The 57,671-nt window shown below is 70.2% G+C and carries 48 protein-coding genes and 2 pseudogenes (2 of these 50 cut by a window edge); 25 read left to right on the top strand and 25 right to left on the bottom strand.

Annotated elements, in window-relative coordinates:
* The 3 genes from ACZ7L9_RS21975 to ACZ7L9_RS21965 all read right to left on the bottom strand — a co-directional run.
* On the bottom strand, nt 1-347 hold the 5' portion of the coding sequence (locus ACZ7L9_RS21975) for a CBS domain-containing protein (RefSeq protein ID WP_471417221.1). Its footprint begins 277 nt before the window's first position; the window shows 347 of its 624 coding nt (coding positions 1-347); it begins with the start codon at nt 345-347; its stop codon lies beyond the left edge, outside the window.
* A gap of 48 nt (nt 348-395) precedes the next feature.
* On the bottom strand, nt 396-857 hold the full coding sequence (locus tag ACZ7L9_RS21970; RefSeq protein WP_471417219.1) for a cyclic nucleotide-binding domain-containing protein: 462 nt from the start codon (nt 855-857) through the stop codon (nt 396-398).
* 179 nt (nt 858-1,036) lie between these two features.
* Complete coding sequence (locus tag ACZ7L9_RS21965; RefSeq protein ID WP_471417217.1) at nt 1,037-2,383, bottom strand: nicotinate phosphoribosyltransferase; 1,347 nt, start codon at nt 2,381-2,383, stop codon at nt 1,037-1,039.
* A 273-nt stretch (nt 2,384-2,656) separates the two neighbouring features.
* On the opposite strand from ACZ7L9_RS21965, the gene ACZ7L9_RS21960 reads away from it, so the two are divergent.
* Entirely contained in the window at nt 2,657-3,580 is a 924-nt protein-coding gene (locus ACZ7L9_RS21960) for a universal stress protein (RefSeq protein WP_471417215.1), read from the top strand.
* Between the two features lie 20 nt (nt 3,581-3,600).
* Here the strand turns inward: ACZ7L9_RS21960 and ppk2 are convergent, their stop codons facing one another.
* Complete coding sequence (gene ppk2, locus ACZ7L9_RS21955; protein ID WP_471417213.1) at nt 3,601-4,422, bottom strand: polyphosphate kinase 2; 822 nt, start codon at nt 4,420-4,422, stop codon at nt 3,601-3,603.
* A 247-nt stretch (nt 4,423-4,669) separates the two neighbouring features.
* Between ppk2 and ACZ7L9_RS21950 the strand changes: the two are divergent.
* The 4 genes and pseudogenes from ACZ7L9_RS21950 to ACZ7L9_RS21935 all read left to right on the top strand — a co-directional run.
* Nucleotides 4,670-4,885 (top strand): annotated as a pseudogene (locus ACZ7L9_RS21950) (universal stress protein); the annotation flags it as partial.
* Between the two features lie 493 nt (nt 4,886-5,378).
* The gene (locus ACZ7L9_RS21945; RefSeq protein WP_471417211.1) at nt 5,379-6,266 is read left to right on the top strand and encodes an oxygenase MpaB family protein; all 888 of its coding nucleotides are present in this window, start codon (nt 5,379-5,381) and stop codon (nt 6,264-6,266) included.
* A gap of 27 nt (nt 6,267-6,293) precedes the next feature.
* Nucleotides 6,294-8,540: a tetratricopeptide repeat protein gene (locus tag ACZ7L9_RS21940; protein ID WP_471417209.1), complete on the top strand. Its 2,247-nt coding sequence runs from the start codon at nt 6,294-6,296 to the stop codon at nt 8,538-8,540.
* A 52-nt stretch (nt 8,541-8,592) separates the two neighbouring features.
* Complete coding sequence (locus tag ACZ7L9_RS21935; protein WP_471417207.1) at nt 8,593-10,137, top strand: phytoene desaturase family protein; 1,545 nt, start codon at nt 8,593-8,595, stop codon at nt 10,135-10,137.
* A 9-nt stretch (nt 10,138-10,146) separates the two neighbouring features.
* Here the strand turns inward: ACZ7L9_RS21935 and ACZ7L9_RS21930 are convergent, their stop codons facing one another.
* From ACZ7L9_RS21930 to ACZ7L9_RS21880, 11 genes are all read right to left on the bottom strand, one after another.
* Nucleotides 10,147-11,121 (bottom strand): acetylxylan esterase, encoded by a 975-nt coding sequence (locus ACZ7L9_RS21930; RefSeq protein WP_471417205.1) that lies wholly within the window; start codon nt 11,119-11,121, stop codon nt 10,147-10,149.
* A 4-nt stretch (nt 11,122-11,125) separates the two neighbouring features.
* Complete coding sequence (locus ACZ7L9_RS21925) at nt 11,126-13,555, bottom strand: polysaccharide lyase 8 family protein (protein WP_471417203.1); 2,430 nt, start codon at nt 13,553-13,555, stop codon at nt 11,126-11,128.
* A 7-nt stretch (nt 13,556-13,562) separates the two neighbouring features.
* Nucleotides 13,563-14,603 carry an SGNH/GDSL hydrolase family protein gene (locus tag ACZ7L9_RS21920; protein WP_471417201.1) on the bottom strand — a complete coding sequence of 347 codons (1,041 nt, stop codon included), beginning with the start codon at nt 14,601-14,603 and terminating at the stop codon, nt 13,563-13,565.
* A gap of 107 nt (nt 14,604-14,710) precedes the next feature.
* Nucleotides 14,711-14,857, bottom strand: coding sequence for a hypothetical protein (locus ACZ7L9_RS21915; RefSeq protein ID WP_471417199.1), 147 nt, complete (start codon nt 14,855-14,857; stop codon nt 14,711-14,713).
* Nucleotides 14,854-15,456: a DUF624 domain-containing protein gene (locus ACZ7L9_RS21910; protein WP_471417197.1), complete on the bottom strand. Its 603-nt coding sequence runs from the start codon at nt 15,454-15,456 to the stop codon at nt 14,854-14,856. The genes ACZ7L9_RS21915 and ACZ7L9_RS21910 overlap by 4 nt, the downstream gene beginning before the upstream one ends.
* A gap of 2 nt (nt 15,457-15,458) precedes the next feature.
* A complete protein-coding gene (locus tag ACZ7L9_RS21905; RefSeq protein ID WP_471417195.1) occupies nt 15,459-17,456 on the bottom strand; it encodes a hypothetical protein in 1,998 nt (665 codons plus the stop codon).
* Nucleotides 17,457-17,459: 3 nt separating this feature from the next.
* Complete coding sequence (locus ACZ7L9_RS21900) at nt 17,460-19,250, bottom strand: heparinase II/III domain-containing protein (RefSeq protein ID WP_471417193.1); 1,791 nt, start codon at nt 19,248-19,250, stop codon at nt 17,460-17,462.
* Nucleotides 19,238-20,002 (bottom strand): SDR family NAD(P)-dependent oxidoreductase, encoded by a 765-nt coding sequence (locus ACZ7L9_RS21895; RefSeq protein ID WP_471417191.1) that lies wholly within the window; start codon nt 20,000-20,002, stop codon nt 19,238-19,240. Before ACZ7L9_RS21895 ends, ACZ7L9_RS21900 begins: the two co-directional genes overlap by 13 nt.
* 44 nt (nt 20,003-20,046) lie before the next feature.
* Nucleotides 20,047-20,970, bottom strand: a complete 924-nt coding sequence (locus ACZ7L9_RS21890) for a carbohydrate ABC transporter permease (protein ID WP_471417189.1) — start codon at nt 20,968-20,970, stop codon at nt 20,047-20,049.
* Entirely contained in the window at nt 20,957-21,925 is a 969-nt protein-coding gene (locus ACZ7L9_RS21885) for a carbohydrate ABC transporter permease (protein WP_471417187.1), read from the bottom strand. Before ACZ7L9_RS21885 ends, ACZ7L9_RS21890 begins: the two co-directional genes overlap by 14 nt.
* A 12-nt stretch (nt 21,926-21,937) precedes the next feature.
* Nucleotides 21,938-23,206, bottom strand: coding sequence for an ABC transporter substrate-binding protein (locus ACZ7L9_RS21880; RefSeq protein ID WP_471417185.1), 1,269 nt, complete (start codon nt 23,204-23,206; stop codon nt 21,938-21,940).
* Between the two features lie 226 nt (nt 23,207-23,432).
* On the opposite strand from ACZ7L9_RS21880, the gene ACZ7L9_RS21875 reads away from it, so the two are divergent.
* Entirely contained in the window at nt 23,433-24,542 is a 1,110-nt protein-coding gene (locus ACZ7L9_RS21875; RefSeq protein ID WP_471417183.1) for a LacI family DNA-binding transcriptional regulator, read from the top strand.
* Between the two features lie 165 nt (nt 24,543-24,707).
* Here the strand turns inward: ACZ7L9_RS21875 and ACZ7L9_RS21870 are convergent.
* Nucleotides 24,708-24,887 (bottom strand): annotated as a pseudogene (locus ACZ7L9_RS21870) (isochorismatase family protein); the annotation flags it as partial.
* Nucleotides 24,888-24,941: 54 nt separating this feature from the next.
* Nucleotides 24,942-25,592 carry a TetR/AcrR family transcriptional regulator gene (locus ACZ7L9_RS21865; protein WP_471417181.1) on the bottom strand — a complete coding sequence of 217 codons (651 nt, stop codon included), beginning with the start codon at nt 25,590-25,592 and terminating at the stop codon, nt 24,942-24,944.
* Nucleotides 25,593-25,718: 126 nt separating this feature from the next.
* Between ACZ7L9_RS21865 and ACZ7L9_RS21860 the strand changes: the two genes are divergently transcribed.
* Entirely contained in the window at nt 25,719-27,149 is a 1,431-nt protein-coding gene (locus tag ACZ7L9_RS21860; RefSeq protein WP_471417179.1) for an amidase, read from the top strand.
* Nucleotides 27,150-27,315: 166 nt separating this feature from the next.
* Here the strand turns inward: ACZ7L9_RS21860 and ACZ7L9_RS21855 are convergent, their stop codons facing one another.
* From ACZ7L9_RS21855 to ACZ7L9_RS21845, 3 genes are all read right to left on the bottom strand, one after another.
* A complete protein-coding gene (locus ACZ7L9_RS21855; protein WP_471417177.1) occupies nt 27,316-28,536 on the bottom strand; it encodes an MFS transporter in 1,221 nt (406 codons plus the stop codon).
* 96 nt (nt 28,537-28,632) lie between these two features.
* Nucleotides 28,633-29,511: a phosphotransferase gene (locus ACZ7L9_RS21850; protein WP_471417175.1), complete on the bottom strand. Its 879-nt coding sequence runs from the start codon at nt 29,509-29,511 to the stop codon at nt 28,633-28,635.
* A gap of 297 nt (nt 29,512-29,808) precedes the next feature.
* On the bottom strand, nt 29,809-31,665 hold the full coding sequence (locus ACZ7L9_RS21845; protein ID WP_471417173.1) for a serine hydrolase domain-containing protein: 1,857 nt from the start codon (nt 31,663-31,665) through the stop codon (nt 29,809-29,811).
* Nucleotides 31,666-31,857: 192 nt separating this feature from the next.
* On the opposite strand from ACZ7L9_RS21845, the gene ACZ7L9_RS21840 reads away from it, so the two are divergent.
* The 3 genes from ACZ7L9_RS21840 (at nt 31,858) to ACZ7L9_RS21830 (ending at nt 36,210) form a co-directional block, all read left to right on the top strand.
* Nucleotides 31,858-32,967, top strand: coding sequence for an NAD(P)H-dependent flavin oxidoreductase (locus tag ACZ7L9_RS21840; RefSeq protein WP_471417171.1), 1,110 nt, complete (start codon nt 31,858-31,860; stop codon nt 32,965-32,967).
* Nucleotides 32,964-34,514, top strand: coding sequence for an acyl-CoA synthetase (locus ACZ7L9_RS21835; RefSeq protein WP_471417169.1), 1,551 nt, complete (start codon nt 32,964-32,966; stop codon nt 34,512-34,514). Before ACZ7L9_RS21840 ends, ACZ7L9_RS21835 begins: the two co-directional genes overlap by 4 nt.
* Nucleotides 34,515-34,710: 196 nt before the next feature.
* The gene (locus tag ACZ7L9_RS21830) at nt 34,711-36,210 is read left to right on the top strand and encodes an acyl-CoA synthetase (protein WP_471417167.1); all 1,500 of its coding nucleotides are present in this window, start codon (nt 34,711-34,713) and stop codon (nt 36,208-36,210) included.
* 140 nt (nt 36,211-36,350) lie between these two features.
* Here the strand turns inward: ACZ7L9_RS21830 and paaK are convergent, their stop codons facing one another.
* Together paaK and ACZ7L9_RS21820 are read right to left on the bottom strand one after the other, a co-directional pair.
* Nucleotides 36,351-37,640 (bottom strand): phenylacetate--CoA ligase PaaK, encoded by a 1,290-nt coding sequence (paaK, locus tag ACZ7L9_RS21825; RefSeq protein WP_471417165.1) that lies wholly within the window; start codon nt 37,638-37,640, stop codon nt 36,351-36,353.
* Between the two features lie 439 nt (nt 37,641-38,079).
* Entirely contained in the window at nt 38,080-39,783 is a 1,704-nt protein-coding gene (locus ACZ7L9_RS21820) for an FAD-dependent oxidoreductase (RefSeq protein ID WP_471417163.1), read from the bottom strand.
* A 191-nt stretch (nt 39,784-39,974) separates the two neighbouring features.
* Here ACZ7L9_RS21820 and ACZ7L9_RS21815 point away from each other — a divergent pair, with 191 nt between their 5' ends.
* From ACZ7L9_RS21815 to ACZ7L9_RS21785, 7 genes are all read left to right on the top strand, one after another.
* Nucleotides 39,975-41,096 (top strand): SchA/CurD-like domain-containing protein, encoded by a 1,122-nt coding sequence (locus ACZ7L9_RS21815; protein WP_471417161.1) that lies wholly within the window; start codon nt 39,975-39,977, stop codon nt 41,094-41,096.
* A 76-nt stretch (nt 41,097-41,172) separates the two neighbouring features.
* The gene (locus ACZ7L9_RS21810) at nt 41,173-41,634 is read left to right on the top strand and encodes a cupin domain-containing protein (RefSeq protein WP_471417159.1); all 462 of its coding nucleotides are present in this window, start codon (nt 41,173-41,175) and stop codon (nt 41,632-41,634) included.
* Nucleotides 41,631-42,899: a beta-ketoacyl-[acyl-carrier-protein] synthase family protein gene (locus tag ACZ7L9_RS21805; protein WP_471417157.1), complete on the top strand. Its 1,269-nt coding sequence runs from the start codon at nt 41,631-41,633 to the stop codon at nt 42,897-42,899. The genes ACZ7L9_RS21810 and ACZ7L9_RS21805 overlap by 4 nt, the downstream gene beginning before the upstream one ends.
* Complete coding sequence (locus ACZ7L9_RS21800; protein ID WP_471417155.1) at nt 42,896-44,146, top strand: ketosynthase chain-length factor; 1,251 nt, start codon at nt 42,896-42,898, stop codon at nt 44,144-44,146. The genes ACZ7L9_RS21805 and ACZ7L9_RS21800 overlap by 4 nt, the downstream gene beginning before the upstream one ends.
* 16 nt (nt 44,147-44,162) lie before the next feature.
* Nucleotides 44,163-44,420, top strand: a complete 258-nt coding sequence (locus ACZ7L9_RS21795) for a phosphopantetheine-binding protein (protein ID WP_471417153.1) — start codon at nt 44,163-44,165, stop codon at nt 44,418-44,420.
* A 1-nt stretch (nt 44,421) separates the two neighbouring features.
* Nucleotides 44,422-44,901, top strand: coding sequence for an SRPBCC family protein (locus ACZ7L9_RS21790; RefSeq protein WP_471417151.1), 480 nt, complete (start codon nt 44,422-44,424; stop codon nt 44,899-44,901).
* A gap of 82 nt (nt 44,902-44,983) precedes the next feature.
* A complete protein-coding gene (locus tag ACZ7L9_RS21785) occupies nt 44,984-45,316 on the top strand; it encodes a TcmI family type II polyketide cyclase (RefSeq protein WP_471417149.1) in 333 nt (110 codons plus the stop codon).
* 107 nt (nt 45,317-45,423) lie between these two features.
* Here ACZ7L9_RS21785 and ACZ7L9_RS21780 read toward each other — a convergent pair whose 3' ends face one another.
* From ACZ7L9_RS21780 to ACZ7L9_RS21770, 3 genes are all read right to left on the bottom strand, one after another.
* Nucleotides 45,424-46,512, bottom strand: a complete 1,089-nt coding sequence (locus ACZ7L9_RS21780; protein ID WP_471417147.1) for a methyltransferase — start codon at nt 46,510-46,512, stop codon at nt 45,424-45,426.
* Between the two features lie 34 nt (nt 46,513-46,546).
* A complete protein-coding gene (locus tag ACZ7L9_RS21775; protein WP_471417145.1) occupies nt 46,547-47,614 on the bottom strand; it encodes a right-handed parallel beta-helix repeat-containing protein in 1,068 nt (355 codons plus the stop codon).
* A gap of 269 nt (nt 47,615-47,883) precedes the next feature.
* Nucleotides 47,884-49,512: an acyl-CoA synthetase gene (locus ACZ7L9_RS21770; RefSeq protein WP_471417319.1), complete on the bottom strand. Its 1,629-nt coding sequence runs from the start codon at nt 49,510-49,512 to the stop codon at nt 47,884-47,886.
* A 167-nt stretch (nt 49,513-49,679) separates the two neighbouring features.
* Here ACZ7L9_RS21770 and ACZ7L9_RS21765 point away from each other — a divergent pair, with 167 nt between their 5' ends.
* The 8 genes from ACZ7L9_RS21765 to ACZ7L9_RS21730 all read left to right on the top strand — a co-directional run.
* On the top strand, nt 49,680-50,480 hold the full coding sequence (locus tag ACZ7L9_RS21765) for a crotonase/enoyl-CoA hydratase family protein (protein WP_471417143.1): 801 nt from the start codon (nt 49,680-49,682) through the stop codon (nt 50,478-50,480).
* Between the two features lie 15 nt (nt 50,481-50,495).
* Entirely contained in the window at nt 50,496-51,440 is a 945-nt protein-coding gene (locus ACZ7L9_RS21760; protein ID WP_471417141.1) for a Zn-ribbon domain-containing OB-fold protein, read from the top strand.
* The gene (locus tag ACZ7L9_RS21755) at nt 51,441-52,496 is read left to right on the top strand and encodes a thiolase domain-containing protein (protein WP_471417139.1); all 1,056 of its coding nucleotides are present in this window, start codon (nt 51,441-51,443) and stop codon (nt 52,494-52,496) included.
* Nucleotides 52,489-53,655, top strand: coding sequence for a thiolase domain-containing protein (locus ACZ7L9_RS21750; RefSeq protein WP_471417137.1), 1,167 nt, complete (start codon nt 52,489-52,491; stop codon nt 53,653-53,655). Before ACZ7L9_RS21755 ends, ACZ7L9_RS21750 begins: the two co-directional genes overlap by 8 nt.
* Nucleotides 53,656-53,757: 102 nt before the next feature.
* Nucleotides 53,758-54,000 (top strand): DUF397 domain-containing protein, encoded by a 243-nt coding sequence (locus ACZ7L9_RS21745; protein ID WP_471417135.1) that lies wholly within the window; start codon nt 53,758-53,760, stop codon nt 53,998-54,000.
* A gap of 237 nt (nt 54,001-54,237) precedes the next feature.
* Nucleotides 54,238-54,639, top strand: coding sequence for an ACT domain-containing protein (locus ACZ7L9_RS21740; protein WP_471417133.1), 402 nt, complete (start codon nt 54,238-54,240; stop codon nt 54,637-54,639).
* Nucleotides 54,640-54,743: 104 nt separating this feature from the next.
* On the top strand, nt 54,744-55,244 hold the full coding sequence (locus ACZ7L9_RS21735) for a hypothetical protein (RefSeq protein ID WP_018550733.1): 501 nt from the start codon (nt 54,744-54,746) through the stop codon (nt 55,242-55,244).
* Between the two features lie 306 nt (nt 55,245-55,550).
* Nucleotides 55,551-57,671, top strand: the 5' portion of a protein-coding gene (locus ACZ7L9_RS21730) for a glycoside hydrolase family 95 protein (protein ID WP_471417131.1). It continues 114 nt past the right edge of the window; the window shows 2,121 of its 2,235 coding nt (coding positions 1-2,121); its start codon is at nt 55,551-55,553; its stop codon lies beyond the right edge, outside the window.

Here is a 57,671-nt window from a genome sequence, read left to right as displayed (position 1 = left end):
TTCACTCGCTTGCGCGCCATGATGCGGGCGGCCTCGTCGAGCGTGGCATCGGGATGGACGGTGACGGCCGGACTCGACATCAGCTCCTCGGCCAGCACCGCGTCGGCTTTCGACGCCTCCTCGAGCTGGCCGGGCAGCGTCGGAGTGTCCTGCCGGAATTCCTCCTTCGGCAGCAGGTCCGCCTCGGATACGACTCCGACGACACGGCCCTCGCCTTCGAGTACCGGCACCGCGCTGACCTTCCACTGGTGCATCAGCTCGACGATCTCCTTGTACGAAGCCTCACGGCCGATGGCCACGGCCGTGTGGGTCATGACGTCGCTGACGGTGTACCGGGATGCAGCCATGGCGTGCTCCTCGGGCGTGGCTCTTCGGTGGCGGAACGGCGGCATGCATCACACGAAGCCGCCGCTGCCGTGAGGGGCGTAGAGATCGAGTAGACGGATCCGAGCGGCCTGCAACCGGCGGGCGAGAACCTGCCCGACCCAATGGCCGATGGCCGAACCGAAGGCGGGATCCGCGTCCATCATCATCCGTACCGTCACCGCGTCGAACTCATGGGTACGGACAGGCGTCATCGCCTCGGCTCCGAGGTGCCAGATGTAGGGCTCGAACAGCCAGGACCAGCCCACCAGTTCGCCGGCCCCGAGGTTCTCGATCGTGGCCGGGGAGCTTCCTGGTACGCGGAAGTCCAGCGTGACGGTGCCCGAACGCAGGATCCAGAAGCGGTCTGCGCGGTCTCCTTCGTGGAAGAGACGGGTTCCCTCGTCGAAATTGACCTCATGCCCGATCTGCATCAGGCGGGCACGGTACGGGGCGGGTAGGGCTGTAGTGATGCGAGTGGGAGAAGCGCTCATCGGGTGGCCTCCTCTGTGGCTTCCGATTCCAGCATCGCCGGACAGCCGCCGAACGGCCATGGGCCGACCGGCCCCTGCCGCGGTCGCATCCGGCCCTGGGCCGGAGAGCTCCGCGATCTCACGGCACTGGGCAGTTCCGGCGGCCGAGGTCACTCCTTGCGTCCGATTGCGAGAGCGGATCAGAGAGTTCCGTGAGTGTCGCCCAGCAGGTCCTGCTCGATGTGCCGGCGGACATCTGCGGAGAGTGAGCTGAGGCATTCCGAAAGTTCGGCCCTTGGCGCGGTGGGTGCCCGTATGGTGCGGGCCCCGGCCGGCAGCGCCGCGAGGTCGGTGACGAACCGCTGCCGGGCCCTGTCCAGCTTCGTGCGTTCCGAAACTCGGTGCCCGTCCCGCATCACCGACTCCAACAGCGGAGTGCCATCCGGCGGTGGCGGCTCGTCGATGAGAGCTATCAGATCCGCGTGCTCCGGCCTTCGGAACACCTGCTTGCGCCCCGGCGCCGTCACCTTGGCCGATGACAGTTTCATCACTGGCCGACCGCCGTACTCGACCAGCTTGTACGCGGAATCCAGGTAGGGAGCATCCGCACAGACGCCGATTCGGGTGCCGACCGCATACGTGTCGATGGGCGCTTTGGAGCGGACCAGACCGTCCACCGCGAACTCGTCGAGACCACCGCTCGCCACAATCTGTGTCTCTTGGAGGCCGACGGCATCGAGGACGGCCCGCGCCTGCACGGCCAGAGCTCCGAGGTCACCGCTGTCCAGCCGGATGGCGCACCCCGGGCCGAGTCCCAGATCGCGCAGTACGCGCGCTGCCGTGGCCACACCCGTCACGGTGTCGTAGGTGTCCACGAGCAGCGTCACCGGGCCCGGATGGGACCGGGCGAAGGCCCGGAACGCGCCCTCCTCGGCGCCGAACGCCTCGATGTACGAGTGGGCCATCGTGCCGACTGCGGTCAGGCCTTCGGAGTGAGCCGCCCTCACATTGCTGGTTCCGGCGAAGCCGACCATGGCACCCAGCCGGGCGGCCTGGTTTCCGGCTTCGATGCCATGAGTGCGGCGCAGGGAGAAGTCCACGACGGCGTGCCCGTCGGCAGCCAGCACACACCGGGCACATTTGGATGCGACGGCGGTCTGGTGGCTGAGCTGGTTGAGTACGTAGGTTTCGACGAGCTGGGCCTGGGGGAGGGGCGCGGTGATTTCCAGCAGGGGTTCTCCGGCCAGCGCGATGCGTCCTTCGGGCATGGCCCGCACCTCGCCCCTGAATTCCAGGCCGAGCAGTGGGGCCAGATCCTCGGGCCGTCGTCCCAGGACCGTGGCGAAGACGTCGACGTCGTCTGCGTCCACCCGATAGGAGGAGAGGAAGTCGAGGACCGGGTCCAGCCCGGCACAGACGAGAAAGCCCCGGTCCGGTGGCAGATCACGGATGAACAGACTGAACGTGGCCGAACCGGTCATGCCCTCGCGCAGATACGACTGAGCCATCGTGACCTCGTAGAGGTCGGTACTCGTGGCATTGGACATCGACGGCACCTTCCTCTCCGTCGCGTCACCCCCACCGGCAGCGCCTCCCGGCCCCGCGAGGTCGAGCCGCACCGCCCTGCCCCTTCACTATCGGCCGCCCGCGCGTCATGGGCCAGCCGGACGCCGGGGCGGGGCCCCCAGTACCGCCGAGACTCTTCCCGCCACGTCCGAAGAGCACATCGTGCGTGCGGCTCCGGCCGGACCACGAAAGGGGCCGAACGTTCCACATCCGGGCCGAACCGGCCCTCACGCACGGCCCGCTCCAGTGCAACCGTGAGGACAGGTGCTTCCTATCCGGTCCGGTGGAAGGCGGTGGCGACGATGAGGCTGCCCCTGGTCTCGGGTGTGGACGGATCGCAGGCGAGCCTGCGGGCGGTCGACTGGGCCGTCGACGAGGCGGCCCTTCATCGGCTGGCGCTACGAGTGGTGTACGCGTCCGAGGGGGAGCACCGTGAGGACGTCGGGCCGGCGTTCAGCCTCGGTCGCCCTTCGGAGCAGGCGCTCGCGGACAGCATCGTCGAAGCTGCCGCTGAGCGCGCCCGCCGCCGTCGTCCGGACGTCGACGTCACGGCCGAGGTGCTGCCCGGGGACGCGGTGACCGCCCTCCTGCGCGAGGGGCACAATGCCGGGGCACTGATCATCGGCGAAAGAGGCCACGGCGGAGTCACCGGACTCCTGCTCGGCTCCGTCAGCCTCGCCGTGGCCGCGTCGCATCCTTGCCCCGTCATCGTCGTGCGCGGCGACAAGGCCGGTATCGAGAGCACGCACGGGCGGATCCTCATCGGTGTCAAGGAACCGGGGGGAGGATCGACGCCGGTCCGGTTCGCCTTCCGTGAGGCCGGAGCAAGGGACTGCGTCCTGGACGCAGTACATGCGTGGCGCTGCCCGCCGCGCAATCGCGCCGATCATCCTCGTACTGCCGGCGAGCCGCACCTCTACTGCAAGGAACGCGCGGCGACGCTGATCGACCTCGCGGTGGCCGACTCCGTGCACGATCACCCGACGGTCCGGCTGCACTCGGCGGCGATCGAGGGAACGGCCGCGAAAACACTGGTCCAGCGCTCGGCCGCTGCGGATCTGGTGATGGTCGGAGCGCATCGTCGCCGCAGTCATCTCGGCCCCCACCTCGGCCGGGTCGCTCGCACTCTGCTGCACCGATCTGAATGTCCGGTGGCTGTCATACCTCTGGCGACCTGACCGTACGGGACTTGCCCGCCTCACTCGCGCAGTTCTGCCGCGTGATCGGGGACGTACGTCTGAAGGTCCCTCGGCGGACGTTGGTATCCGGTGGCCGGCGGGCGTAGAGGCAGTTCGATCGCCGGCCAAGTGACCTCTTCGTACGGCACGGTCGACAGCAGATGGGCGATCATGTTCAGCCGTGCCCGGCGCTTGTTGTCGCTCTCGACCACGTACCAGGGAGCTTCCGAGATGTCCGTATGGACGAACATCTCGTCCTTCGCCCGCGAATAGGCCTCCCAGCGGCTGATCGATTGCAGGTCCAGCTGCGAGAGCTTCCATCGGCGGGTGGGATCTTCCAGCCGACGCCGGAATCGCTGCTCCTGCACCGCATCACTCACCGAGAACCAGTACTTGCGCAACAGGATGCCGTCCTCCACCAGCATCCGCTCGAAGATCGGGCATTGGCGAAGGAACCGCTGGTGTTCCTCCATGGTGCAAAAACCCATGACGCGCTCGACGCCCGCGCGGTTGTACCAGCTCCGGTCGAGCAGGACCACTTCACCTGCGGCTGGCAGATGCTCGACGTAGCGCTGGAAATACCACTGGCCGCGCTCGCGCTCGGTGGGCCGCGGCAGCGCGACGATACGTGCTACCCGGGGATTGAGGAGCTCGGTGACGCGCTTGATCGTGCTTCCCTTGCCCGCTGCGTCACGGCCCTCGAACACCACGACGAGCCGTGCGCCTTCGGCCCGAACCCACTCCTGGAGCTTCACGAGCTCGGTCTGAAGCCGGTACAGCTCGCGCTCGTACAGCGAGCGCGGCAGCTTCCCGGGCCCGCCCGAGTTCTTCTCGTCCGACATGGGATGACGTTATGGAGGAGACCGCGGTCGAAGTCAAGCGTCAGCGCCGAACGGGCTTCGCTGCGTAGGCCGACCGGAACGGGCCGACGTTTCCCAGTGTCGTCCTGCCGTGGCGGGCTGTGTCTGCTTGGTGAGCCCTTTCGCCCGCGTTCAGCGGCGATACTTCGGCCGATGCCGCCCGGGGCCGGGTGCCCCGTCGGACCCGATCCCGGTGGACTGGGCACCAGGATCGTTCGCGCCCGGCCCGGGCCCGGGGAGGCCGGTCGACCTCCGCCCCATCTCGGCCCACGGACACCCGGCCGCGGTCCTGCTCGATGCCGCTGTCGGAGCGCGGCTGCTGGTCGTCGGCAACCGAGGGCACGGCGGTTTCAGCGAGGCGCTGCTGGGGTCGGTCGGCCAGCACTGCGTGCAGCACGCTCCGTGCCCCGTCGTCGTGGTCCGCGGCTCCGGCCACGGAGCCTGAACAGCGCGGCGGCGTTCGTCCCCCATGGGCCGCCGCCGACCACAAGCATTGCGGCTCACGGAATTTGCCCTCTGCCTCAAGACCCCGTGCGACATCCTCATCGAGGTGCTCACCAGCCCCCCGCGTTCCTGGGCCAGACGATGCCGGACGACCTCAACGAGGCCACCGCCGTGGAACAGCGCCGGGCCGCCCCGAGCAGTCGGCCGCCGGGATCTCCGCAGCCCGAGGGGGGCTTTCGCCCTGCGAACTTTCCCTTCTGTCCACTAAGAGGAGCTCACAAAATGGGCGTCCGGCTCGCGACGCCTGGCACGCACGCTCGCTGCGTTGCCGAAATGCCCTAGTAGCTCCGCTACGAGGACCTTCCGGCGCCTTGCGATCGCACGCACCAGACGCCGCGAGCTGATCGGACTCTCATTTTGTGAGCTCCTCTAAAGAGCCCGGCCACAGCGCATCCTTTGCGTACGTACGCCACCGAGCGGGAGGTACCAGCGACATGGTGGACGCCGACCCGGGACTCTTCGGACCCGAATCCGTCACCTGGCAGATGCACGGCGACCCGATGATGTGGGTCGCCGGAGTGCGCGCGCTCTACCTCCAGGCGCTGCATCCGCGCGCCGTACGCGGCGTCATGCAGAACTCCGACTTCCGCGAGGACGCCTGGGGGCGGCTGATGCGCACGGCCGGCTTCGTCGGAACGATCACCTACGGCACCACCGAAGCGGCCGAGAAGGCGGGCGCCCGGGTCCGCCGGATCCACCGGTTCCTCAAGGCCACCGACCCGGCGACCGGGGAGACGTACGGCGTCGACGAACCCGAACTGCTGCTGTGGGTGCACTGCGCCGAGGTCGACTCCTACCTCCAGGTCGAACGCCGCTCCGGCTTCCCGCTCACCGACGCCCAGGCCGACCGCTACGTCGACGAGCATCGCCAGAGCGCCCGGCTCGTCGGCCTCGACCCCGCCGACGTACCGGCCACCACCGCGCAGCTCGCCGCCTACTTCGAACGGGTGCGGCCACAACTCGCCGCGTCCCCCGAGGCATTGGACGTCGACGAGTTCCTGCGCCGGCCACCCGTCCACGCACTGCTCGTACCGGCGCGCGCACTGCTGTGGCGGTGCGTCGCGGCACTCGCCTACCAGTCACTGCCCCCGTACGCCCATGAGCTCTACGGCAGACGCGTGGGGCCCGTGCGCACCGTCGACCGACGGCTGCGCACCGCCGGAACCGCTCTGCGCCGCATTCCGTCCCGGCTCCGCTGGCAACTCCCGCCCGGTCACATTCTGAACGCGATGGCCCGACTCGGTCCCGGCAGCCGCCCCACCCCGTACAAACTGCGCAGCCGGGCCGCCATACTGGACGGGCCGGGGAGGGCACCGAAGTAGGCGAAGCTACGGGGGCGACAGCAGGCGATGGCGGACACCAGGCTGATCCAGAGCCGGTACCGACTGCTCGATCTGATCGGGCGCGGAGGCATGGGCGAGGTGTGGCGCGCCCGCGACGAGTCGCTCGGCCGCCACGTGGCCGTCAAATGCCTCAAGCCGATGGGGCCCCAGTACGACCGGTCCTTCACGCGCATCCTGCGCGAACGCTTCCGCCGCGAGGCCCGCGTCGCCGCCGCGCTCCAGCACCGCGGGGTCACCGTCGTCCATGACTTCGGTGAGCACGAGGGCGTCCTCTACCTGGTGATGGAGCTCCTCGACGGCCGCAACCTCAGCCAGCTCCTGGAGGACAACAAACAGCATCCGCTGCCGGTGCCCGACATCGTCGACATCGCCGAACAGGTCGCCGACGCCCTCGGCTACACCCACCAGCAGGGCATCGTGCACCGCGACCTCAAGCCTGCCAACATCATGCGCCTCACCGACGGCACGGTGAAGATCTGCGACTTCGGCATCGCCAGGCTCGGCCACGACATCGGCTTCACCTCCCGCCTCACCGGCACGGGCATCGCCATGGGCACCCCGCACTACATGTCGCCGGAGCAGATCAGCGGCGGCCACCTCGACCACCGCAGCGACCTGTACTCACTGGGCTGCGTCCTGTACGAGATCGCCACCGGAGCACCGCCGTTCGACCTCGACGACGCCTGGGCCGTCCTCGTCGGACACCGCGACACCCAGCCCGAACCACTGCGCACCCACCGGGCCGAACTCCCCGGATTCTTCGACCGCGTCGTCCTGGAACTGCTGGCCAAGACACCCGAGGAGCGGCCGGTCGACGCGGGCGACCTGCGGCAGCGGATCGCCGCCGGCCGCACCGGCGAACAGCCGCAGCTCCAGCCCACGGGGCAGGTACGGCTCGCGCCGCCCGTTCCCGTCGTACGGCCGGGGCAGCAGCTGCCGGCCTGGACCCGAGGCATGACCACCGGACACAAGGCGACCGGCGGCCGCCTCGGGCTGGCCCCGCCCGACCACTCCGCGGGCCTCACCGGCGAGTGGACCACCGGCACCGACATGCGGCACCTCACCGGAGAGCTCCCGCTGCCCACGACCGAGCGGCCGACACCGTCCCCGGAACTGCTCTCCGTCCTCGCCAGCAGACACAGCGCGGGCCTCGACCTGGGCCGGCTCGGGCACTGGGAGGAGGCCGGCGAGGTGCACCGCGCGGTCGCCGCCGAACGCGAGCATGTGCTGGGCCCCGACCACCCCGACACACTCTCCAGCCGGTACGAGGTCGCCTTCACCCTCAGCCGCACCGGGCGCGCCTCCGACGCGCTGCGGGAGTTCGGCCGCGTCGCCCGGGGCCGGGAACGTGCGCTGGGCCCCGACCACCCGGAGACCCTCGCGGCCCGCCAAGAGATGGCGTACGTCCTGGGCCGGCTCGGCCGGCACCTCGAGGCCCACCAGGTGTACGCGGCGGTCCTCGCCTCCCGGGAACGGACGATGGGCCCCGACCACCCCGACACCCTGCGCTGCCGTCACAACCTCGCCTTCAACCTCAGCAGGCTCGGCCGCCTGGAGGACTCCTGCCGGATGGCCAGGGACGTGGCATCCGCCCGCACCCGCCTGCTCGGTGCCGATCACCCCGACACCCTGGTCACGCTCTACGAAGTGGCGTACACGCTCGGCCGGCTGGGACGCTGGGCGGAGGCCCTGCAGACCTACCACGATGTCGCCCAGGCCCGGTCGAGGTCGCTCGGCGCCGACCATCCCGACACGCTTTCGGCCCGCTACGAGATCGGCATCAGCCTTGGCCGCCTGGGCCGCAGCGCGGAAGCCCTGGAGCTGTACCGCGGCCTCGTCGCCGACCGGACCAGGGTGGGCGGCCCCGCCGACCTCGAGACGCTCCGCGCCCGCCACGGCCTCGGCGTCAATCTGGGGCGCCTGGCCCGCTGGGAGGAGGCGCTCGCCGAGGCGCGCGACGTGACCGCGATCCGCGGACGCGTCCTGGGCGCCGACCACCCGGACACCCTCGTCAGCCGCCGGGAGATCGCCGTCGGTCTCGGCTGGCTCGGCCGCTGGGCCGACGCCCTCACCGTCTACCGCGAGGTCGCCGAGGCCCGCGAACGGGTCCTCGGCGCCGACCACCCCGACACCCTCGCCGCCCTCAACGACGAGGCGCACTGCCTGGAGCAGCTCGGCCGGGGGCCGGAGGCCGTCGAGCTGTACCGCCGGGTCGCGGCACTGCGCCGAGGACGGGACGCACCGGCGAGCTGACCCGCCACCACCGCCTCTGGCCAGGGGATCACATCCCGTGTTACGAAGAGCCATGCACGCACCCGACAACTATGACGCGGTGATCGTGGGCGGTGGCCACAACGGTCTCGTCGCCGCCGCCTATCTCGCCAGCGCCGGACAGTCCGTCCTGGTCCTGGAGCGCCTGGCCACCACCGGGGGAGCGGCCGTCTCCACCCGCCCCTTCGACGGGGTCGACGCCCGCCTGTCGCGCTACTCGTACCTCGTTTCCCTGTTGCCGCGGAAGATCGTCCGCGATCTCGGTCTGGACTTCGCCGTACGCAAGCGGACCGTCTCGTCGTACACCCCGACCGTGCGCGGCGGCCGTGCCACCGGGCTGCTCGTCGGCGGGGACCGCACCCGGGACTCCTTCGCCGCGCTCACCGGATCGGACCGGGAGTTCGAGGCGTGGCAGCGCTTCTACGGTATGACGCGACGCGTCGCGGAGCGGGTCTTCCCGACGCTCACCGAACCCCTGCCCACCCGGGAGGCGCTGCGCGCACGGATCGGTGACCAGGAGGCCTGGCGGGCGCTCTTCGAGGAGCCCATCGGTGTCGCCGTCGAGGAGAACTTCCGCGACGACCTCGTACGCGGAGTCGTTCTCACCGACGCCCTGATCGGCACCTTCGCCGACGCGCACGAACCGTCCCTGCTCCAGAACCGCTGCTTCCTCTACCACGTCATCGGCGGCGGTACCGGAGACTGGGACGTCCCGGTCGGCGGCATGGGCGCGCTCACCGACTCCCTCGCCCGGGCCGCCCGCGAGGCCGGGGCTCAGATCCGCGTGCGGCACGAGGCGACCCGTATCGAGACCGACGGAACACGGGCCGAGATCACCGTCCGCTCACTCGACGCGGAACACGTCGTCACGGCCCGCCGGGTCCTCGTCAACGCCTCACCGCAGACGCTCGCCGCGCTTCTCGGGGACGAACCGTCCGCCCCCGCCGAGGGCGCGCAGTTGAAGGTGAACATGCTGCTCACCCGGCTGCCCCGGCTGCGTGACCGCTCCGTCGACCCCCGTGAGGCCTTCGCCGGCACGTTCCACATCGCCGAGGGGTACGGGCAGCTCGCCGACGCCTACCGGGACGCGGCGGCGGGACGGCTGCCCGCCGCCCCGCCGTCCGAGATCTACTGCCACTCACTGACCGACCCGTCGATCCTCGGCCCCGGCCTCGCCGCCCGCGGCTACCAGACCCTCACCCTCTTCGGCCTGCACACCCCCGCCCGGCTCTTCGCCGCCGACAACGCGGCGACGCGCGCCGAACTGCTCACGGCCACGCTCGCCGAATTCGACGCGCACCTGGACGAGCCGGTCACCGACTGCCTGGCACGCGACGAGAACGGCGAACCGTGCATCGAGGCGAAGACCCCGCTCGACCTCGAACAGGACCTTCGGCTGCCCCGCGGCCACATCTTCCACCGGGACCTCGCGTTCCCGTACGCCACCGAATCCACCGGCCGGTGGGGCGTGGAGACGGCGCACGCCAATGTGCTGCTGTGCGGCGCGGGCGCCGTACGCGGCGGCGGGGTCAGCGGGGTCCCGGGCCACAACGCCGCGATGGCGGCGCTGGGCCGGTGACCGCCGCCGCTACCGGCCGAACACGCCGCGCAGCGCGTCGCGCTTGCGCGGCAGGTCGTACTCCGCGCCGCCCTCGTGCCCGTTGTACGTGAACACCTCGATCTCGGCCGGACCCGCATACCGGTGATACGCGGCGAACACCGTGGACGACGGGCAGATCCGATCCATCAGACCGACCGAGAACCACGCCGGGGCGGTCGCCCGCGCCGCGAAGTTGACCCCGTCGAAGTAGGACAGCGTCTCCATCGCCTCGTCGATCCGGAAGCGGTGCCCGGACAACCAGCGGGCGATCTCCGCGTACGGTCCGGAGTCCGTGATCTGCGAGGCACGCCGGTAGTGGCAGAGGAACGGCACATCGGCGACGGCCGCCACGACGTCGTCCCGCAGCCCGGTGACGGCGAGCGCCAGCCCACCGCCCTGGCTGCCCCCGAGCACCGCCACCCGTGAGGCGTCCACCGCCTCATGGGCCCGCGCCGCGTCCACCGCCCGCACCGCGTCCGTGATCAGCCGCCGGTAGTAGTGGCGGTACGGGTCCTCGATGCCCCGGGTCAGGAAACCGGGCGAGGACGAGCCGTGCCCGTCCGGACCGATGTCCGGGGTGTCCGCGGTGTTCTTCCCGCCGCCGCCCTGGCCCCGGTTGTCCATCACCAGATGCGCGTACCCCAGTGCGCTCCAGGTCAGCCAGGAGTACGGAATGCCCCGGCCGCCGTTGTAGCCGATGTACTGCACCACAGCGGGCAGCGGACAAGAGCGCGCCTTCGGCAGCATCAGCCATGCCTTCACCGGCTGCCCGCCCCAGCCCCGGAACGTCACATCGAACACATCGACCGTCGCGAACCCGGCGTCGTACGGTACGAACTCGGCGTCCAGCGTGTGGCAGGCCGTCTCGGTGAGGGTCTTCTCCCAGAAGGCGTCGAAGTCGGTCGGCTCCTCCGGCTGCGGCCGGTACTCGCGCAGCCGGTCCGGATCCATGTCGAACAGCAAGGGTCTAGCTCCTCTTCAGGGTGAGGTTGAGGGTTGCGCCGTGGCGGCCGGTGGTGTCGGCGGTGATCCGGATGCCGTCGCCGGTGGGCGCGGCGCTGACGCCCGGATCGGCGCAGACGACGGTCAGTCCGCGTTGCGCCAGGTCCAGGACCACCGAGGACCGCAGCTGTGTCGGGTCGGACAGCGATACCTTGACCGTCTTTCCGTCCGGCCGCACCAGCACCGAGGCCGGGCCGTCCGCAGTCAGGTCCTGCGCGGTGCCGGCGGTCCAGAAGTTTGCGGCGACCAGTCCGTCCGCGCAGCGGCGTACCGCGTGCACGGCCGTAGAGCGGGCGATCAGCTTCACCGGCGGCGCGGACGACCACCGCTTCGTCCGCTCGGCCGAGGCCGCCGGGGCCTGGAGCCAGTAGTAGCCCGCCCCGCTCGGTGCGGCGCCATGGTCCTGCCAGAGCGTCAGATACGGGCGGGTGACCGGGGTGTCCGTGCCGTACTTGAGGTTGATCTCGCGCCAGGCCGCCGTGCGGTTCTCGCGCAGGCACTGGAGCGTGACGGGCTCGGGGAAGACATAGCCGCCGGTTCCGGCGACGTGCAGCCACCGCACTTTGTCGAGCCGGGCCGACCAGCCGGCGTCCGTGGGCGCGGCCGTGCCGTTGACGAGCAGGGCCGCCCTCGGGTCGCGGAGCTTCCGGTTCTCCACGATCGTCTCGGCCGTGCCCGCGTCGGAGGTGATGCCCGAGCCGACACACGCGATCACATCGTCCAGGCAGAACCAGCTCTTCAGACCGTGCAGCGAACTTCCGTACACGCGGAGCTCCATGCCGTACGCACCGAGTGTCGTCCCGGGCAGCGCGGTGCCGCCCGCCCAGTCGGCCGTGCTGGTGGTGCGCTGCCCCGCCGCGTCCGCGGGCCGTCCGGCGATGACGGTGGTGCCGGGCAGCCTGGCCGGGTCGACGGTCGGCCAGTAGTCCTCGCTGTAGTGCCCCAGGTCGTCCGTGTAGAGCAGCACCATGCCGTCGGAGAGGTGCCAGGCGTGCAGATTCTCGTTCTGGATCGACTCGTAGTTGTAGATCCGGGACGAGTATGCGGAGATGCCGAGCGCGAAGGACGGCCGGTGATGCGCCGCCTTGTCCATCCGCGGGTGCTGCTTGTGCGCGACCAGCGGGCCGCGTGCCGGGACCGGGGAGGCGACGACCCGCTGGGCGGCGACGAGCGAGGCGAGGTCGGTGACGGCCAGGAAGTCCCGGTAGGTGTCCTCGGCGATCCACTGCTTGACCAGGGCGGTGAACCGCTCGGCCGTCTCGCCGGGGAAGCTCGGGATCAGCCGCAGCACGGCCTCGATGACCGTCTGCGCCGACACATGGCCCTGCTTGCTGGGGCGGGCGATCTCGCGCCCGCACACCGACGCCATCACATCGCCGCGGGCCAGCAGCGGGTCGAAGCCGTCGTCGACCCAGCTGCGGACGTTGTCGAGGTCGGGGTCGGTGACCGTCCACGCGGTGCCGGCGAGGAGGTTCAGCAGCCGGGAGAGGTTGTTCAGCAACTCCTTGCCGTACCCGCCGTTGTACGGGTGCTTGTAGTGCTGGAGGAATGAACCGTCGGAGTAGAAGCCCTCGCCGGTACCCTCCGCCGCGGCGCTCGCGTCGTTGAAGGCGAGGACGCTGTTGGCGCCCGAACCCTCGACGTCCGAAAGAGCGTCACGGACCCGGGCCAGATCGTCGCCCGTGCCGCTGAGCACCGCGTTGACGGCGACCACGGTGGAGATCCACACCCGGTTGGCACCGGTGGCGATCTGCCGGTCGGCCCGCCAGAGGTTCGGGTCGGGCGTGTAGTGCCGTATCGCCCCGGTGATCCGGCCCAGCCGCTCCGTCCCGAGCGCGTCGTACAGCAGCACGGCCGCGTCGTTGAGGGCGAGCGCGGAGCCGATCTCCCAGTCCCAGTCGTTGTCGAACCGGGTGTGGCCGGGGCCGTAGCGGTTCGTCAGCATCCAGTCGAGGCCGGCCAGCAACAGATCGCGCAGCGCGGTGTCGCCGTACTGCGGGGTGCCGGGGACGGCCCACGCGGTCGCGACCGTGGCGAGCCGCTTGAACGACGTCGTCACGTGGTTGGAGAGCGTGGTGCTGGTCAGATCGGGGAACAGGCCGTCGGTCCGGGCCGGGTCGAGGCCCTTGACCGAGGTGGTCGCGGCCTTGCCGATCCTGGCCACGGCAGCGGCGATCTGCGGGTCCGTCAGGTCGAGGCCGGGACCGCCGGTGAGCAGGGTGTGCCAGCGGGTGCGCAGGGCGGCGGCGTCGACGACGGTGGGCCCGTCCGCCGCGTGCGCGGTGCCCGCGGTGGCGGCGAGTGTCAGCGGCAGCGCGGCAGCCGCGCCGAGGGCCGCCGCCCCGGCGAGGACGGTGCGCCGGGTGGTGCCCGAAGTGGTGCCTGGGTTCGTCATACGGCCCTCACAGGAGGTGTCGGCGGTCGACGGCCGCTGCCAGCGCGGCATGACCGGAAGGGTTGGGGTGGAGTCCGTCGCCGCTGTCGTACGCGGGCAGCAGCAGTGAGGGACGGTCCGGGGCGCGCAGTGCCGCGTCGAAGTCGGCGACGGCGTCGAAGACCCGGCCGGTGCGCACCGCCGCGTTGATCCGTTGCCGTACCGCTTCGAGCTCGGGCGTCCAGCGGGTCCAGCCGCCGAACGGGGCGATGGTCGCGCCGACCGCCCGCAGCCCGGCGTTGCGGGCGCGCAGCACCAGCTGCCGGTACCCGGCCAGGACGCGCGCGGGATCGGTCTGGCTCGGCGGCTGTTGGAGGTCGTTGACGCCGAGATGAACGAGTACGGTGCGCAGTCCGGGCAGCGACAGCGCATCGCGGTCGAAGCGTGCCTGTCCGCCCGGCCCGAACCGGGCGTCGTCCAGCAGCAGCCGGTTGCCGCTGATGCCGAGATTGGCGACGGCCGATCCGGGAAGCCGTCGGGCCAGCTGGTCGGGCCAGCGCAGATCGGCGTCGTCGGGGGTGCCGACCCCCTCCGTGATGGAGTCGCCCAGCACCGCGACCACCGGCCCGTGCGCGCCCGTCACCTCGACGCCGGTCAGCAGGAACACCGAGGTGGTGCGCTCGCCGTCGACGGAGTGCGAGGCATGGGTGTTGCGGTGGAAGGACAGCGGCCCGGTGGGGCCGGGGAGCCGGGTCTCCACCGTCAGCCGCGCCGCCTCGGCGGCACGCAGCCCGGCGACCGGGTCACTGGTCAGCGAGGCGCCCGCGGCGATCCACGCCTGCCGCTGCCCGCCGAATGTCACCGGCAGGCCGCCCGTCGTCACCGGGCCGATGAGGACCGGGATCGTGCCGAAGGCATGCCCGAAGCGCAGCCGGACGGCTCCGCCCGCGGAGAGGCGCACGTTCGCGGTGCAGGTGCCGTCGGTCAGGCCGGCGCTCGCCACCGTGTCCGTGGCCGTCGGCGCGGTCTGCACGGTCGCCCACGACGTCGTCCAGCGCGAAGGTCCCACGCCGCCGCCCGACGGCCCGGTCGCGTGTGCCTGCGGCGCCGTGGCCGCGACCGCTGCCAGGCCGGCCGCTGCCGTCAGTACTCCGCGTCTCGCGGGTCCCCGCCCGGTCACTCGGGGCACGCACCCGTCGGGTCGTACTCGCTGCCGGTCGGCGACACGTAGTACGCGATTGCGGCCTCGGACGGTGGTGGGAAGGCGAGCGGGGCGCCCGTGGCGAGAGCGGCGACGAGAGTGGTGCGCAGTACACGGCTCATGGGGTGTGCCTCCTGGGGTCTGCGAAGGACAGAGCGAGCAGTACGGGGATGCTGGGGCCGAGGAGCAGGGGACCCAGCGGTACGACGAGCGAGAGCAGCGCTGCGGAGATCACCGCGCCGAGCAGTGCGGTGCCGCGGGCCGCCGACCCGAAGCCGAGGGCCAGCGCACCGCTCGACCAGGTGCGGACCGTCCCGTGCGGGGAACGGCCCGCCTCGGCCGCGAGCGCCACATGATGGATGACGAGCGCGGCCGCGATGCCCACCTGCGCGGCGAGCAGTACGAACGTCCACGGTTCCGGACGGCCCAGCAGATGGACGACGTTGGCGGCCAGGACGATCCCCGCAGTGGTGGACACCAGGGAGTGGCGCCACAGCGCCCGCCAGTACCGCGGGAAGGCGGAGAACGTGTTGGAGAAGCAGCCGCTGTCACCCTCCGCCCGCCACCGCTGCAGGGCGTGCCCCATCGCGGCGAGCGCGGGAAGCCAGGTCACGACACCGAGCGACAGCACGGTGAAGGCGGCCCCGGCGGCCGCCGGGTAGGCCACGAACTCCAGCCGCCGCAGCAGCGTCGGCCAGCCGGACGAGAGGGTTGCCTGCATGATCAGCCGACCTTTCCTGTGTACGGCTCCGGGACATCGAGCAGCACGCGGCCGTCCAGCTCCAGCCGGGTCGCCGCCACCACATACGGGGCCGAGTCGTCGCCGCCGAGCAGCACCGCCGCCGCGTCGGCCGAGACGGCGGTGGTGCGGATGCGACGGGCGACGGGGGAGAGGAGCACGGTCTCCTCGCCGAAGGTGACCCCCTCGCCCTGCGCGCACGCGACCCGCTCCACTGCGGTCGGTTCGGTGCCCGGTTCCGCGTCCGGGACGATCGCCGTGACGAAGAGGCCGTGCGCCGACCGCGCGGTCGTCGCACGCAGCGTGTGCAGCGTGCGGGTGAGCCGCAACTCCGGCGTGCTGGACGTCGGATTGGCCTCGACCTCGGTGGCCTCGGAGACGACCGTGGCGTCGGACGGCGCGAACTGCCGCACCAGTGCCGAGGCCGCCCCCGATCGGATCAGCCGGCCGCCGTCCGGCCGAGGCTCGGTCGGACGGTCGGTCTGGAGCAGGAACGTCCATTCCCGCTCCGCGTCCGCCTCCGCCAGGTCCAGCAGTACGAGCCGCCCCGACGGGGTGAACACCAGCGTCCGGTCCAGCCGCCGCACCCCGAGCGCCGGGTCGTACATCGCGGCGATCTCCGCCGTGGCATGCGCCCAGCCACAGTCGGGGGAGACCAGCACGTCACGCTGCCGGGCCTGCCGCTCGTACGGGATGTCCTTGTAGACGTGGTACCGGTCCTCGTCCGCGTACCCCTGCCCATCAACCAGCAGCAGGTTGTGGTGTGCGGCCCGCTTGCGGTTGCTGTAGCCCTCGTCGACCGCGAGGAACGCCCCCTGCGAGACCAGCACGAACGAGCCCGAATCGGGGTGGTGGTGTCCCTGTTCGAGAGTCTCCCAGCCCCGCTCGGTCCGGTGCTTCGCCGATGTCTCCCACGCCTTGTGGCCTCCGCCTGGGCTCGCCTTGAACGAGACGAGTGTCGCGTCGTCGTCCCATCCGGTACGGGCCGCCAGCAGACCCAGATCCGGGAAGAACGCCCTCGTCGCGGTGGGGCGCGCACCGGCCTCGGACGGGTCGTACCAGAGGTATTCGAGATACGCCTCCGGCAGGATCCCCGGCCGTACTGCGCTCTCCGCCGCCTCCTGCCACAGCAGTTCACCCGAGGCGAGATCGCCCAACCACTGTGCCTCCGGGATGCCGTACTGGGCCGCGAGACGGTAGTACAGCCCCGCGCTGTGCCCGCTGCGCCGGTCGTGGCAGTCGCCGTGGTCGACGTTGAACGCGAAGCCGGGGGCCATCTGGTGCAGCCGGTAGTCGAAGGTACGGGAGAGGAAACCGCCCCGCCCCCACCAGTCGATGCCCTCCGCCTCCTGGAGGAGATCCAGGTGGATGGCGAGGAAGGGCACACCGTAGCGCCAGTACACGACACCCTCGGCGTGCGAACCGTCCTCCGGCATCAGATCGAGGACCGTGCCGAGATTGTCCTTGGCGCGTTCGGTCCACTCCTCCTTGCCCAGCGCATAACCGGCCGTCGCCAGACCCGCGTAACAGATCCAGTTGTGGTTCTGCCAGTACGACGACGACCACCAGCCGCCCTCGCTCGCCACCGCGTACTCGTACATCCGCCGCCCCTGGAGCAGCAGTTTGTACCGCAGCAGCGCCCGCACCCCGTCCGGCAGATCGTCGCCGATCCACCGGTACGCGAGCGACAGATGGTGCAGCAGCCAGCCGGCGTCCAGATCACGGTCCGGCATATGGGCCTTGCCCCAGTGCGGCAGCCGCACCGCGGCCTCGATCCAGCGGCGGCTCTCCGCCAGATGGGCCGGGTCGCCGCCGACCCGGTAGGCCAGCGCCGGGTTGGAGGCGGCCGGGCCCAGCCACGTGATGCTGGCCAGAGGGTGCGTACGGGGAGGGGGCAGCCCGCGGTGGCGGGCGGCCTCCTCGTACAGCCGCACCTGCTGCGCGGGGCGCGGGCCGGGCGGCGGGGTCGCCGAGAGCAACAAGGGTCAGTCCTCCGTCCGGAACCGTGCGGTGCCGCCGTCGGTCAGCGAGACCGTCAGCACCCCCTCACCGTCCAGCCGTACGTCGGTCACGGCCGGCCCGGCCGACGCGGCCTGGTACACCGAGGCGAAGACGATCCGGTCCGACTGCGCGGTGAAGTCGACCCGGGTACGCACGCGCTGCGGATCGTCGGCCGGACCCGGGCCCGGCCGGGAGACCGGACGCACGGTCGCGCCGGGGGTGTGGGCGTGCCAGCCGTGCAGGGTCTCGTCGCCGTACCAGGTGGTGCGGATCTCGCCCCGGGCCTGGAGCTGGATGTCCAGCGCGACACCGGGGCGCAACTGCGCGGTGAGGCGCCGCTCGTCCTCGGCCCGCACTGTCAGCAGATCGACCAGATAGCTGTCACCGAGCACCACCCGCCGCACCGCACGCACTCCCTCGTACGCCGTCGTCACCTCGGCGGTCACGGACGAACCGTCCGAGCCGAGCAGCCGCCCGGTGCACTCGGCCTGTTCGGCACCGTTCACGCTGAACGCCGGATGGGCCTCGGTCGATGCGTACAGTTCACGGAACCCGGCGTGCCCGTAGGGCACTTGACCGGGATCGGGCTGCCACGGGGTGGTGTCGCCGTACAGATACAGCGACAACTTGTCGCGATGGCCGTGCGAGCCGCCGTGCGGACCGAAGTCCAGCAGCGCATGGACGCCCGCGTGGTGCAGCACCGCGTATCCGGCCGTCGGGAACACCGTGACGGGATCGGAAGCCGGCCGCCGAGGCAGTGGTGGTCCCGCGAACCAGCCGCCCAGCTCGCGGTCGAGCCCGTCGTCCTGAGCGCCGAGTTCGGCACGGGCTCGCGCGACCACCGCGTCGAGTGCGTGGAAGGGGGTCAACTGCTTTGCCAGAGCGGCGAGTTCGAGCCATTCCAGGGCGAGCGGACCGCGCAGATACGGGCCGTCGTGCAGCGCCGGCAGGATGCCGCCCGGCGTGGCGATCGCCGCCAACACATCCGTCATCCCGGCCAGCACACCCACCACATCGGGGGGAAGGGCCGCGGGGTAGGTGCCCCGCAGCGCCAGCAGCGCGGCCCGCAGCACGAACCCGTGGTAGTAGGTGCTGCCCTCCCACTCCCAGCCGTCATCGGCGACCGCGACCCGCAGATGTGCGTACAGCCCGTGCTCGCCCTCCAGCCACTGTCCGGCGCCGTCCCACGCCTTGCCGCGAGCCGCCGCGGCACCCCGACTCGTCGCCACGCCGGCCGCGTTGAGCCACGCGGTGTAGTTGGAGGCGAGGTGGCCCTGACCGGTGAGCACGTCCCGGGCGTCGAGAGCGGCCTGCTCCAGAGCGTCCAGCAGCGGCAGCACCGGGGCCAGGTCCTCGGTGGAGTGCTCGGCGAGCGTGATCACGGCGTGCCCTACGTTCACTGCCCAGATGGCATCGGTCAACGCCTGGTGGAAGAGCCGGCCGCGCAGCATCCAGGTCTGGGCCTCGCCGTGCCGCTCGGTGGCCAGCTCCGCGTACAGCCCCGCGTACTCCACGAGCCGTGACACGGACTCCGCGCGCTCCTTGCGGTGGGCGAGCACCCGCAGATGCCGCGCCCACGCCTGGTGCGACAGCACCAGCCAGGCGCCGCGCACCGCCTCGTCGTCCACCCGGCAGCCGTACGCACACCGCGCACCGCCCGCCGGGAAGACCCCGGCGAGCAGATCGCCGTGGTCGAGCTCCACACCGTGCGCCGGGCAGACGTACGCGTGCCACCAGCCGCCCCGCTCCCGGGCGATCCCCCTCAACGCGGCCACACGCCACCGTCGATGTCCACCGTGGTCGCGGTGAGGAAGCCGGACGACGGCGACGCCAGGTGGACTACCGCGGCGGCGACGTCCTGCGGGGTGCCGGCCCGGCCGACCGGGATGCCCGCCTCCATCGCCTGCTGTGTCTCGGGAGCCGTGAACGTGTCGTGGAACGCGGTGCCCTTGATGAAGCCCGGCGCCACGGTATTGACCGTGATGCCGGTGCTGCCGAGCTCCTTGGCCAGGCCCTTGGTGAAACCGCGGACACCTGCCTTGGCCGCCGCGTACGCGACCGAACCGGGGCCGCCGCCGTTGTGCGCGGCCAGCGAGGACATGGTGATGATGCGCCCGGCAGACGACTTCGTCAGATGTGGCAGCGCGGCCCGCACGGTACGGAACGTCGATGTCAGATTGGTGGAGACAACCTGCTCGAAGTGGTCGTCGGACATCTCCGCGATCGTGGCCCGGCCGATCAGATGGCCCGCGTTGCAGACGAGGACGTCCAGCCCGCCGAGGAAGCCGGCCGCCTCCTCGACGAGCCGGTTCACCTCGTCGGTCACGGTGACATCGGCCTTGAACGCCTTCGCCCCGCGGCCGAGCGCCTCGATTGCGGAGACCGTCCTCGCGGCCTCGTCGGCGGAGGAGTGGTAGTGGACGGCGACATCGGCGCCCGCCTCGGCGAGGGCGACCGCGATGGCGCGGCCGATACCGTGGCCGGCCCCCGTCACCAGTGCGCGGGAGCCGTTGAGATCAGCAGACATGGAGAGAAGACCTTTCGGTGACCGGCCGCTCGGACCGGAACCGGTCATTTGAGACCGGCGGTTGCGAAGCCCTGCACGAAGTAGCGCTGGCCGATGAGGAAGAGAACGACCATGGGAAGGGTGGCCAGCGTGGTACCGGCCATCAGGAAGTGCCACTGGGGGCCGTTCTCCGTCTTGAAGACGGAGAGCCCGACCTGGATCACCCGCAGGCTGTCCGTGCGGGTCACCAGCAGGGGCCAGAGGAAGTTGTTCCACGACGACTCGAAGGTCAGCAGCGCCACTGTGGTGAGCGCGGGTTTGACCTGCGGTGTCATGATCCGGGCGTAGATCCGGAACTCGCCCAGACCGTCGAGCCTGGCGGCCTCCTCCAACTCGACCGGAAGGTCCAGATAGAACTGGCGGAAGAGGAAGACGGCGAACGGGGTGACGGCGCCGGGAACGATGAGCGCCCACCAGGAGTCCAGCCAGCCGCTGCCGCCCCGGCCGAAGATGTCGTTCCCGCCGGCCAGCGGCATGAAGCGGACGATCAGGAACTCGGGCAGCACCTTGGTGTACGTCGGGATCATCAGCGCGGCGATGAAGGCGTAGAAGATGACCTCGCTGCCCCGGAACCTGATCCTTGCCAGCGCATACCCGGCCATCGACGCCACCACCACATTGATGACGGTGTGACTGAACGCGATGATGAAGCTGTTGCGTGCGTACGTCGCGAACGGCGCCGCCTTCAGCGCATCGGCATAGTTTCCGAACTCCCAGTGCTCCGGCAGCAGTCCGGCGTCCTGCGAGGCGATCTCGACCGGCGTCTTGAGCGAGGTGAGCACCATCCAGACGAACGGCACCACCATCAGCAGCGACACGACGGACAGGGTCAGATAGAGCGCGATCCGGTTGACGGCGAGCGGCCTGCCCTTCGTCCGGGGCCGGGCCTTCTCCGTAACTCCCGGCCTGTGCAGCTCAGTTGTGGCCACGGGTGCCTCCCATGATCCGCCGATTGACCAGGGTGAAGCCCATCAGCAGTACGAACAGCACCAGTGACTGCGCGCAGGCGTAGCCGACGCGGAACTCCCGGAAGGCGGACTTGTAGATCTCATACGTCATCATCGTGGTGCTGTTGGCCGGGCCGCCGTCGGTCAGGATGTAGATCTGGTCGAACGACTGGAACGCGTTGATCATCGACGTGATGAGCACGAAGAACGTCGCGGGCTTCAGCAGCGGCAGCGTGATCGAGAAGAACTGCCGCACCTTGGACGCGCCGTCCACGGAAGCCGCCTCGTACAGCTCTTTCGGCAGGGACTGCAGCGCGGCCAGGTAGATGAGCATCTTCATGCCGATGCCCTGCCAGATGCCGACCAGGATCACCGAAGGCATCGCCCACGATGTCGACGACAGCCAGGCCGGACCTTGGATCCCGAGGAACGACAGAAGTGTGTTCAGCAGCCCGTTGCCCGGGTTGTAGATCCACAGCCAGACCAGGGCGATCGCGACGGTCGCCGTCACCTGGGGAATGAAGACCGCGGTACGGAATATGCCCCGCGCCTTCAGCCCGGTGTGCAGCGCCAGGGCCACGAGCAGCCCCAGCATCATGCCGAACGGCACGGTGAAGAAGGTGTAGATGACGGTGTTGACGACGGACTTGCGGAACACCCCGTCGCCGAGCATGTCCCGGAAGTTGTCCAGCCCCACGAACTGCGGCGCCGTCAGCACGTCGTACTTCGTGAAGGCCAGAACCACCGACGCGACGACCGGCAGACCGATCCAGAGCGAGGCATGCAGCAGCGCGGGCGCCACCATCAGCATGCCGGCGCGTTGCCTGCGGCGCCCCGGGCCGGCGGGTGTCCGCCCGGTGCGCTTCTTCGTGACCGTGTGCCCGGTCGGGGAAGGCGGCCGCGCGGGCCTCGCCTTCAATACGGATGTCGCTCCCACAGTGACGGGTCCTTACATCCGGCCGATTGCGGCCTCGGCTAGCCGGCCGAGTTCCGCGATGGCGTCCTTCGCCGACTGGCTGCCCACGATCGCGGGCTCCAGCGTGGGCTTGATCTTCTCGCGGATCTCCATCCAGGCTGCGGTGCCGCCCTCGGAACACGCGTCGCCCATGCTCTGCAGGGAGAGATCGACGAACTTGTTCTCCTTCACATAGCTGGAGTCGCTGAGATCCTTCAGCCCGGGAACCGATCCTCGCTGCTTGGCCGCACCGAGGATCGACTCGGGCGTCGCGAGGTACTCGACGAGGGCACGGGCCGCTGCCGGGTGCTTGGAACCGGCGGACTGGGTGACGAGCGTGCCGCCCTGGAGCATCGCGGGCTTGCGGTTGGCGAGGATGAACGCCCCGAGCTTGTCGTCCTTGATCAGGTCCGGCGTCTGTTCGCCGACCTGCCTCCACAGCCCACTGGTGGTCATCATCATCGACGCCTTGCCGGTCTGTACGTTGGTCGGGGCACCGAGCTCCGTCTTCTTGGCGTAGTCGGCGGAGCCGTCCTTGACCAGGTCCTTGAAGAACTGCAGCGCCTCGACCCCTCGGGCGTCGGTGAACAGCACCTTCTTGCCGTCCTCACTGAACAGCTGGCCACCGTTGGCGAAGAGAAAGGTCTCCCAGCACTGGCGCAGATTGATGGAGAACGGGTCGAACCCGATCCGGCCGTCCTTGGTCAGCTGCTTTGCCACGGCGCGCAGTTCGGCCCAGTTCGCCGGGGCCTTCTTGATCCCGGCCTCGGCGAAGTGGTCCTTGCGGTAAACGACGATGCGGGTGTCGAGGACGACGGGCAGTGCGTACAACTTGCCGTCGTACCGGGACGGTTCGAGGACCCGCTTCTCGTAGTCGTGCGCGGTGGCGAACTTCTCGGGCAGCTCCGCGATCGCCTTCTTCGCGGCGAACGGCGGGATCCAGCCCACGCCCATCATCAGCACGTCGGGCAGCAGACCGCCCGCGAGCCCTGTGGTGATCTTCTCGTTGAGCTGATCGTACGTGGTGTAGTCCACGTTCACCTTGACGTCCGGATACTTCTTCCGGAAACCGCCGAGAATCTCCTTCTCCAACAGCGTCTTGCCGTCGGCACCTTCGTAGATCGGGGTGAGCAGTGTGATCTCACCTTCGGCGGGGCCGTCGGCGGAGCCGGCCGCCGAAGTGCCGGTGCCGCACCCGCTGAGGGCGGCGGCAGCGGTGCCGGCACCGATGGCAGTAAGCAGCGACCGTCTTTTGCGTTCCATGGGACACCCCTTTTGAGGTGGAGACTGTGGATCGATCCAGCGACGGCAACCCGGCCATGGCTGGGAAGCACTGGTAAATCGATGCACTGATGCTAGGAACGCCTCGAGAGGGACGTCAACAGCTGATGCACATCAATTTTCAGGCGTGTTAACAGGTGTACCGGTGAACAGAGTTCAGTAAATCGATACACTGATAAGGTCAGACGCGTTCCGAACCGGAGGTGGCATGAGCGGGGTAACGATCCATCAGGTCGCGGAGGCTGCGCGGGTCTCCGCGAGCACGGTCTCCAACGTCCTTAACGGGCGTACGGACCGTATGCAGGCGGCCACGCTGGCGCGCGTGGAGCAGGTGATCGAGCAACTCGGTTACCGGCCCAACCGTGCGGCCCGGATGCTGCGTACGGGCCGCATCAAGGTCATCGGCCTCATCGTGCCGTCCGTCGCCAACCCGTTCTGGGGGGCGCTCGCCCGTGAGCTGGAGGCCATCGCGCTCGCCGAGGGCTATCACGTACTGCTCTGCAACAGCGAGCGCGATCCGGCGCGTGAGCTCAAGTACGGTGAGGAACTGCTCGCGGACGGAGTCAGCGGAGTGGTGCTCTGTTCCTCGCTTCCGTCGCTCGACCATGTGACACCGCTGCTCAGCCGCGGACTGAAGATGGTCGCCTTCGACCGCACCGCACAGGCGGGCGACCCGCCGTCGCTGGCCTCCATCAGCGTCGACAATGCGATGGGTGCCGAGCTCGCCACCCGCCATCTGATCGAACTCGGCCACCGCCGACTGGCGTTCGTCTCCGGATCGGTCAACAGCGTCAACCGCCGTGAGCGGCTGCGCGGCTTCCGCGCCGCCCTGGAGTCGGCCGGTCTCGATCCGGCCGACGCGATCGTCTGGCCGGGCGCCGACACCGCCGAGTTCGGTGACAAGGACGCCGCCGAACTGGGGCGGAACGCCGCCAGGGAACTCCTCGGCGGGCCGCGCCCGCCCACCGCATTCGTCGCCATCAACGACATGTGCGCGATCGGGATCTGCCGGGGTGCCAAGGACGCCGGACGCAGCGCGGGGCAGGACGTCTCCGTGGTCGGCTTCGACGACATCCTCCTCGCCGATCTCTTCGAGCCCCCGCTGACGACGGTCCGCCAGCCGCTGCCGGAGATGGCCGCGGAGACGTTCCAGCAGCTGCGGGCGCGGATCGACTCGGCGCCTGCGGCGGGACGGTCGCTGCTCATCCGGCCGAGACTGGTCGTACGGGAGTCGACGGCCCCGGCCCCGACCGTTCCTGCCGCCACGGTTCCGGGACCGGGCGGAGTCGGGCGGCCGGTGGCGGGCCGGTCGGCGTAGAGCTGCCGGATCGGCCCCGAGCGGGGTCAGGAGTGGGCGGTGGCCGGCGGATTGAGGATCTCGGCGGTGGTGCCGGTCTCGGCGAGGCGGGGGGAGATCTCCTCTGTGGTGGTGGGCGTCGGCGTCCGTGTCGGTCACGGCGTCGGTGGCCGGCGTGACGTGGTGGCCGTGCTCGCGGGCGGTGGACTCCGCGCAGATGCCGGTCGCGACGCCGGTGAGCACGATCTGGGTCCCGCCGCGGCGGCGCAGGTGCAGGTCCAGGTCGGTGCTGTGGAACGCCGACCGGTTCCGCTTGGTGATGGGGCTGGAGGAACAACCGGACGGGACCTGCGCGAGTACCGTCACTCGTCCCTGACCCACCTCGGAAAGGTCGGGGCGGGCCTGTTGGTGGACGGTGAGTCAGAGTGCGTTCGGGCGGTTCGGGGGGTCCAAGGTGGTGTGAGGAGGCCGAACCGGTCGCTCCCAGAGGCCGGCCAGGTGCGCGTGGAGGACGTCGTGTGCCTCCTGCGGGGTGAGGTGGCCGATGAGGACGTGCGCGGTGAGGCCGTCCGCCAGCGCGAGGAGGGTGCGGGCCTCGCGTTGCGGATCGAGGGGCACGGCCCGGTCGGTACCCTCGCCTGCTTCCGAGATGAGGCGGGTGAACGCCTCCTGCAGGGATGCGTAGTTCGCCTTCAGCGTCCTTGCGAGCGCCTTGCTGACAGCCGCTTGCGCGATGAAGGCGAGCCAGACCCTGGCCTCGGCGCGGTGCTCTTGCCGGAGCAGTGAGATCTCGGTGGCCGCGTGTCCCAGGGCGGTGCTCGCCGACTGGGCCGGGCTCCTGACAAGGCGGGCCTGTACGCGCTCGCTGATCCGCTCGCTGATGTGTCCGAGAGTGAACACGAGCATCTCTTCCTTGGTGCGGAAGCATCGCTGAACGGCGCCCATCGACACCTGCGCGCGGGCGGCGACATCGCGAAGGGTAACGCCCTCCAGTCCGCGTTCGTCGGCCAGGCGGCAGACAGCCTCGGCGATGAGGCGGCGTCGGCTCACGTGATCCACCTGCCTGGGCATGCCCGGTCGCCTCCCTCTCTCACAGCGCTCCGCTTCGCAGCGCAGTCTATTCGATGCGTGCGTATCGGTTCCAGCGGTATAGTTCCGATGCAAGCGCATCGGAACGTGGACGAGGAAGGAAGAGCCATGCAGGACGCCCTGTGGAAGATGCCGGCCGCCGCGCAGGCGGAGGCCGTGCGCAGCGCAGAAGTCTCAGCTCTCGAGCTGGTCGACAGTCACCTGGATCGCATCGCCGAGACCAACCCCCAGGTGAACGCGGTCACTCAGCTTCTGGCAGAGCGCGCACGTGAGGCCGCCGTACAGATGGACCGTCGGCGGGCGGCCGGTGAAGCGCTGGGGCCGCTCGCGGGCGTGCCGTTCACGGTGAAGGAGAGCACCGCCATCGAAGGCGTGCCGACCACGTTCGGTACGGAGCGCTTCCGCGATCTGGTGGCGCCGGCCGACGCACCCCCGGTGGCACGGCTGCGCGCAGCCGGGGCCATCCCCATCGGGCACAGCAACATCCCTACCCTGATCCTGGCGGGGATGCACACGCGCAGCGAGCTGTTCGGCGACACGGTCAACCCGTGGGACAGCAGCCGGACCCCGGGCGGCACCAGCGGGGGCGACGCGGTGGCCGTCGCCACGGGCATGGCGGCGCTCGGGCTCGGCAACGACTCCGGTGGGTCGGTGCGCATCCCGGCCCAGTTCTGCGGTGTGGCCGGGCTGAAGCCGTCCACGGGCCGGTTCCCCGCCGACCACCGCATTCTCGGCCCGGACGACCCCGGCCCGGCGTCCCAGATGCTGGTCACCGACGGCCCGCTGGCCCGGTGCGTGGGCGATCTCCGACTTGCTTACGAGGTGCTCGTCGGGACCGATCCGCGAGATCCGCGGGCCGTGCCGGTGCCCGCCTACGGTGAACCGCTCGCCGGGCCGGTGAAGGTTGCGGTCGTGGCGGACCCTGGCGGGCACGGCGTCCACCCCACGGTTCGCGGAGCCATCGCGACCGCGGCCGACGCGCTCCGCGACGCCGGATACGACGTGCGCGAGGTGCAGGACGTACCGCGGATGAACGAGGCCCTCGAGGCGTACGGCCGGATCACTGTGACCGAGTTCGCCCCGACCTGGCCGGTGGTGCGCAAGCTGCTCGGCAAGGGCGGGGACCGCTTTATCGAGATGGCGATGGAGCAGACCCCGCCCGCAAGCGCGGACGAGTTCATGAAGTTGATGGGCACCTGGATGAACGTTCGTCGCTCATGGGCCGAATTCCTCGACGAATACCCGCTGTTGCTCGGCCCGGTCTTCACCGAACCACCTGTCGAGCCGGGGCTGGAGTCGCGTGACAGGTCAGGTCGGGACCGGGTCGGGTCGGGAATGCGCCTGTGCACCGTGACCAGCTTCGTAGGCGTCCCCGGTGTGGCCGTACCGACCGGGATGGCCGACGGGCTCCCCTCCGGAGTGCAGGTCGTAGGGCGCGCTTTCCGGGAGGACCTGTGCCTGGGTGCGGCCCAGGCGATCGAGGACCGGATCGGAGTCCTCGCACCGGTCGACCCGCGCGTGGGAGGCCGGGCCGATTGAGCCCTTGGGCCATGGAGGACGGCACCCTCGGCTCGCCGCGCGCAGCCCCTGGGCAACGGGATTCCGCACTGGCTCGCGCGGCCGGACGACTCCGGGCCGGTCGCGCAACCGGGTGCGCTGCTTGGACCCGTCAGACCCCGTTGCACCGGCAGACCCGCTTGTACGCTCAGACGCGATTGACGCGGTACACGTCCCGTACGCAGAGGTTGAGGACCGTGGTGGCCACGATGGCACCGGCACAGACCAGGAGCACGGTCCGGTCGGCCCAGACATGTGCGGCGAACGCGGTGACAAGGTAGCCGAGCGGGATCGCGACGCGTTCCCCGACACCGTTGAACGAGCTCATGCGCCCCAACTCCTCCTGGGGAACATGCTGTTGGAGTGCGGTGGTCCACGCCACGATGGCGACATCCAGCCCGATGCCCGCGAGCACGGCACTGAGCAGCACCCAGGGCAGGGCCAGGCCCATGCCCAGCGCCATCGGTGGCAGGCAGATAGCGCAGCCGGTGATGATGGCAACGGCCAGCAGGCGGTACGGCTTCCAGCGCAGGCACACCACCGTCCCCGCGAGCAGACCGAACGCGAACGCGCCCTGGACGAGTCCCCAGGAACGCGCCCCCGCGTAGTGCTCCTCGGCGACGACCGGGCCGAGGAGCTGAAAGCCTGCCAGCCAGGCGGCGACCACGACCGTTCCGGCGGCGGTGTACGTCCACAGCCAGGTGCGGGAGCGGAAGCCGGACCACCCCGCCCGCAGGTCGGCCAGCGCACTCCCTGTCGTGAGCGGCGCGCCCAGCCGCAGACCGAGCAGCAGGAGCGCCGCGATCAGGAAGGTGAGCGCATCCCACGACAGGGCCCACGCCGGACCGCCGACCGCGACGATCAGCCCTCCGATGACGGGTCCGAGCACCTTGACGGCGTTGTTCGGCAGCCGGACCAGAGCATTGGCCTGCTGGAGGTGCTCCGCCGCGACGAGCTGTCCCACCACGCCCGTCGCGGCCGGACCGGTGAAGGCCACGGCGATGCCCGAGGCGAAGCCGCACGCGGCGATCGAAACGGTCGTCGCCTGATGCGTGGCCACCAGCAGGGCGAGCACCCCCTGCGCGGCCGCGGACAGGAGGTTGCCCAGAAACAGGATCCGGCTGCGCGACAGGCGGTCCGCGAGGACGCCGCCCGCGATGGTGAGGACGATCGTCGGGACCGAGTTCGTGGCCAGCACGATGCCGAGCGAACCGGCCCCTCCGCCCTGCCCGATCACCGCGTAGGCGAGCGCGAGAGGAGCCATCGCGGACCCGGTCGCCGAGACGAGATTGGCGAGCACGAATCGCCGGAAAGCGGCAACACGCAGCGGTTTCAAGGGGGTTGTCGGCAGTTCGACAGCGGCCTTCATGATCCTCCTGTGGTCGGCACAGCGAGCACCTTAGTGCGTGTCCTCAGGAGCGGTCTCAGCGGAGCGTACAGCCGCCCGGCTCGGTGCCCGGGACCGTCAAAGGCGTTGCTCGGCCAGTTCGAGCCAGTGTTCGACGTCGCCCGGGGCGAAGTGTCTGATGGCCCAGTCGGCCATGCGCAGACTCATATGCGCCCAGGAGGGGCGCAGGACGTCTTCGGGCAGGCCGTCCAGGAGGTCGTCGAGGCGGTTCGTGACGTCCGGTGCCTGCCCGTGCGCGTGCAGCCCGAAGCGCAGGGTGACCAGATCGAAACGGCGGTCTCCCCGGCCGGCGCCGTCCCAGTCGATGACGCCGGTGACCGAGCCGTCGACGGCGAGCAGGTTGCCATGGTGGAAGTCCTGGTGCACGACGTCGTCCCCGGCCAGGTGGTGCGGGTGATCGGCCCCGACGGACCTGATCCGCCGCTCCAGGTCACCGCTGCGCCGGCTGTGCCGACGCAGCGGCTCGTGGAGACAGTAGCCGGGGCCGTCGTCGAGCAGATACAGGTTCATCGACGGGACATCCGTACGTCCGGCCAGCAGTCCCGCCTGCGACTCGTTGAGGGTGAGGGCCTGATCCAGCCCATGGTGGTCCAGATGCTGCATCGGTGTGCCCGGCAGGAGTTCCTGGACCAGCGCCACCGCGTGATCCACCTGGACCGCCAACTCCGTGGACGGGCAGGGATAGCCCTGCGCGCGCAGCACCTCGCACACCGCCAGCGGTCCCGCCCGCAGATCCTCGATGCGGGTGTCCGGCCGCGATTTCAGCACGGAACGGCGGCCGTCGGGCCACTGCACGTACGCGGCACCGACCTCCCCTCCGGGACAGGGACCCTCCACCATCAGCCGGACACCTGCCTCGGCATGCAGGGCCGCTGTCAGCCGGTCGGCATCAAGTCGCTCGGCGCGCGTCCAGGTCTGCGGAGGAGATGTGGTCATCGGAGCATTCTCCGCTGCCGGGCCCCGCCTCCAGGAGGGGGGGTGCCGTGGACGCACTGCCTCCCCGGGGCCGACCGGCTTCCGTGACCGTGCCGGGAGAGGGGGACGGCCCTTCCCCGGCAAGGCCGGTCAACGGTTGGACGGCCCGCCAGGCCCCTGGACGACCCGCCAGGCCCGCCAGGCCCGCCAGGCCCGCTTGGTCCGCCATGGCCTGACTCGGTCCGCTGCGATCTGCCTCCGGTCCGCCGAAGCCCGATTCGGCAGGACCTGGACCGAACCGGTCCGACTCCGTTCGTCTCAGTCCGACGAAGCCGTCCACCCCTGTGCCTCGATGCGCGCGGCATCGCCGTCGCGGCTCTCGTCGAAGATCTTCCGGGTGCCGTCCTCGACCCGGACCGCGTCCACGTACACGCCGCGCCCGACGTACAGCTGATCCGTGGCGTACCGCCACCGCAGCCGCACCTCCTTGCCGCGCCATGCGGCGAGGTCCGCGTCGAGACGGTGCCAGATCCGGCCGGACCAGCCGGAGACCGAACCAGTCGGATGGGGTTCGGGCTCGGGCTCCGGGTGGTGGTCACCGGCCATCGGTACGGTGGTGAACGGCACCGGCTGCCAGGTCGCCCCGGCGTCCGCCGAGGCCTCCAGGTGGAGGAAGTCGGACCCGGGCTCGGTGTCCCACCAGAGGGCCGAGCTCAACCTGGCCCGCGACGACGCGAGACGCAGCGCGGGCAGGGTGAGCGTGGAGCTGGTGGCGCTCGCCAGTCCCGAGAACCACGCCGTACGTCCCCGGGTGGGACGGACCGCGACGGCGCGCGCCATCTGGTTGGCGGTGGCGACGCGCGGCGCACTGCCGGAGCGCCAACTGCGCACCGGGTGCACCGAGTTGCCGAGGACGATCAGGAACGAGTCGGTCGTCGGGTCCAGGACCAGGCTGGTGCCGGTGAAACCGGTGTGGCCCGCCGTACCCGGGGTGGCCATCGCCCCCATGTACCAGTGCTGGTAGAGCTCGAAACCCAGACCGTGCGCATCTCCGGGGAACGCGGCGTTGAAGTCCGTGAACAGCAGGTCCACCGATTCCGTGGAGAGGATCCTCGCCCGGCCGTAGACCCCGCCGTTGAGCAGCGTACGGGCGAGGATCGCGAGGTCCCAGGCGCAGGAGAAGACCCCGGCGTGGCCCGCCACACCGTCCAGGCTGTACGCGTTCTCGTCGTGCACCTGGCCCCAGACCAGTCCGCGGTCCAGGCCCGACCAGGGGAGCCGGGCGTCCTCGGTCGCGGCGATCTTCGGCTTCCAGGAGGCCGGTGGGTTGTACCGCGTGCGGTGCATGCCCAGCGGAGCGGTGATCTCCTCGCGGAGCAGGACATCCTCAGTGCGGCCGGTGATCTTCTCCAGGACCAGTTGCAGCGAGATCAGATTGAGGTCGGAGTAGAGGTACACGGTGCCGGGCGGGTTGGCCGGCACCTCGTTCCACAGCAGCTCCAGCTTCCCCTCCCGCGTCGGCGCCTTGTACAGCGGAATCCAGGCCCGGAAGCCCGAGGTGTGCGTGAGGAGCTGACGGATGGTGATGTCCTGCTTGCCGCCGCGGGCGAAATCGGGCAGATACGAGGCAACCCTCGCCTCCAGCTCCAGCTTGCCGCGCTCGATCTGCTGCACGGCCAGGATCGAGGTGAACAGCTTGGACACCGAAGCCAGGTCGAAGACCGTGTCCTCGGCCATGGCGATCTGCTGATCCGGCGGGAACTCCACCCCCGTATCGGTCTTCTCGTCGTACGCCGCGTAGCGCACGGCCTTGCCGATCGGGTGGTGCAGAGCCACCGTGCCGCCCCGCCCGGCGAGCAGTACCGCACCGGCGTACCAGGGGTGCTTGGGGGAATTGGAGAGGAACTTCTCCGCATCGGCGACCAATTGGTCCAGCGGCCCCTGCAACAACCCGGCGCGGGCGGCGGATCCGCGCCGCAGCGTCGGCCGGCCCTGCGCGGATGCCGCGTTCATCCCGGTCCCTGCGCGCATACCCGCCGACTCCGCCCCCGACTCCATGGCCGACGCCCGCTCCGCGAACGGAATCGGCGCCAGGGCGAGTGCTCCGCCCAGAGCCAGCATCCCACCGCCCAGCCTGCGTCGGCTGATCCCTCGCCCGGCCGCGTCCTCGGTCATCCGGAACCCCTTCCTGCCGTTACCTGCCGCGTGAAAGTAACTTTCGAAATCGTGTCCGACAGTGAAACTTCCTGCCGGGGCAGAGGTTACTGTCACCACTGCCGTCGCGGAGGCCCCCGGTGTCACAAAGAATCTGACGTTGCATCAGGAAACCTCTTCCCTCGTATGTCCGACTGCGGCATCCTGCGGCCCATGGAGACGGAGCTGAGCAAGAAACTGGGAGTCGAGCACGCCATCTTCGGCTTCACGCCGTTCCCCGCGGTGGCCGCCGCCATCACCCGGGCCGGTGGATTCGGCGTACTCGGCGCGGTCCGCTACACCGCCCCCGACGACCTGGCACGCGATCTCGACTGGATGCAGGAGCACACCGACGGCAAGCCGTACGGCCTCGACGTCGTCATGCCCGCGAAGAAGGTGGAAGGGGTGACCGAGGCCGACGTCGAGGCGATGATCCCGACCGGACACCGTCAGTTCGTCGAGGACACCCTGGCCAAGCACGGCGTACCGGAGCTGGCGGAGGGCGAGGCGTCCGGCTGGCGCATCACCGGATGGATGGAGGAAGTCGCCCGCAACCAACTCGACGTAGCCTTCGACTATCCCATCGGACTCCTCGCCAACGCCCTCGGCCCACCGCCCGCCGACGTCGTCCGACGGGCCCACGACCAGGACGTCCTCGTTGCCGCGCTGGCCGGAAGCGCCAAGCACGCCCGCCACCACGCGGACGCGGGCATCGACATCGTCGTCGCGCAGGGATACGAGGCGGGCGGCCACACCGGCGAGATAGCCTCCATGGTCCTGGTCCCGGACGTGGTCGACGCGGTGGGACCGCTCCCCGTCCTCGCCGCCGGCGGCATCGGCAGCGGCGAGCAGATCGCCGCGGGCCTCGCGCTCGGCGCCCAGGGCGTCTGGCTCGGCTCCCTCTGGCTGACGACCGAGGAGGCCGACCTCCACTCCCGCGCGCTGACCCGCAAGCTTCTTGCCGCGGGCTCCGGCGACACCGTCCGTTCCCGCGCGCTCACCGGCAAACCCGCACGCCAGCTCCGCACCCAATGGACCGACGCCTGGGACGACCCGGCGGGCCCCGGCACCCTGCCCATGCCGCTCCAGGGGCTGCTGGTGGCCGAAGCCGTCTCCCGCATCCAGAAGTACGAGACCGGCGCGCTGCTCGGTACCCCCGTCGGCCAGATCGTCGGCCGGATGAACAGTGAGCGCAGCGTGCAGACCGTCTTCGACGACCTGACCCGCGGTTTCGAGCGCGCCGTGGACCGGATCAACCGCATCGCCGGACGGAGCGCCTCATGAACCGGCCACCCAACGGTTTCTGGGCGCAGGCCGCCGCCGACCCCGGCCGTACGGTCCTGACCGCCCCCGACGGCGAGAACTGGACGGCGGGCCGGCTGCACGCCGCGGCCAACCGCCTGGTCCACGGACTGCGCGCGGCCGGGCTCCGGCGGGGCGACGCCTTCGCGGTCGTCCTGCCCAACGGCGTCGAGTTCTTCACCGCGTACCTCGCGGCCACCCAGGCCGGCTTCTATCTCGTACCCGTCAACCACCACTTCGTCGGACCCGAGATCGCCTGGATCATCTCGGACTCCGGCGCCAGGGTGCTCATCGCCCACGAACGGTTCGCACAGGCGGCGGCCGAGGCGGCCGACGAGGCGAAGCTCCCGGCCGGCCAACGCTATGCCGTAGGTACGGTCGACGGATTCCGCCCGTACGCCGAACTGCTCGAAGGACAGTCCGACGCACCCCCCGGGGCCCGCGCCCTCGGCTGGGTCATGAACTACACCTCCGGTACCACCGGCCGGCCGCGCGGCATCCGCCGTCCGCTCTCCGGCAAGCTCCCCGAGGAGAGCCATCTCGGCGGATTCCTCGGCATCTTCGGTATCAAACCCTTCGACGACAACGTCCATCTGGTCTGCTCGCCGCTCTACCACACGGCCGTCCTCCAGTTCGCGGGCGCGTCCCTGCACATCGGGCACCCGCTGGTCCTGATGGACAAGTGGACGCCCGAGGAAATGCTGCGGCTCATCGACACCCACCGCTGCACCCACACGCACATGGTCCCGACCCAGTTCCACCGCCTTCTCGCCCTCCCCGACGAGGTGAAGCGGGGGTACGACGTCACAGCCATGCGCCACGCCATCCACGGTGCGGCACCCTGCCCCGACCACGTCAAACGCGCCATGATCGACTGGTGGGGGAGGTGCGTCGAGGAGTACTACGCGGCCAGCGAGGGCGGCGGTGCCTTCGCCACCGCCGAGGACTGGCTGAAGAAGCCGGGCACCGTGGGCAGGGCCTGGCCGATCAGCGAACTCGCCGTCTTCGACGACGACGGCGAGCGCCTGCCGTCCGGCGAACTCGGCACCGTCTACATGAAGATGAACACCGGCGGCTTCAGCTACCACAAGGACGAGACCAAGACGAGGAAGAACCGCATCGGCGACTTCTTCACGGTCGGCGACCTGGGCATCCTCGACGAGGACGGCTACCTCTTCCTCCGCGACCGCAAGATCGACATGATCATCTCGGGTGGTGTCAACATCTACCCCGCCGAGATCGAGGGCGCCCTCCTGAGCCACCCCGCAGTCGCGGACGCGGCCGTCTTCGGCATTCCGCATCCCGACTGGGGCGAGGAGGTCAAGGCGGTCGTCGAACCGGCCCCGGGACACGAGACGGGGGAAGCGCTCGCCGCCGGGATCCTGCGCCACTGCGAACACCGTCTCGCCGGGTACAAGCGCCCCCGGAGCGTCGACTTCATCGCGGAGATGCCCCGCGACCCCAACGGCAAGCTGTACAAACGACGGCTGCGCGACCCGTACTGGGAAGGGCACCAACGGGCGGTGTGACCCCTGCCCGGAGGACGCGTGGCTGTCCGCCGAGCAGGGCGATTCGTTCAGCCGTTCACTCAATCGTGCCTGTGTTCGCTAAAGCAAGGTGTTGGCTCAGCGGTTGTGAACCCCCGCCATCCCCACACCCCTGGCCGGCATCCCGACCGGTACCCGGCCCCTTGACCACCGCGGTCCGGCCGCACAGGATCACGCCATGACAGGTGTACGGAGCAGCACAGTCGACGGCGTCGTGGCGCGCAGCGCCCGGCGAACCCCCGAGCGCACCGCCCTGCGGTACGCGGAGCGGTCCTGGACCTACGCGGAACTCGACGCCGCCGTCAGCACCGCGGCGGCGTTCCTCACCGGCGAGCACGGGCTGCGCCCCGGTGACCGGGTCGCCTGTTACGCGCACAACTCCGACGCGTATCTGATCGGCTTTCTCGCCTGTGCCCGTGCGGGCCTGGTCCATGTGCCGGTCAACCAGAACCTCACCGGCGACGATCTCACGTACGTCCTCGAACAGTCCGGCAGCACCCTCGTCCTCACCGACCCGGACCTCGCCGAACGTGTTCCGGCCGCGTTCTCCGTACGCGCGCTGCGCGACGCACCGGGCTCGCTCCTCGACGCCACCGCCAGCCCGCGCCCCTTCACCCCGGAGCGGGAACCGGCCGCGGAAGATCTCGTCCAGCTGCTCTACACCTCGGGCACCACCGCACTCCCCAAGGGCGCGATGATGACCCACGGCGCGCTCGTCCACGAGTACGTCAGCGCGATCACGGCGCTCGACCTGCGCGCCACCGACCGGCCCGTCCACTCACTGCCGCTCTACCACTCCGCGCAGATGCACGTCTTCCTGCTGCCTTGTCTCGCGGTCGGCGCACAGAACATCGTCCTCGACGCACCCGACGCGGACCGGATCTTCGACCTCGTCGAAACGGGGCAGGCCGACAGCGTCTTCGCCCCGCCCACCGTATGGATCGGCATCTCCCAGCACCCCGGATTCACCACCCGGGAACTCGGCGGTCTGCGCAAGGCGTACTACGGAGCGTCGATCATGCCCGTACCCGTACTGGAACGGCTCCGCGACCGGCTGCCCGCGCTCGCCTTCTACAACTGCTTCGGGCAGAGCGAGATCGGGCCGCTCGCCACCGTCCTCGGACCGGACGAGCACGAGGGCCGGATGGACTCCTGCGGCAGGCCCGTCCTCTTCGTCGAGGCCCGGGTCGTCGACGAGGACGGCAAGGAGGTCCCCGACGGCACGGCCGGTGAGGTGGTCTACCGCTCGCCCCAGTTGTGCGCGGGCTACTGGGACAAGCCCGAGGAGACCGCGGAGGCCTTCCGCGACGGCTGGTTCCACTCCGGAGACCTCGCCGTGCGCGATGCGGAGGGCTTCTTCACCGTCGTCGACCGGGTGAAGGACGTCATCAACTCCGGTGGTGTCCTCGTCGCCTCCCGTCAGGTCGAGGACGCCCTCTACAGCCACCCCGCCGTCGCCGAGGTCGCGGTCGTCGGCCTGCCCGACGACCGCTGGATCGAGGCCGTCACGGCGGTCGTCGTCCTGCGCGGCGAGGCGACACCGGCCGAACTCATCGACCACGCCCGCGAGCGGCTCGCCCCTTTCAAGGCCCCGAAGCAGGTCGTCTTCGTGGCCGGACTGCCCCGCAACGCGAGCGGAAAGATCCTCAAGCGGGAACTGCGCGACCGGTTCGCGTAGGGGATCTTGCACGTGTCATGGCATGCGGGGCGCCCGTCGACGCGGCGGCCCGGCCCCGGCAGCACACCACCGGAGTGAACGGGCCGCGCATCCCCGGCGCGGGTCCCGTCCGCCCGGCACGAGCCGGACCGGAAGGCGCCCTATCGGTCGCCGCGCTCGTCCACGATCCGCTTGAACTTGCCGACCGACCTCTCCAGTGTCCCGGGGTCGACGATCTCGACCCCGACCGACACCCCGATCCCGTCCTTGACGGCCGCCGTGATCGACTCCGCGGCGGCCGTCCGCTGATCCGGCGTGGCTCCTGCCCGGGCCTCCACCCGTACGGTCAGGGCATCGAGGCGGCCTTCGCGGGTCAGCCGCAGCTGGAAGTGCGGTGCGAGCCCCGGCGTGCGCAGCACTATCTCCTCGATCTGCGTCGGGAAGAGATTCACCCCGCGCAGGATCACCAGATCGTCGCTGCGTCCCGTCACCTTCTGCATCCGCCGGAACACCCGCGCCGTGCCCGGCAACAGCCGGGTCAGGTCCCTCGTCCGGTAACGGATCACCGGCATGGCCTCCTTGGTGAGCGAGGTGAACACCAGCTCGCCCTCCTCGCCGTCCGGCAGCACCTCACCGGTGAACGGGTCGACGACCTCCGGGTAGAAGTGGTCCTCCCAGATGTGCAGCCCGTCCTTGGTCTCCACGCACTCCTGCGCGACACCGGGCCCCATCACCTCCGACAGGCCGTAGATGTCGACCGCGTCGATCGCGAACCGCTCCTCGATCTCGCGCCGCATCTCCTCCGTCCACGGCTCGGCACCGAAGATCCCGACCTTCAGGGAGGTCGTCCGCGGATCGACGCCCTGCCGCTCGAACTCGTCGAGGAGCGTCAGCATGTACGACGGAGTCACCATGATGATCTCGGGCCGGAAGTCCTGGATCAGCTGAACCTGACGGGCCGTCATGCCACCGGAGGCGGGAATGACCGTACAGCCGAGTCGTTCCGCTCCGTAGTGTGCTCCCAGACCGCCGGTGAACAGCCCGTATCCGTACGCGACATGGACCTTCTGCCCGGGGCGGCCGCCGGCCGCCCGGATCGAGCGGGCGACCATGTCCGCCCAGGTGTCCAGGTCCCGCTCGGTGTAACCGACGACGGTCGGGCGGCCCGTCGTCCCGCTGGACGCGTGGATCCTCCGCACGCGCTCCTCGGGGACGGCGAACATGCCGAAGGGGTAGTTGTCCCGCAGGTCGGCCTTGGTCGTGAAGGGGAAGCGGGCGAGATCGGCGAGCGTACGGCAGTCGTCCGGGCGCAGACCTGCCCTGTCGAACGCGGTCCGGTAATGGCCGACGTTCTCGTACGCGTGGTGCAGCGTGGCCCGCAGCCGCTCCAGCTGGAGTGCCTCCAGCTCGTCCCGGCCCATTCGTTCCGCCGCGTCCAGCAGAGGCGTCATCCGGATCTCCCTCTTCCGAGCAGTCGACCGATCGTTCGGTCGATCTTTCGGTAGTAGTAATTCAGGATGTTCCGTCTCCTGGCAAGAGGGGTGGCGCACACCACTCCCTCGGAGGCGCTCCACATCGTGGATACGCCACGCCGAACACGGCTGCGCCGCCCGGCCCACCCTGTCTGGATGGCGTACGCGCCGATCTTCCATGGGTACGACGGGACCGGGCTCGCCCACCGCCACCTGGGGAAGCGCGCACCGCGGATCTGCCTCGCCGACGGGCTGATGCGGGCCGGCGCGTACCTGGGCAACCCCGGCGGCGTCTCGGTACAGCGACACCGACAACTCGTGGTGCTCGATCTGCGCGGCACCGGGGACTCCGCTGTGCCGGAGGACCCGTCGACGTACGGTTGCGACCGCCTGGTCGACGACGGCGGCTACCGGGCAGTCATGACCGGTGCAGCAGCGAGGCCAGGACCTCATGGAGAGTGGCCTCGGCATCGGCCACCGACCCCGTCGACCGCCAGGCCACGAAGCCGTCGGGACGCACCAGGACCGCGCCCTCGGGTGTCGTGCCGTGGAGCTCCGCCCAGTCGGCCCCGTTCTCCGGCTCCAGATCGGCGCCCGGGCCGATGCCGTACGCCTGGAGCCGTACCGACAGCCCGTCGGCGACCCGAGCCGCCGCCCGCCGCCACGCCGCGTCCTCACCGTCCGTGAGCAGCACGAAAGTGTGCTCGTACAGATCCAGCGTGGACTTGCGCTCACCGTCCTGACGGACCCACAGATGCGGTGCGCGGCTGCCTGGTTGACCGTTCAGCTGCATTCTCTGCGGCACCACCGGCTGCTCCGGGTCGGCACCCAGTACGGCACCGCGGACATAGCGGTAGCCCAGTGCCACGGTGAGCATCCCGCCCTGCTTCCCGCCGCCCACACCCGGCGCCGCGGCGTATCCCGGGTGGCTGTGCTCGCTGGAACGCGCAGAGGCCCGCGCGCTCGTCGCCTGAGCCACCGGCAGCCGCTCCGCCTCGTAGGTGTCCAGCAGACCCGGGCCCGCCTCGCCCTTCAGCACGACGGCAAGCTTCCAGGCCAGGTTGTGCGCGTCCTGGATGCCGGTGTTGGAGCCGAACGCCCCGGTGGGCGACATCTCGTGGGCCGAGTCCCCGGCGAGGAAGATCCTGCCGGACGAGTACCGCTCCGCGACCCGCTCCGCGGCGTGCCACGGGGCCTTGCCGGTGATCTCGATGTCGATCCCCGGAGCACCGACCGCCGTACGGATGTGCCTGGCGATCCGCTCGTCGGTGAAGTCCTCAAGAGTTTCCCCGAGTTGAGGCTGCCACGGCGCGTGGAACACCCACTCCTTCTTGTTGTCCACCGGCAACAGGGCACCGTCCGCGGCGGGGTTGGTCAGGTAGCAGACGATGAAGCGCCGGTCGCCCAGCACATCGGCGAGCTGCCGGGAACGGAAGGTGATGCTCACGTTGTGGAAGAGATCGCCGGGACCCGTCCGGTCGATGCGCAGCTGCTCACGGATGGGGCTGCGCGGTCCGTCGGCCGCGACGAGGTAGTCGGCGCGCACACTGATGTGCTCTCCGGTCTCCCGGTTCTTGAGTGCCGCGTCCACCCCTGACCCGTCCTGGTCGAAGCTCTGCATCTCAGTGGAGAACCGCAGGTCACCGCCCTGTTTGCGGGCCAGCTTCACCAGCACGGGTTCCAGATCGTTCTGGCTGCACAGGCACCAGCCGGTCGGGCTGAAACGGGCGAGCCCGCCCCCCGGGTCGATCTCCTTGAACAGCCACTCCTGGTCGTCGCCGGTGAGCGAGCCGGCTTGCAGAATTCCGTGGTTGTCGGCGAGGACCGACGCTGCTTCCCGGATGCCCGGCTCGGCACCCGCCGTACGGAACACCTCCATCGTGCGCACGTTGTTGCCGCGTCCGCGCGGATGTGTCGAGGTGGACCGGTGCTTCTCGACCAGCAGGTGCTCAATGCCGAGCCGGCCGAGGAAGAGTGAGGTGGACAGGCCCACCAGGGAGCCGCCCACGATGAGGACCGGTACACGAATGTCGACGTTCTCGTTCATCAGTTGCTCCAGCTCGGACGCCGTTCGGTTGCCTTGTTCCATGCCCTCGTCGGAGCGGTTCGGACGATCGCTCACCTGAACGGTTCATAAATCTCGCGCCACCCGGACCAGCGTTTCACGATCGGTCACGGAGACGATGCCCGCGGTCACGGCGGCGGACCGCTCACATCCGCCGGGAGAGTCCCCGCTCCGAATCACTCGCCAACCGACGGTTGACGGCATGCCACCCGGCTTGTCCGCGACACCATCTCGAAGGAGACCGAAAGATGACCACCACCCTCTCGGAACGGATCTCCCAGTCCGCCTTCGACGGTTCCAGGCTGCGGGTCGTCCTGCTGCTGGACCTGTACGACGGGGCCCAGAAAGAGTTCCTGAAGGCGTATGAGCACCTGTGCAACCAGGTGGCATCCGTCCCCGGGCACATCAGCGACCAACTGTGCCAGTCCATCGAGAACCCCTCGCAGTGGCTGATCACGAGCGAATGGGAGAGCGCACCCCCGTTCCTCGCCTGGGTGAACAGCGAGGAGCATGTCGCGACGGTGCAGCCGCTGCACAGCTGCGTGCGCGACACCCGTTCGCTGCGCTTCAGCGTCCTGCGGGAGACCGGGAAGTCGTTCGCGATGGCGCCCGAGACGGCCAAGGGCAGACTGCAGGCGTCACCCCGCCTCGGCGACGGAGTGGTGCGCCACGCGCTGACGTTCACCGTCAAGCCCGGCACCGAGGACATCGTGGCGAAGATCCTGGCCGACTACGACTCCCCGAACGCTCGTGTCGACGAAGACACCCGTTTGCGCCGTACTTCGCTCTTCATGCACGGAAACCGCGTCGTGCGGGCGGTCGAGGTCGAGGGCGACCTCCTCGCGGCCCTGCGCCACGTCGCCCGGCAGCCCGAGGTCAGGGCCGTCGAAGAGGCCATCAACCCGTACCTGGAGCAGGACCGGGACCTCAGCGACCCGGACTCCGCCCGGATGTTCTTCACCCGGGCGGCGCTCCCCACGGTCCACCACGTGACCGCGGGCCGGCACAAGGCCGAGGACGTCCACCGGCACGCGCTCTTCTACCAGGCCAAGGAGGGCTGCGGCATGGCACTCGCCCGGCTGCTCGCCAGCCATGACGAGGAGGCGGCCGACGACCCCGCGAGCATCATCGACAGCAGCACCATCTTCCAGCGCGACGACGTCGTCGTCCGCCTCCTCGAAGCGATCGAACCGATCGACGCGCAGGCCGCTCAGGCGGTCGGCATCGACGGCTCCGGCAAGGTGGCCAGGCTCGGACGTCTCCTCGACGGCGGCGCGAACGCCGTGCCCACGACCGACCAGGGGATCTCGCACTTCCTCGCAGAGTCCGAGATGACCCTGATCACCGATCGGCGGGCCATGGAGTCCTGAACCGCGCATCCGCACCCTGGGGGGTTCTCGCTCAACCCGTCAATACAACGCGCAATGCGCCAGGAGGAAAGCAGTCATGACCATGCACCGGCCACGCATCGTGGACCTCAGCGAGACGCAGCCCAACCGCAGGCGCGGAGGCGACCTCCGCGCCATGCTCACGCCGACAGCGGTGGGAGCCACCAGCGGCTTCATGGGGCTGGCCATCGTTCAGCCCGGCGACCGCATCGGCGAGCACTACCACCCGTACTCCGAGGAGTTCGTGTACGTCGTGAACGGTCTCCTGGAGGTGGATCTGGATGGTGAACCGCACCGGATGCGGCCCGACCAGGGCCTGCTGATCCCTCCCCATGTACGCCACCGGTTCCGGAACGTCGGCGACGTCGAGGCGCGCATGGTCTTCCACCTCGGCCCGCTCGCCCCGCGCCCGGAACTCGGTCACGTCGACACCGAGCACACCGAGCACGCCCCGTCCGCCGAGCACACACAGTCCGCCGGGGGCGTCGCGCCGCCGGAACGAACGGAGGCCGCCTCATGACCCGCCGCGTGGGGGTCACCGGCGTCGGCGTCGTGGCCCCCGGCGGCATCGGCGCACCGGCCTTCTGGGACCTTCTCGCGAACGGACGCACCGCGACCCGGGGCATCACGCTCTTCGACCCGGCCGGCTTCCGGTCCCGTATCGCCGCCGAGTGCGACTTCGACCCGGCGGCGCACGGACTGGACGCGGACCAGGTCGCCAGGTCCGACCGGTACATCCAGTTCGCGATGGTGGCCGCCAGGGAGGCCCTCGGCGACGCGGGGCTCGACCTGGAGAAGGTGGACCCCTGGCGCATGGGGGTGTCGCTGGGCACCGCGGTCGGCGGCACCACCCGACTGGAGCACGACTACGTCGCCGTCAGCGGCAGCGGCGCCCGCTGGGACGTCGACCACCGGCCGGCCGGCCCGCATCTGGAGCGGGCCTTCTCACCCAGCTCCCTCGCTTCGGCGGTGGCCGAACAGGTCGGTGCGCACGGCCCGGTGCAGACCGTCTCCACGGGCTGCACCTCCGGCCTGGACGCGATCGGGTACGCCTTCCAGTCCATCGAGGAGGGCCGCGTCGACGTCTGCGTCGCCGGGGCGTCCGACTCACCGATCACCCCGATCACGGTGGCGTGCTTCGATGCGATCAAGGCCACCTCGGCGAACAACGACGATCCGGAGCATGCCTCCCGGCCGTTCGACTCCCGCCGCGACGGCTTCGTCATGGGCGAGGGCGGAGCGGTGCTCGTCCTGGAGGAGCTGGAGCACGCCCGCGCCCGCGGAGCGACCGTCTACTGCGAGATCTCGGGCTATGCCACCTTCGGCAACGCGTACCACATGACGGGGCTGACCCCCGAAGGGCTGGAGATGGCCGAGGCGATCAACCGGGCGCTCGGTCACGCCCGGACAGACGGCTCGCAGATCGACTACGTCAACGCACACGGCTCGGGCACCAAGCAGAACGACCGGCACGAGACGGCCGCCGTGAAGCGGGCACTGGGCGCGCACGCCTATGACGTACCGATGAGTTCCATCAAGTCCATGGTCGGCCACTCGCTGGGGGCGATCGGGGCCATAGAGATCGCGGCCTGCGTACTCGCTCTGGTCCACCAGACGGTGCCGCCGACCGCGAACTACGAGAGCCCGGACCCGGAGTGCGACCTCGACTACGTGCCGCGCACCGCACGTCCCCTGAAGCTGCGCAGCGTCCTCTCGGTCGGCAGCGGGTTCGGCGGTTTCCAGTCAGCGGTGGCCCTGACGCGAACAGGTGGGAGGACACCATGAGAACCCGAAAGGCCCGGCGCACCGTCGTGACCGGCATTGGTGTCGTCGCCCCCAACGGAACCAACACCGAGACCTTCTGGAAGAGGACGCACGAAGGGATCAGCGTCCTCGACCGGGTGACCCGCGAGGGGTGCGAGCACCTTCCGCTGCGGGTCGCCGGCGAGGTGCGGGGTTTCGAGGCGGTCGAGCTGGTCGAAGAGCGCTTCATCGTCCAGACCGACCGGTTCACGCACTTCGCGATGGCCGCCGCGGACATCGCTCTGGACGACGCCCGGCTGGGCCGCGCCGACTACGAGAACTCACCGTTCGACATCGGCGTGGTGACCGCTGCCGGGTCCGGCGGCGGCGAATTCGGACAGCGTGAACTCCAACGACTGTGGGGACAGGGATCCAGCTACGTGGGCCCGTACCAGTCCATCGCCTGGTTCTACGCCGCCAGCACCGGCCAGATCTCGATCCGCGGCGGCTTCAAGGGACCGTGTGCGGTCGTGGCCAGCGACGAGGCGGGCGGGCTGGACGCGCTGGCGCACGCCGCCCGTTCGATCCGTGGCGGGGCCGAAGCGGTGGTGGTCGGCGCGGCCGAGGCACCGCTGGCGCCCTATTCGGTCGTCTGCCAGCTCGGATACGAGGACCTGAGCACCTGTGACGATCCCGCCCGCGCCTACCGGCCGTTCACCTCGGACGCCTGCGGCTTCGTACCGGCCGAGGGCGGCGCCATGCTGGTGGTCGAGGAGGAGCAGTCGGCGGTCCGGCGCGGGGCCCGTGTCCGTGCCGAACTCGCCGGACACGCCGCCACGTTCACCGGCGCGTCCAGGTGGGAGGAGTCCCGGGAGGGCCTCGCCCAGGCGATCACCGGCGCCCTGCGGGAGGCCGACTGTGCGCCGGACGAGATCGACGTCGTCTTCGCGGACGCCCTCGGCGTACCGGCGGCCGACCGCGCCGAAGCGCTCGCGATCGCCGACGCACTCGGCGCGCACGGCCGGCAGGTACCGGTGACGGCGCCCAAGACCGGCATCGGGCGCGCCTACTGCGGGGCGCCGGTGCTGGACGCGGCGGCGGCGGTGCTCTCCATGGAGAACGCGCTGATACCGCCCACGCCGAACGTCTTCGAGGTCTGCCATGACCTCGATCTCGTCACCGGCAGTGCGCGCCCCGCCGACCTGCGGACGGCGCTGGTGCTCAGCCGCGGGCTCATGGGCTCGAACGCGGCAATGGTGCTGCGGCGCTCCACCGACACCCAATCGTGAGAAGGAGAAGTCCCCCATGACCGATCGACTGACCTACGCGGAACTCGCCGTCCTGATGAAGAAGGGCGCCGGACTCACCGTGGACCCGCGCGACATGGAGAAGCGCCCCGGGTCCGCTTTCGGCGAGTTCGGCCTCGACTCGCTGGGCCTGCTCGGCATCGTGGGCGTGCTGGAGAACCGGCACGGCCGACCGCTGCCGACCGACGCCGACCGCTGCAAGACCCCCAGGGAATTCCTGGACCTCGTCAACAACACCCTCATGCAAGGAGCCTGAAGTGCCTGGACGCACCGAGAACGAGATCACCATCGCCGCCCCCCTGGACCTCGTCTGGGACGTGACCAACGATCTGGAGAACTGGCCGCGGCTGTTCAGCGAGTACGCCGCGGTCGAGGTCATCGAACGCGACGGCGACAGGACGAAGTTCCGCCTGACCATGCACCCCGACGAGAACGACAAGGTATGGAGCTGGGTCTCCGAGCGGACCGTCGACCGCGCCGGCCGCACGGTCCACGCCCGCCGGGTCGAGCCGGGTCCGTTCCAGCACATGAACATCCGGTGGGAGTACTCCGAGGTCCCCGGCGGTACGAAGATGCGCTGGACCCAGGAATTCGCGATGCGGCCCGACGCCCCCGTCGACGACGCGTGGATGACCGACAACATCAACCGCAACTCCAAGGTCCAGATGGAGCTCATCCGGGACAAGATCGAGCAGCGCGCCCGCGAGCGTCGTACCGCCTCGGTATCGGCCAGCTGACCCGCCGTCCGCCCGCCCCACAAGGCCCGGCACCCCGCCGTCCGGCGGGGTGCCGGGCCGGGAACCAGAAAGGCATCCCACGATGCACCACGCTCTGATCGTCGCCCGGATGGCGCCCGGTTCGGCGCCGGACATCGCGGAGCTGTTCGCGGCCTCCGACAGCACCGAACTGCCGCACCTCGTCGGCGTCACCAGGCGCAAGCTGTTCCAGTTCGGCGACGTCTACCTCCACCTGATCGAATCGGAACGCCCGCCGGGCCCCGAGATCGCCAAGGTGACGAAGCACCCGGCTTTCAAGGACATCAGCGACAAGCTCACCGCATATGTGAGCGCGTACGACCCGGAGACCTGGCGCAGCCCCAAGGACGCCATGGCCCATGAGTTCTACCGGTGGGAGCGCGACACCACCGCTTGAGACGGAAAATCGCCCCGGGCCCGGCCAGTCGGCCGGGCCCGGGGCGATTTCCGTCTTCCTCGATTTCCGTCTCCCCGGGGGCTTCCGTCGCTCCCGGGGAGGGGGAATCAGCCGGGTACCACGCATTCGAAAGCGTGCAGGTAGGCGTTGACCGGCACGACGTCGCCGATCAGCAGACCGCCGTCCGAGATCCGGGCGACCAGGCTCTCCCTCGTGTGCTTCGCGCCGCCGACATTGAGGAGCAGCAGCAGGTCCATCGCGGTGGTGAACCGCATCGAGGGGGTGTCGTCGACGAGGTTCTCGATGACGACGACCCTGGCTCCGGGGCGGGCCGCGGCGACGACATTGCGCAGTGTCCTGCGCGTGCTGTCGTCGTCCCACTCCAGGATGTTCTTGATGATGTAGAGATCGGCCTCGACCGGGATGGCCTCGCGGCAGTCCCCGGCCACGATCCGGGTCCGGTCGACGAGCGGCCCCTCGTCCCGCAGCCGGGCATCGGCCCGCGCCACCACACCGGGCAGGTCCATCAGGGTGCCGTGGAGCGACGGGTGCTTCTCCAGCAGGCTCGCCAGTACGTGCCCCTGGCCGCCGCCGATGTCGGCGACGGCGGACACCCCGGTGAGGTCGAGGAGTTCGGCGACGTCCAGCGCGGACTGCATGCTGGAGGTCGTCATGGCCCGGTTGAAGACCTGGGCCGACTCGTGGGCGTCCTGGTGGAGGTAGTCGAAGAAGCCCTTGCCGTGGACCTCCGCGAAGACGCTCCGGCCGGTACGCACCGCGTCGTCGAGGCGCGGCCAGACATCCCAGGTCCAGGGCTCGGTGCACCACAGCGAGATGGAGCGCAGACTGTTCGGGTCGTCCTCGCGCAGCAGGCGGGACATCTCGGTATGGGCGAAGTGCCCGTCCGGGGTCTCGATGAAGATCCCGTAGCAGGAGAGGGCACGCAGCAGCCGGCGCAGTGGCACCGGCTCGGCCTTCACCAGTGCGGCGAGCTCCTGCGCGGTCGCGGGTGTCTCGCCCAGTGCGTCGGCGACGCCCAGCCGGGCCGCGGCCCGCACCGCGGCGGCGCGGGCCGCCCCGAACACGATCTCGCGCAGTTGCATGGCCGGCTGAGGGGGCGCGACGGGGTGCGGGACGGCGACGTGCACGTGGGTGGATGTGGAAGTGGGTGCGGGAGTGGGACTCACAGTGGTCATGCTGTATCGCTTCTCCTCGTGCGGGGTGCGCCGATCAGCACATCCCGGCCGGTGTGGACTTTGTGCAGACGTTGGCGGCGAACGTGTTGCCCTTGCCGGTGTCCCCGTTGGCCAGGTCGGCCGGCTTGTTGCCGAGCACGACATTGCCGCTGATGGTGTGGCCGGTGTTCTTCGTGCCCACGAAGCTCTTGAACAGCACGACGCCGCCCGAGAACGGCGTGGCGCCCACGTTGTTGCTGATCGTGTTCGAGCGCACCCGGGTGTCCGCGGCGCCGGTGAGCACGATGCCGGAACCCTGGATGGCGGGCAGCCGTTCGGTCTTGGCGCAGAACTTGTTGTTGTCGTTGATCTGATTGGACTGGATCGTCATGGCTCCGGCCTGTGGCCTGCCCTCGTCGCCCACGATGAACACACCGCTGCAGTTGGCGGTGAAGGTGTTGTCGTGGACCGACAGGTTCCTGACGCGCCTGGCGGTGAAGCCGATCCGGTTGTCGGAGAGCGTGTTGTCCTGGAGCTCGGTGCCCCGGGTGTCGGTGGCGCCGCCCTCCTCGTCGACCGTGTTCGCGACGAAGATGCCGGCGTCGCCGTTGGCGCGGGCGGTGTTGCCCGTGAACACACCACGGGTCGAGCGCTCCTGGGCGATGCCCCAGACACCGTTGTGCTCGGCGATCACCCGTCGCACGGACAGCCGGTCCGTCCAGGATGCCCAGACGCCGTTCTTCTTGAAGCCGGAGACGGTCAGCGAGTCGACGCTCACACCGTCGACGGTCCCGCCCGCCCGGCCCAGGACGCAGACTCCGCTGCCGGTCTTCGCGCAGGCGTCGACGGAGTGCGGGTTCTTGGCCGCCGGCCGGATGACGGTCCGGTTGCCGTAGCCGCGCAGGGTGAGGTTCGGCTTGGTGATCAGGACGGTCTCCCGGTACGTGCCGGGCATGACGAGGACGGTGTCACCCGCCCGAGCGGCGTCCACCGCCTTCTGGATCGACTGGCCGGGCCGTACCACATGGGCGCTCGTGGCTGATGCGGAGGGCATTGCCGCGCCGAGTCCAGCGGCGGAGACGACCGCGACCGGGACAAGGATCTTGATGTGTCGTTTCCTCATGAGCCGAAGCTATGGGCGTTTTTCCCCCTTTGCCACATAGGGTGAGCGGACGGGTACCCGACGTTCCCGAATGGTTTACGCCTGGGCGCGTCGCGTGGCGCCGGGGGTGGACGCGCAACGATGCACCCGGGTGGTCCGGACCGGGGCTGTCGCGGCTCTTGCGAGGATCGGCGGTCCGGCCGCCGTTCGGGTGTTCCTCGGAAATCCCGTCCGGCCGCCGTTCGGGTGCCTCTTCGTCCTCGGGCCCTCGGTGCTCAGGTGCTCGCCTCTCAGTCCTCGGGGGTGCGCCGGGCGGCGACGACCGAGCGGGCCCACCGGTAGTCGGCCTTGCCGCTCGGTGAGCGCTGGATCTGCCCGGTGATCACCAGCCGGCGGGGGATCTTGTAGCCGGCCAGACGGGTCCTGCAGTGCGCCTGGACGTCGTCCAGCGAGGGCTCGGCCGCCCCCTCGCGCAGTTGCACCACCGCCGCGACATGGTTTCCCCACCGCTCGTCCGGCACTCCGGCGACCAGCGCGTCGTACACATCCGGATGGGCCTTCAGCGCCTCCTCGACCTCCTCGGGATACACCTTCTCGCCCCCGGTGTTGATGCACTGCGAGCCCCGGCCCAGGACCGTGACGATGCCGTCGGCGTCGACCGTCGCCATGTCGCCGAGCAGCACCCAGCGCTGACCGTCCCTGCGGAAGAACGTCTCCGCGGTCTTCCGCGGGTCGTTGTAGTACCCGAGCGGTACGTGGCCGCGCTGGGCGATCCGCCCGGGCTCGCCCGGAGCCACCGGCTCGTACGTCACCGGATCGACCACCGCCGTACGGGAGTTGACCCGCAGTCGGAAGCCGTTCTCCGGACCCGAGTCGGCCGTCGCCGTACCGTTGAACCCGGACTCCGACGAGCCGAAGTTGTTCAGCATCATCACTGTCGGCACCAGCGCCTGGAACTCCGCGCGCACCGAGTCCGACATGATCGCACCCGAGCTGGAGAGGGAGAACAGCGACGAACAGTCGGTGCCCTTCAGTGGCCCCTTCAGCGCGTCGATCAACGGCCGCAGCATCGCGTCGCCCACCAGGGACACGCTGGTGACCTTTTCCTTCTCGATCGTACGGAGCACCTCCGCGGGCACGAACTTGCGGTGGATGACGAGCCGCTGCCCGAAGTTGAGACCGATGAACGCGGTGAGCGTCGAAGTGCCGTGCATCAGCGGGGGAGTGGGGAAGAAGGTGATCCCGTCACCACCGGCGGCCACCCGCTCGGCCAGCTCCTGCGGTGTCTTCACCGGCTCACCGGTCGGCGCACCGCCGCCGAGGCCGGAGAAGAAGAGATCCTCCTGACGCCACATCACACCCTTGGGCATTCCGGTGGTGCCACCGGTGTAGATGATGAACTGGTCGTCGGCCGAACGCGGCGGGAAGCCGCGCTCCGGGCTCCCGGCCGCCTCTGCGTCCGTGAACGCCACGGCATCGGGACCGCGTACACCCGTCACCGGCGCACCCACCCGGACCAGGTGACGGAGTGTCGGGGCCTTCGGCGCGGCGGCCGCGACCCGCGCGTCGAACTCGGCATCGAAGACCAGCGCCACGAGATCCGCGTCCCGGTAGAGGTAGGTCAACTCCTCTTCCACATAGCGGTAGTTGACATTCACCGGAACGATGCGTGCCTTGAGGCAGGCCAGCACCGTCTGGAGATACTCGACCCCGTTGTAGAGGTGCAGCCCGAGATGCTCGCCCGGAGTGATGCCCGACTCGATCAGATGGTGCGCGATGCGGTTGGCCGCCGCGTCCAGCTCCGCGTACGTCAGCCGGCGCTCCGCGCCCGTACCGGGATGGTCGAGGTGGACGAGCGCCTCGCGTTCCGGGACCGCGTCGACGACCGATTCGAACAGGTCGGCAAGGTTGTACTCCACCATTCCTCCTGACCCCGGATGCTGACTGGCCCGGCGGTCATTAGAGCGCCGGGAGGCGCAAGTGGGAAGAGGGGCCGCCGAAGAAATCTGACTGGCTGTCAGAAAACTATTGAACTGGACCCCCTCCTACTGCAACCTGTTCTAGGTCTTGAGACGGGAGGCAGGCAATGGGTGGTACGGAACACCTCATCGTGCGGCGCGAGGGCGCCACGCTGGTGCTCACCTTGAACAGGCCGGAGGCGAAGAACGCCCTCTCGCTGCCGATGCTGGTCGGGCTGTACGACGGCTGGCTGGCGGCGGACGAGGACGACACGGTCCGCTCCGTCGTCCTCACCGGCGCGGGCGGCTGCTTCTGCGCGGGCATGGACCTCAAAGCCCTGGCGGGCAAGGGGATGGAGGGCGAGCCTTACCGCGACCGGATGACCGCCGACCCCGATCTGCACTGGAAGGCGATGCTGCGCCACCACCGCCCCCGCAAACCGGTCATCGCCGCCGTCGAGGGCCACTGCGTCGCGGGCGGCACGGAGATCCTGCAGGGCACCGACATCCGGATCGCCGGGGCGAGTGCCACCTTCGGACTCTTCGAGGTCAAGCGCGGCCTCTTCCCCATCGGAGGGTCGACGGTACGGCTGCCGCGCCAGATCGCCCGTACCCACGCGCTCGAAATGCTCCTCACCGGACGCCCGTACAGCGCCGAGGAGGCAGCCGGTATCGGGCTGATCGGCAGGGTCGTCCCCGACGGGACCGCGCTGGAGCAGGCCCTCGCCGTCGCCGAGCAGATCAACGCCTGCGGACCGCTGGCCGTCGAAGCCGTCAAGGCCTCCGTGTACGAGAGTGCCGAACTGACCGAGACCGATGGCCTCGCCGCAGAACTGAAGCGCGGCTGGCCGATCTTCGCCACCGACGACGCCAAGGAAGGCGCTCGCGCCTTCGCCGAGAAGCGCCCGCCCGTCTACCGGCGCGTCTGAGCCAAGGAGCCGACCGTGCCCGACATCCTCAGCGCACCGCTGGTGCTCGAATTCCCTTTCACCCGTTCCCTCGGACCGGTGCAGAGCGCCTTCCTCACCGGACTGCGCGAACACACCGTGCTCGGCGTCCGTACCAGTGAGGGAAAGGTCCTGGTCCCACCCGTCGAGTACGACCCCGTCACCGCACAGGAGATCCGCGAGCTGACCGAGGTCGCCGCCACCGGCACCGTCACCACCTGGGCCTGGAACCCCGCCCCGCGCCGCGGCCAGCCCCTCGACAGCCCCTTCGCCTGGGCCCTCGTCCGGCTCGACGGAGCCGACACCGCCCTGCTGCACGCACTGGACGCGCCCGGCCCGGAAGCCGTACGCACCGGCATGCGGGTACGGATCCGCTGGGCCTCCGAGCGGACCGGCGCCATCACGGACATCGCCTGCTTCGAGCCGTACGACGACGGCGAGACCGGTCGATCCGCCCCGCACAGCGGCGAGTTCAGCGACCCCGTGACCGGCATCGTCACCCCCGCCCGCCTCGACTACCGGTACACCCCCGGCCGCGCCCAGAGCGCCTACCTCGGCGCACTTTGCGAGCGGCGCGTCGTGGGGGAGCGCTGCCCGTCCTGCACCAAGGTGCACGTGCCGCCCCGCGGTGCCTGCCCCACCTGCGGGGTCGCCACCGCCGAACAGGTCGAGGTCGGCCCGCGGGGCACGGTGACGACGTACTGCATCGTCAACATCAAGGCGAAGAATCTCGACATCGAAGTCCCCTACGTCTACGCGCACATCGCCCTCGACGGCGCCGACCTCGCACTGCACGCGCGGATCGGCGGAATCCCGTACGACCAGGTGCGCATGGGCCTGCGGGTCGAACCCGTCTGGACCGAGGGCGGACGGCACCCCGATCACTACCGGCCGACCGGCGAACCGGACGCCGACTACGACGCGTACAAGGAGTTGCTGTAGATGCGAGACGTCGCGATCGTCGCCTTCGCGCAGACGGACCACCTGAGGCGCACCGACGAACTCTCCGAAGTCGAGATGCTGATGCCCGTCCTCCACCAGGTCCTCGACGCGACCCGTCTGCGGGCGAGCGACATCGGCTTCACCTGCTCCGGCTCCAGCGACTACCTGGCGGGCCGCGCCTTCTCCTTCACCATGGCGCTCGACGGCGTCGGCGCGTACCCGCCGATCTCCGAGTCCCATGTCGAGATGGACGGCGCCTGGGCGCTGTACGAGGCCTGGGTGAAGATTCAGACGGGCCAGGCCGACACCGCCCTCGTCTACTCGTACGGAAAGTCCTCGCCCGGTGCGGTGCGCGACGTTCTCACCCGCCAGCTCGACCCGTACTACGTCGGCCCGCTCTGGCCGGACTCCGTCGCCCTCGCCGCGCTCCAGGCGCAGGCGCTGATCGACGCGGGCGACACCGACGAGGCCGCCCTGGCCGCGATCGCCGCCCGGAGCCGCGCCGCCGCCGTGGACAACCCGCACGCCCAGCTCGCCGGCCCGGTCCCGGCCGGTGAGTACGTCGTACAGCCACTGCGTACGGGTGACTGCCCGCCGGTCGGTGACGGCGCGGCCGCCGTGATCCTCGCCGCCGACGACACCGCACGGGTCCAGTGCGCCCGCCCCGCCTGGATCCGCGGGATCGATCACCGCATCGAGGCCCACAGCCTCGGCGTCCGCGAGCTGACCGATTCACCCTCCACCCGGCTCGCGGCGACTCGCGCCGGGGCCTTTGAACGGCCCGTGGACACCGCGGAGTTGCACGCCCCGTTCACCTCCCAGGAGGTGGTGCTGCGCAAGGCGCTCCGGCTCGACGACACCGTCACCGCCGTCAATCCGTCCGGCGGCGCGCTCGCCGCCAACCCCGTCATGGCCGCCGGACTGATCCGCCTCGGCGAGGCCGCGGCCCGCATCCACCGCGGCGAGTCCGACCGGGCGCTCGCCCACGCCACCTCCGGGCCCTGTCTGCAGCAGAACCTGGTAGCCGTACTCGAAGGGGAGAGCGCTCATGTCTGAGGAGCTCGTGGCCGTCGTCGGCATCGGCCAGACGAAACACGTCTCAGCCCGCCGGGACGTCTCACTCGCCGGACTCGTCCGCGAAGCCGCTGTCCGCGCGCTGGAGGACGCCGGACTGACCTGGGCGGACATCGACGCCGTCGTCATCGGCAAGGCACCCGACTTCTTCGAGGGCCTGATGATGCCGGAGCTCTACCTCGCCGACGCCCTCGGCGCGGTCGGCAAGCCGATGCTCCGGGTGCACACCGCGGGCTCGGTCGGCGGCTCCACCGCGCTCGTCGCCGCCAACCTGGTCTCCGCACGGGTGCACCGCACCGTCCTCACGCTCGCCTTCGAGAAACAGTCCGAATCCAACGCCATGTGGGGCCTCTCGCTGCCCATCCCGTTCCAGCAGCCGTTGCTGGCCGGAGCGGGCGGCTTCTTCGCCCCGCACGTCCGCGCGTACATGCGCCGCACCGGGGCGCCCGACACGATCGGCTCGCTCGTCGCGTACAAGGACCGGCGCAACGCGCTCAGAAATCCGTACGCACACATCCAGGACCCGGACATCACCCTGGAGAAGGTCCAGTCCGCCCCGATGCTCTGGGACCCCATCCGCTACTCGGAAACCTGCCCGTCCTCCGACGGGGCCTGCGCGATGATCCTCACCGACCGTGCCGGAGCGGACCGTTCGCCGCACCCGCCCGCCTGGGTGCACGGCGGCGCCATGCGCAGCGAACCCACACTCTTCGCCGGCAAGGACTTCGTCTCGCCGCGGGCGGGCAAGGACTGCGCCGCCGATGTGTACCGGCAGGCGGGGATCAGCGACCCGCGACGGGAGATCGACGCCGTCGAGATGTACGTGCCGTTCTCCTGGTACGAGCCCATGTGGCTGGAGAACCTCGGCTTCGCCGAGGAGGGCGAGGGCTGGAAGCTCACCGAATCCGGCGTCACCGAACTCGACGGCGACCTGCCGGTGAATCCCTCGGGCGGGGTGCTCTCCACCAATCCCATCGGCGCCTCCGGCATGATCCGCTTCGCCGAAGCCGCGCTGCAGGTCCGGGGACAGGCGGGCGATCACCAGGTGGCGGGGGCGCGAAAGGCGCTCGGCCACGCCTACGGCGGCGGTGCGCAGTTCTTCTCCATGTGGCTGGTCGGAGCCGAGCCTCCCACCGGCTGACCGCAGGCCGTCCCGGACCGCAGGGAGTCCGTCACGCGGCCTGTCCCGGGCCGCCCGGGGTGGCTACGATTTGGCCCGGGACGACAAGTGGGAGGAGCCGACGTGGCGGAGAGCACCGCGACCCGACAGCCCTTCGCGGGCTGGGACAAGCCGGACCTGGACCTCAGCGATGCGGACTGGCGGTCGGGCAGTCAGGGCGCGGGCGATGTCCAGATCGCCTTCGTCGAGGGATTCATCGCGATGCGCAACGGCGGCAAACCCGGCAGCCCCCCGCTGATCTTCACCCCGGCCGAATGGCGCGCCTTCGTCGTGAACGCCCGCGACGGCGAATTCGACCTCACCTGAGCGTCGGAGGAGAAGCCGTTCGGTCGCTGCACGCCGCCGTCCGGAGGCTCTGCGCGTACGCTGTCCGCCCCGGTGAGCCCGGCCCCGCGGACGCGGGCCGGCTGCCGCTTCGCCGGCACGGCGGAAGGGGGCGCGTTCAAGGAACACCCCCGCCGGCAGCGGTGCGTACTGTCGTGCGGCAACCGCGCCCGGGGCGCCCGCCACACGAGCGGCACCGTACCCGGTAGCGTGGTGATCATGACGGGTGAGCGCGACCTTCGAACCCTGCTGAGCGGTATGCGGCCGGAACTGCACCCCGGCCGCTATGTCTTCACGACCGTGCCGGGCGGAGCCGTGCCCACCCGGGTCACTCCGGTCGTCACGGTCACCGAACCCGAGGGCGTGACCCTGGTCCTGCCGGAGGCGGAGGCCGACGAGGCGGGACTGGCGCATGAATACACCGCGGGCTGGATCACGCTCCGTGTCCACTCGTCCCTGGACGCGGTCGGACTCACCGCCGCCGTGTCCCTGGCGCTCGCCGACGTGGGGCTGAGCTGCAATGTGGTGGCCGGCTTCCACCACGACCATCTTTTCGTCCCGTACGACCGGGCGGCCGAGGCCGTCGACGTGCTGGAAACCCTGGCCGCCGAATCGGCCTGAGGCGGCGCCGCGGGTCCGCCGGAGCCCGGCCGGCGGACCCGTGGGCGCCCCTGCCTGCGCGGACCCGGCTCCGCAACGTGAGCCCGGACACGTAACATGTCTGCATGTCCTTCCTCCGCCGCCGTAGTGCCGCCACACCCGCGGGCCCCGACTTCGACGTCCTGGCCATGGACCCGGGAGACTGGCCCGGAAATCTCGGCGCCGGTCTGCTGCCCGCGCCCGACGGGAGCTGTCAGGGCGTCTTTCTGCGCTACGACCTGTTCGGCGGCCGCGGCCCCGCGATGATCATCGGCAATCTCCCGGAGGGCTCGCCCGCCCGCGAGACCGAGGAGGGACAGGTCCCGTTCGAGGTCGCCCAGCTGCTGCTCGCGCTGGAGAACGACGAGCCGGTCGAGGTCACCGGCACCGAAGACATGCCCGTGATGCAGGGCGACAACCTGCTGATCGTCCGCCGCGTCAAGCTCTCCGAGAGCCGGATCTCCTGCGTCCAGTTCGACCGCAGCGACGGCGTGCTCGTGACCATCGCCAGCTGGGACCGGCCGATCACCGATGATCTGTACACCCTGCTGAAGCCCCTGCCCGCTGAGCTGTTCCAGCAGGGCTGAACCGCCTCTTCGTCGGCCGCCCCCTACGCATCGGGCGGTCGCGGGGCACCTACCCGAACATCCGTCCAAGTGCTCGCGGCCTCTGTCCAAGAGGCCGCTTTGCCATGCGCCTTGCCGGTCAGTCGTCGGACCTTTACGGTCGGCCGCATGACATCCGGGATTACGCGACGCACCACAGTGAAGACAGCGATCGGCGCAACCGGGGCTCTGGCGCTGGGAATCCCCGCCCTTTCCGGTACGGCGTCCGCTGCTGGTACCTCCGATGAATCTACGGGTGCGGCGCGCCCGGCGAAACAGACTGAGCCGATGCTCCGCTACCACACCCCGGCTGCTTCCTGGGAGCGCGAGTCACTGCCCATCGGCGGCGGCGCCCTCGGTGCGAGCGTGTACGGAACGCTCGCCTCGGAGCGGCTCACCTTCAACGAGAAGACCCTGTGGACCGGCGGTCCCGGTTCGACGCAGGGCTACGACTTCGGGAACTGGACCACCCCCAGACCCGACGCCCTGGCCGACGTCCAGCGCCGCCTCGACAGCCAGGGCGCCATCGGACCCGACGCCGTCGCCGCCGAACTCGGCCAGGCGCGCCGCGGCTACGGCGCCTACCAGGTCTTCGGCGACCTGTGGCTGGATCTGCCGGACGCCCCGGCCGCCCCCGACGCCTCCTACCGGCGCACCCTCGATCTCCGCAACGCCCTCGCCGCCGTCACGTACACCCATCAAGAGGCCGTCCACACAAGGGAGTTCTTCGTCTCCCATCCGGGCAGAGTCATCGCGGGGCGCCTCGCCGCCGACCGTCCGGGCCAGGTGTCGTTCACCCTGCGGTACACCTCGCCCCGCAGCGACTTCACGGCCACCGCCGCCCAGGACCGGATCACCGTGCGCGGCGCGCTGAAGGACAACGGCCTGCGCTTCGAGGCCCAACTCCGCGTCCGGACAAGCGGCGGCACCGTCACCGCCGGTACGGACGGCACCCTCACCGTCACCGGCGCCCACAGCGCCTGGTTCGTCCTCGCAGCCGGCACCGACTACGCCGACAGCTACCCCGCCTACCGTGGCGACGACCCGCACGCGGCGGTCACCGCCGCCGTGGACGCGGCCGCCCGGGCCTCGTACGAGAAGCTCCGCGACACCCACGTACGCGACCACCGCGCCCTCTTCGACCGGGTCGCCCTCGACATCGGCCAGCAACTGCCCGACCTGCCCACCGATCAGCTGCTCGCCCGGTACACGGGCGGTTCGAGCCCCGCCGACCGGGCCCTGGAAGCGCTGTTCTTCCAGTACGGCCGCTACCTGCTGATCGCCTCCTCACGGGCCGGTTCGCTGCCCGCCAACCTCCAGGGCGTGTGGAACAACTCCACCACCCCTCCGTGGTCCGCCGACTACCACAGCAACATCAACCTGCAGATGAACTACTGGCTCGCCGAGGCCACCAACCTCGCCGAGACCACCGCACCGTACGACCGCTACATCGAAGCGATGCGCGCCCCCGGCCGCAGAACGGCGAAGGAGATGTTCGGGACCGCCGGCTGGGTCGTGCACAACGAGACCAATCCGTACGGCTTCACCGGAGTCCACGACTGGTCCACCGCCTTCTGGTTCCCGGAGGCCGCCGCCTGGCTCACCCAGCAGATGTACGAGCACTACCGGTTCAGCGGATCCACCGGCTATCTGCGCTCCACCGCCTACCCCGCGATGAAGGAGGCCGCCGAATTCTGGCTGGCCAATCTGCGCACCGACCCGCGCGACGGACTGCTCGTCGTCACCCCCAGCTACTCTCCCGAGCACGGCGACTTCACCGCCGGTGCCGCTATGTCCCAGCAGATCGTCCACGACCTCCTGACCAACACCCTGGAGGCCGCCCGCACCCTCGGTGACGCCCCCGCCTTCCGTGACCGGCTGGAAACGGCCCTCGAACGGCTCGACCCCGGACTGCGGATCGGCTCCTGGGGGCAGCTCCAGGAGTGGAAGACCGACCGCGACGACCCGGGCGACGACCACCGCCACGTCTCGCACCTCTTCGGCCTCCACCCCGGCCGCCAGATCGAGCCCGGCAGCAAGTGGGCCGAAGCGGCCAAGGTCTCCCTCGGCGCCCGCGGCGACGGCGGCACCGGCTGGTCCAAGGCATGGAAGATCAACTTCTGGGCGCGGCTGCGCGACGGCGACCACGCCCACAAGATGCTCGCCGAACAGCTGAAGAACTCCACCCTGCCCAACCTCTGGGACACCCACCCGCCGTTCCAGATCGACGGCAACTTCGGCGCCACCTCGGGCATCGCCGAGATGCTGCTGCAGAGCCAGCACGACGCCGTCGAGATCCTCCCGGCCCTCCCGGTGAACTGGCGGGAAGGATCGGTACGCGGACTGCGCGCCCGGGGCGGCTTCACCGTCGACATCGAATGGGCCGCGGGACGGGCCCGCCGTGTGGTG

It is taken from the genome of Streptomyces sp. NPDC111516 (assembly GCF_055635345.1).
This window is presented reverse-complemented; position numbering and strand designations above follow the sequence as displayed.

What these genes read in the sequence shown, in the direction of transcription:
- ACZ7L9_RS21970 (WP_471417219.1), bottom strand. Translation starts at nt 857, where the DNA reads ATGAGCGCTTCTCCCACTCGCATCACTACAGCCCTACCCGCCCCGTAC.
- ACZ7L9_RS21965 (WP_471417217.1), bottom strand. Translation starts at nt 2,383, where the DNA reads ATGTCCAATGCCACGAGTACCGACCTCTACGAGGTCACGATGGCTCAG.
- ppk2 (WP_471417213.1), bottom strand. Translation starts at nt 4,422, where the DNA reads ATGTCGGACGAGAAGAACTCGGGCGGGCCCGGGAAGCTGCCGCGCTCG.
- ACZ7L9_RS21945 (WP_471417211.1), top strand. Translation starts at nt 5,379, where the DNA reads ATGGTGGACGCCGACCCGGGACTCTTCGGACCCGAATCCGTCACCTGG.
- ACZ7L9_RS21940 (WP_471417209.1), top strand. Translation starts at nt 6,294, where the DNA reads ATGGCGGACACCAGGCTGATCCAGAGCCGGTACCGACTGCTCGATCTG.
- ACZ7L9_RS21935 (WP_471417207.1), top strand. Translation starts at nt 8,593, where the DNA reads ATGCACGCACCCGACAACTATGACGCGGTGATCGTGGGCGGTGGCCAC.
- ACZ7L9_RS21925 (WP_471417203.1), bottom strand. Translation starts at nt 13,555, where the DNA reads ATGACGAACCCAGGCACCACTTCGGGCACCACCCGGCGCACCGTCCTC.
- ACZ7L9_RS21915 (WP_471417199.1), bottom strand. Translation starts at nt 14,857, where the DNA reads ATGAGCCGTGTACTGCGCACCACTCTCGTCGCCGCTCTCGCCACGGGC.
- ACZ7L9_RS21910 (WP_471417197.1), bottom strand. Translation starts at nt 15,456, where the DNA reads ATGCAGGCAACCCTCTCGTCCGGCTGGCCGACGCTGCTGCGGCGGCTG.
- ACZ7L9_RS21895 (WP_471417191.1), bottom strand. Translation starts at nt 20,002, where the DNA reads ATGTCTGCTGATCTCAACGGCTCCCGCGCACTGGTGACGGGGGCCGGC.
- ACZ7L9_RS21880 (WP_471417185.1), bottom strand. Translation starts at nt 23,206, where the DNA reads ATGGAACGCAAAAGACGGTCGCTGCTTACTGCCATCGGTGCCGGCACC.
- ACZ7L9_RS21875 (WP_471417183.1), top strand. Translation starts at nt 23,433, where the DNA reads ATGAGCGGGGTAACGATCCATCAGGTCGCGGAGGCTGCGCGGGTCTCC.
- ACZ7L9_RS21865 (WP_471417181.1), bottom strand. Translation starts at nt 25,592, where the DNA reads ATGCCCAGGCAGGTGGATCACGTGAGCCGACGCCGCCTCATCGCCGAG.
- ACZ7L9_RS21860 (WP_471417179.1), top strand. Translation starts at nt 25,719, where the DNA reads ATGCAGGACGCCCTGTGGAAGATGCCGGCCGCCGCGCAGGCGGAGGCC.
- ACZ7L9_RS21855 (WP_471417177.1), bottom strand. Translation starts at nt 28,536, where the DNA reads ATGAAGGCCGCTGTCGAACTGCCGACAACCCCCTTGAAACCGCTGCGT.
- ACZ7L9_RS21850 (WP_471417175.1), bottom strand. Translation starts at nt 29,511, where the DNA reads ATGACCACATCTCCTCCGCAGACCTGGACGCGCGCCGAGCGACTTGAT.
- ACZ7L9_RS21845 (WP_471417173.1), bottom strand. Translation starts at nt 31,665, where the DNA reads ATGACCGAGGACGCGGCCGGGCGAGGGATCAGCCGACGCAGGCTGGGC.
- ACZ7L9_RS21840 (WP_471417171.1), top strand. Translation starts at nt 31,858, where the DNA reads ATGGAGACGGAGCTGAGCAAGAAACTGGGAGTCGAGCACGCCATCTTC.
- ACZ7L9_RS21835 (WP_471417169.1), top strand. Translation starts at nt 32,964, where the DNA reads ATGAACCGGCCACCCAACGGTTTCTGGGCGCAGGCCGCCGCCGACCCC.
- ACZ7L9_RS21830 (WP_471417167.1), top strand. Translation starts at nt 34,711, where the DNA reads ATGACAGGTGTACGGAGCAGCACAGTCGACGGCGTCGTGGCGCGCAGC.
- paaK (WP_471417165.1), bottom strand. Translation starts at nt 37,640, where the DNA reads ATGACGCCTCTGCTGGACGCGGCGGAACGAATGGGCCGGGACGAGCTG.
- ACZ7L9_RS21815 (WP_471417161.1), top strand. Translation starts at nt 39,975, where the DNA reads ATGACCACCACCCTCTCGGAACGGATCTCCCAGTCCGCCTTCGACGGT.
- ACZ7L9_RS21810 (WP_471417159.1), top strand. Translation starts at nt 41,173, where the DNA reads ATGACCATGCACCGGCCACGCATCGTGGACCTCAGCGAGACGCAGCCC.
- ACZ7L9_RS21805 (WP_471417157.1), top strand. Translation starts at nt 41,631, where the DNA reads ATGACCCGCCGCGTGGGGGTCACCGGCGTCGGCGTCGTGGCCCCCGGC.
- ACZ7L9_RS21800 (WP_471417155.1), top strand. Translation starts at nt 42,896, where the DNA reads ATGAGAACCCGAAAGGCCCGGCGCACCGTCGTGACCGGCATTGGTGTC.
- ACZ7L9_RS21795 (WP_471417153.1), top strand. Translation starts at nt 44,163, where the DNA reads ATGACCGATCGACTGACCTACGCGGAACTCGCCGTCCTGATGAAGAAG.
- ACZ7L9_RS21785 (WP_471417149.1), top strand. Translation starts at nt 44,984, where the DNA reads ATGCACCACGCTCTGATCGTCGCCCGGATGGCGCCCGGTTCGGCGCCG.
- ACZ7L9_RS21780 (WP_471417147.1), bottom strand. Translation starts at nt 46,512, where the DNA reads ATGACCACTGTGAGTCCCACTCCCGCACCCACTTCCACATCCACCCAC.
- ACZ7L9_RS21775 (WP_471417145.1), bottom strand. Translation starts at nt 47,614, where the DNA reads ATGAGGAAACGACACATCAAGATCCTTGTCCCGGTCGCGGTCGTCTCC.
- ACZ7L9_RS21765 (WP_471417143.1), top strand. Translation starts at nt 49,680, where the DNA reads ATGGGTGGTACGGAACACCTCATCGTGCGGCGCGAGGGCGCCACGCTG.
- ACZ7L9_RS21755 (WP_471417139.1), top strand. Translation starts at nt 51,441, where the DNA reads ATGCGAGACGTCGCGATCGTCGCCTTCGCGCAGACGGACCACCTGAGG.
- ACZ7L9_RS21750 (WP_471417137.1), top strand. Translation starts at nt 52,489, where the DNA reads ATGTCTGAGGAGCTCGTGGCCGTCGTCGGCATCGGCCAGACGAAACAC.
- ACZ7L9_RS21740 (WP_471417133.1), top strand. Translation starts at nt 54,238, where the DNA reads ATGACGGGTGAGCGCGACCTTCGAACCCTGCTGAGCGGTATGCGGCCG.
- ACZ7L9_RS21735 (WP_018550733.1), top strand. Translation starts at nt 54,744, where the DNA reads ATGTCCTTCCTCCGCCGCCGTAGTGCCGCCACACCCGCGGGCCCCGAC.